This window comes from Micromonospora tarensis, assembly GCF_016803395.1.
GTDB lineage: Bacteria > Actinomycetota > Actinomycetes > Mycobacteriales > Micromonosporaceae > Micromonospora > Micromonospora tarensis.
Genome location: NZ_JAEVHL010000013.1, coordinates 1 through 56600, shown reverse-complemented (window position 1 = coordinate 56600; position 56600 = coordinate 1). Strand labels below are relative to the sequence as shown.

General features: G+C 71.0%; 52 protein-coding genes and 3 pseudogenes. 25 read left to right on the top strand and 30 right to left on the bottom strand.

The window, feature by feature from the left end; translation table 11 throughout:
• The first annotated feature begins 57 nt into the window (after positions 1-57).
• Positions 58-2049, top strand: coding sequence for an aa3-type cytochrome oxidase subunit I (ctaD, locus tag JM949_RS05215; RefSeq protein WP_203147299.1), 1992 nt, complete (start codon positions 58-60; stop codon positions 2047-2049).
• A 63-nt stretch (positions 2050-2112) separates the two neighbouring features.
• Here ctaD and JM949_RS05210 read toward each other — a convergent pair whose 3' ends face one another.
• Complete coding sequence (locus tag JM949_RS05210) at positions 2113-3255, bottom strand: SigB/SigF/SigG family RNA polymerase sigma factor (protein ID WP_203147298.1); 1143 nt, start codon at positions 3253-3255, stop codon at positions 2113-2115.
• Positions 3256-3477: 222 nt separating this feature from the next.
• A complete protein-coding gene (locus tag JM949_RS05205) occupies positions 3478-4920 on the bottom strand; it encodes a hypothetical protein (RefSeq protein WP_309232017.1) in 1443 nt (480 codons plus the stop codon).
• A gap of 21 nt (positions 4921-4941) precedes the next feature.
• On the opposite strand from JM949_RS05205, the gene JM949_RS36490 reads away from it, so the two are divergent.
• Complete coding sequence (locus tag JM949_RS36490; protein WP_238432620.1) at positions 4942-5295, top strand: CDGSH iron-sulfur domain-containing protein; 354 nt, start codon at positions 4942-4944, stop codon at positions 5293-5295.
• 15 nt (positions 5296-5310) lie between these two features.
• Here the strand turns inward: JM949_RS36490 and JM949_RS05195 are convergent, their stop codons facing one another.
• Genes JM949_RS05195 through JM949_RS05185 form a run of 3 tightly spaced genes read right to left on the bottom strand, consistent with a single transcriptional unit; the run spans position 5311 to position 9303 of the window.
• Positions 5311-6381, bottom strand: a complete 1071-nt coding sequence (locus JM949_RS05195) for an iron-containing redox enzyme family protein (RefSeq protein ID WP_203147296.1) — start codon at positions 6379-6381, stop codon at positions 5311-5313.
• Positions 6382-6431: 50 nt separating this feature from the next.
• On the bottom strand, positions 6432-8186 hold the full coding sequence (locus JM949_RS05190; protein ID WP_203147295.1) for a thiamine pyrophosphate-binding protein: 1755 nt from the start codon (positions 8184-8186) through the stop codon (positions 6432-6434).
• Positions 8179-9303: a baeRF2 domain-containing protein gene (locus tag JM949_RS05185; protein WP_203147294.1), complete on the bottom strand. Its 1125-nt coding sequence runs from the start codon at positions 9301-9303 to the stop codon at positions 8179-8181. The genes JM949_RS05190 and JM949_RS05185 overlap by 8 nt, the downstream gene beginning before the upstream one ends.
• A gap of 142 nt (positions 9304-9445) precedes the next feature.
• Between JM949_RS05185 and JM949_RS05180 the strand changes: the two genes are divergently transcribed.
• The gene (locus tag JM949_RS05180) at positions 9446-9994 is read left to right on the top strand and encodes a hypothetical protein (protein ID WP_203147314.1); all 549 of its coding nucleotides are present in this window, start codon (positions 9446-9448) and stop codon (positions 9992-9994) included.
• 58 nt (positions 9995-10052) lie between these two features.
• Here JM949_RS05180 and JM949_RS05175 read toward each other — a convergent pair whose 3' ends face one another.
• Complete coding sequence (locus JM949_RS05175) at positions 10053-10391, bottom strand: DUF3817 domain-containing protein (RefSeq protein WP_203147313.1); 339 nt, start codon at positions 10389-10391, stop codon at positions 10053-10055.
• 153 nt (positions 10392-10544) lie between these two features.
• Here JM949_RS05175 and JM949_RS05170 point away from each other — a divergent pair.
• Positions 10545-12022: pseudogene (locus JM949_RS05170) on the top strand (glutamate--cysteine ligase).
• Between the two features lie 69 nt (positions 12023-12091).
• On the opposite strand, the pseudogene JM949_RS05165 reads toward JM949_RS05170, so the two are convergent.
• The 5 genes and pseudogenes from JM949_RS05165 to JM949_RS05145 all read right to left on the bottom strand — a co-directional run.
• Positions 12092-12418 (bottom strand): annotated as a pseudogene (locus tag JM949_RS05165) (DUF2267 domain-containing protein); the annotation flags it as partial.
• A gap of 176 nt (positions 12419-12594) precedes the next feature.
• Positions 12595-13011, bottom strand: a complete 417-nt coding sequence (locus JM949_RS05160; protein ID WP_309232016.1) for a GNAT family N-acetyltransferase — start codon at positions 13009-13011, stop codon at positions 12595-12597.
• 163 nt (positions 13012-13174) lie between these two features.
• Positions 13175-14347, bottom strand: coding sequence for a zinc-dependent alcohol dehydrogenase (locus tag JM949_RS05155; RefSeq protein ID WP_203147291.1), 1173 nt, complete (start codon positions 14345-14347; stop codon positions 13175-13177).
• Between the two features lie 29 nt (positions 14348-14376).
• Positions 14377-15327, bottom strand: coding sequence for an SRPBCC family protein (locus JM949_RS05150; protein ID WP_203147290.1), 951 nt, complete (start codon positions 15325-15327; stop codon positions 14377-14379).
• Between the two features lie 430 nt (positions 15328-15757).
• Complete coding sequence (locus JM949_RS05145) at positions 15758-16636, bottom strand: alpha/beta fold hydrolase (RefSeq protein ID WP_203147289.1); 879 nt, start codon at positions 16634-16636, stop codon at positions 15758-15760.
• A gap of 131 nt (positions 16637-16767) precedes the next feature.
• Here JM949_RS05145 and JM949_RS05140 point away from each other — a divergent pair, with 131 nt between their 5' ends.
• The 4 genes from JM949_RS05140 (at position 16768) to JM949_RS05125 (ending at position 20893) form a co-directional block, all read left to right on the top strand.
• Complete coding sequence (locus JM949_RS05140) at positions 16768-17127, top strand: SCP2 sterol-binding domain-containing protein (RefSeq protein ID WP_203147288.1); 360 nt, start codon at positions 16768-16770, stop codon at positions 17125-17127.
• Positions 17124-19175, top strand: a complete 2052-nt coding sequence (locus tag JM949_RS05135; RefSeq protein WP_203147287.1) for an amylo-alpha-1,6-glucosidase — start codon at positions 17124-17126, stop codon at positions 19173-19175. Before JM949_RS05140 ends, JM949_RS05135 begins: the two co-directional genes overlap by 4 nt.
• Positions 19176-19382: 207 nt before the next feature.
• Entirely contained in the window at positions 19383-20051 is a 669-nt protein-coding gene (locus JM949_RS05130; protein ID WP_309232015.1) for a DUF4097 family beta strand repeat-containing protein, read from the top strand.
• 38 nt (positions 20052-20089) lie between these two features.
• Positions 20090-20893 (top strand): alpha/beta fold hydrolase, encoded by an 804-nt coding sequence (locus JM949_RS05125; RefSeq protein ID WP_203147286.1) that lies wholly within the window; start codon positions 20090-20092, stop codon positions 20891-20893.
• A gap of 63 nt (positions 20894-20956) precedes the next feature.
• Here JM949_RS05125 and JM949_RS05120 read toward each other — a convergent pair whose 3' ends face one another.
• The 3 genes and pseudogenes from JM949_RS05120 to JM949_RS05110 form a co-directional block, all read right to left on the bottom strand.
• Positions 20957-21949, bottom strand: a complete 993-nt coding sequence (locus tag JM949_RS05120; RefSeq protein ID WP_203147285.1) for a hypothetical protein — start codon at positions 21947-21949, stop codon at positions 20957-20959.
• A gap of 169 nt (positions 21950-22118) precedes the next feature.
• Positions 22119-23134 (bottom strand): annotated as a pseudogene (locus tag JM949_RS05115) (MerR family transcriptional regulator).
• A 4-nt stretch (positions 23135-23138) separates the two neighbouring features.
• Positions 23139-23807 carry a HEAT repeat domain-containing protein gene (locus tag JM949_RS05110; RefSeq protein ID WP_203147284.1) on the bottom strand — a complete coding sequence of 223 codons (669 nt, stop codon included), beginning with the start codon at positions 23805-23807 and terminating at the stop codon, positions 23139-23141.
• 324 nt (positions 23808-24131) lie between these two features.
• Here JM949_RS05110 and JM949_RS05105 point away from each other — a divergent pair, with 324 nt between their 5' ends.
• From JM949_RS05105 to JM949_RS05075, 7 genes are all read left to right on the top strand, one after another.
• Complete coding sequence (locus JM949_RS05105) at positions 24132-24566, top strand: DUF4396 domain-containing protein (RefSeq protein ID WP_203147283.1); 435 nt, start codon at positions 24132-24134, stop codon at positions 24564-24566.
• Positions 24567-24731: 165 nt separating this feature from the next.
• A complete protein-coding gene (locus JM949_RS05100; protein WP_203147282.1) occupies positions 24732-25364 on the top strand; it encodes a carbonic anhydrase in 633 nt (210 codons plus the stop codon).
• Between the two features lie 235 nt (positions 25365-25599).
• The gene (locus JM949_RS05095) at positions 25600-26691 is read left to right on the top strand and encodes a winged helix DNA-binding domain-containing protein (protein ID WP_203147281.1); all 1092 of its coding nucleotides are present in this window, start codon (positions 25600-25602) and stop codon (positions 26689-26691) included.
• A 179-nt stretch (positions 26692-26870) separates the two neighbouring features.
• A complete protein-coding gene (gene rph, locus JM949_RS05090) occupies positions 26871-29519 on the top strand; it encodes a rifamycin-inactivating phosphotransferase (protein WP_203147280.1) in 2649 nt (882 codons plus the stop codon).
• Positions 29520-29536: 17 nt separating this feature from the next.
• On the top strand, positions 29537-30451 hold the full coding sequence (gene bla, locus JM949_RS05085) for a class A beta-lactamase (RefSeq protein ID WP_203147311.1): 915 nt from the start codon (positions 29537-29539) through the stop codon (positions 30449-30451).
• 39 nt (positions 30452-30490) lie between these two features.
• Positions 30491-31351: an MFS transporter gene (locus JM949_RS05080; protein WP_203147279.1), complete on the top strand. Its 861-nt coding sequence runs from the start codon at positions 30491-30493 to the stop codon at positions 31349-31351.
• A gap of 167 nt (positions 31352-31518) precedes the next feature.
• The gene (locus tag JM949_RS05075; RefSeq protein WP_203147278.1) at positions 31519-32232 is read left to right on the top strand and encodes a dihydrofolate reductase family protein; all 714 of its coding nucleotides are present in this window, start codon (positions 31519-31521) and stop codon (positions 32230-32232) included.
• Here JM949_RS05075 and JM949_RS05070 read toward each other — a convergent pair.
• The 4 genes from JM949_RS05070 to JM949_RS05055 form a co-directional block, all read right to left on the bottom strand.
• On the bottom strand, positions 32210-32542 hold the full coding sequence (locus JM949_RS05070; protein WP_203147277.1) for a hypothetical protein: 333 nt from the start codon (positions 32540-32542) through the stop codon (positions 32210-32212). The genes JM949_RS05075 and JM949_RS05070 overlap by 23 nt on opposite strands.
• A 70-nt stretch (positions 32543-32612) precedes the next feature.
• Positions 32613-33236, bottom strand: coding sequence for a DUF6518 family protein (locus JM949_RS05065; RefSeq protein ID WP_203147276.1), 624 nt, complete (start codon positions 33234-33236; stop codon positions 32613-32615).
• Positions 33237-33359: 123 nt separating this feature from the next.
• Positions 33360-34337: an RNA polymerase subunit sigma-70 gene (locus JM949_RS05060; RefSeq protein WP_203147275.1), complete on the bottom strand. Its 978-nt coding sequence runs from the start codon at positions 34335-34337 to the stop codon at positions 33360-33362.
• A 32-nt stretch (positions 34338-34369) separates the two neighbouring features.
• Complete coding sequence (locus JM949_RS05055; protein WP_203147316.1) at positions 34370-34537, bottom strand: hypothetical protein; 168 nt, start codon at positions 34535-34537, stop codon at positions 34370-34372.
• Between the two features lie 193 nt (positions 34538-34730).
• On the opposite strand from JM949_RS05055, the gene JM949_RS05050 reads away from it, so the two are divergent.
• Genes JM949_RS05050 through JM949_RS05040 form a run of 3 tightly spaced genes read left to right on the top strand, consistent with a single transcriptional unit; the run spans position 34731 to position 35799 of the window.
• Complete coding sequence (locus tag JM949_RS05050; protein ID WP_203147274.1) at positions 34731-35108, top strand: DUF2089 domain-containing protein; 378 nt, start codon at positions 34731-34733, stop codon at positions 35106-35108.
• Complete coding sequence (locus tag JM949_RS05045) at positions 35108-35365, top strand: hypothetical protein (protein ID WP_203147273.1); 258 nt, start codon at positions 35108-35110, stop codon at positions 35363-35365. The genes JM949_RS05050 and JM949_RS05045 overlap by 1 nt, the downstream gene beginning before the upstream one ends.
• A gap of 11 nt (positions 35366-35376) precedes the next feature.
• Entirely contained in the window at positions 35377-35799 is a 423-nt protein-coding gene (locus JM949_RS05040) for an SHOCT-like domain-containing protein (RefSeq protein ID WP_203147272.1), read from the top strand.
• 249 nt (positions 35800-36048) lie between these two features.
• On the opposite strand, the gene JM949_RS05035 is transcribed toward JM949_RS05040, so the two are convergent.
• Positions 36049-37368, bottom strand: coding sequence for a TolB family protein (locus JM949_RS05035; protein ID WP_203147271.1), 1320 nt, complete (start codon positions 37366-37368; stop codon positions 36049-36051).
• A gap of 117 nt (positions 37369-37485) precedes the next feature.
• Between JM949_RS05035 and JM949_RS05030 the strand changes: the two genes are divergently transcribed.
• Positions 37486-37992, top strand: a complete 507-nt coding sequence (locus JM949_RS05030) for a hypothetical protein (protein WP_203147270.1) — start codon at positions 37486-37488, stop codon at positions 37990-37992.
• Positions 37993-38447: 455 nt separating this feature from the next.
• Here the strand turns inward: JM949_RS05030 and JM949_RS05025 are convergent, their stop codons facing one another.
• Positions 38448-38780, bottom strand: a complete 333-nt coding sequence (locus tag JM949_RS05025) for a YciI family protein (protein ID WP_203147269.1) — start codon at positions 38778-38780, stop codon at positions 38448-38450.
• 182 nt (positions 38781-38962) lie between these two features.
• On the opposite strand from JM949_RS05025, the gene JM949_RS05020 reads away from it, so the two are divergent.
• The 3 genes from JM949_RS05020 to JM949_RS05010 all read left to right on the top strand — a co-directional run bounded on the left by JM949_RS05020 (position 38963) and on the right by JM949_RS05010 (position 40898).
• Positions 38963-39250 carry a hypothetical protein gene (locus tag JM949_RS05020; protein WP_203147268.1) on the top strand — a complete coding sequence of 96 codons (288 nt, stop codon included), beginning with the start codon at positions 38963-38965 and terminating at the stop codon, positions 39248-39250.
• A gap of 151 nt (positions 39251-39401) precedes the next feature.
• The gene (locus JM949_RS05015; protein ID WP_309232013.1) at positions 39402-40475 is read left to right on the top strand and encodes a glycoside hydrolase family 43 protein; all 1074 of its coding nucleotides are present in this window, start codon (positions 39402-39404) and stop codon (positions 40473-40475) included.
• Positions 40476-40619: 144 nt separating this feature from the next.
• The gene (locus tag JM949_RS05010) at positions 40620-40898 is read left to right on the top strand and encodes a hypothetical protein (protein WP_203147315.1); all 279 of its coding nucleotides are present in this window, start codon (positions 40620-40622) and stop codon (positions 40896-40898) included.
• Here the strand turns inward: JM949_RS05010 and JM949_RS05005 are convergent.
• Together JM949_RS05005 and JM949_RS05000 are read right to left on the bottom strand one after the other, a co-directional pair.
• A complete protein-coding gene (locus JM949_RS05005) occupies positions 40843-41058 on the bottom strand; it encodes a DUF3618 domain-containing protein (RefSeq protein WP_203147267.1) in 216 nt (71 codons plus the stop codon). The genes JM949_RS05010 and JM949_RS05005 overlap by 56 nt on opposite strands.
• Entirely contained in the window at positions 41055-41486 is a 432-nt protein-coding gene (locus tag JM949_RS05000) for a phage holin family protein (RefSeq protein ID WP_203147266.1), read from the bottom strand. The genes JM949_RS05005 and JM949_RS05000 overlap by 4 nt, the downstream gene beginning before the upstream one ends.
• A gap of 552 nt (positions 41487-42038) precedes the next feature.
• Between JM949_RS05000 and JM949_RS04995 the strand changes: the two genes are divergently transcribed.
• Positions 42039-43076, top strand: a complete 1038-nt coding sequence (locus JM949_RS04995; RefSeq protein WP_203147265.1) for a fatty acid desaturase family protein — start codon at positions 42039-42041, stop codon at positions 43074-43076.
• 110 nt (positions 43077-43186) lie between these two features.
• On the opposite strand, the gene JM949_RS04990 is transcribed toward JM949_RS04995, so the two are convergent.
• The 5 genes from JM949_RS04990 to JM949_RS04970 form a co-directional block, all read right to left on the bottom strand.
• Positions 43187-44362, bottom strand: coding sequence for a helix-turn-helix domain-containing protein (locus JM949_RS04990; protein WP_238432618.1), 1176 nt, complete (start codon positions 44360-44362; stop codon positions 43187-43189).
• Positions 44363-44408: 46 nt separating this feature from the next.
• Complete coding sequence (locus tag JM949_RS04985; protein WP_203147263.1) at positions 44409-44570, bottom strand: hypothetical protein; 162 nt, start codon at positions 44568-44570, stop codon at positions 44409-44411.
• Between the two features lie 124 nt (positions 44571-44694).
• The gene (locus JM949_RS04980; protein WP_203147309.1) at positions 44695-45885 is read right to left on the bottom strand and encodes a helix-turn-helix domain-containing protein; all 1191 of its coding nucleotides are present in this window, start codon (positions 45883-45885) and stop codon (positions 44695-44697) included.
• A gap of 102 nt (positions 45886-45987) precedes the next feature.
• A complete protein-coding gene (locus JM949_RS04975) occupies positions 45988-46566 on the bottom strand; it encodes a hypothetical protein (RefSeq protein WP_203147262.1) in 579 nt (192 codons plus the stop codon).
• Positions 46567-46773: 207 nt separating this feature from the next.
• Entirely contained in the window at positions 46774-47964 is a 1191-nt protein-coding gene (locus tag JM949_RS04970; protein ID WP_203147261.1) for a helix-turn-helix domain-containing protein, read from the bottom strand.
• Between the two features lie 353 nt (positions 47965-48317).
• Between JM949_RS04970 and JM949_RS04965 the strand changes: the two genes are divergently transcribed.
• Positions 48318-48623, top strand: coding sequence for a hypothetical protein (locus JM949_RS04965; protein ID WP_203147260.1), 306 nt, complete (start codon positions 48318-48320; stop codon positions 48621-48623).
• A gap of 35 nt (positions 48624-48658) precedes the next feature.
• Here JM949_RS04965 and treZ read toward each other — a convergent pair whose 3' ends face one another.
• Genes treZ through glgX form a run of 3 tightly spaced genes read right to left on the bottom strand, consistent with a single transcriptional unit; the run spans position 48659 to position 54805 of the window.
• The gene (gene treZ / locus JM949_RS04960) at positions 48659-50383 is read right to left on the bottom strand and encodes a malto-oligosyltrehalose trehalohydrolase (protein ID WP_203147259.1); all 1725 of its coding nucleotides are present in this window, start codon (positions 50381-50383) and stop codon (positions 48659-48661) included.
• Positions 50380-52686 carry a malto-oligosyltrehalose synthase gene (treY, locus tag JM949_RS04955; RefSeq protein WP_203147258.1) on the bottom strand — a complete coding sequence of 769 codons (2307 nt, stop codon included), beginning with the start codon at positions 52684-52686 and terminating at the stop codon, positions 50380-50382. Before treY ends, treZ begins: the two co-directional genes overlap by 4 nt.
• 1 nt (position 52687) lies before the next feature.
• Positions 52688-54805 carry a glycogen debranching protein GlgX gene (glgX, locus tag JM949_RS04950; protein WP_203147257.1) on the bottom strand — a complete coding sequence of 706 codons (2118 nt, stop codon included), beginning with the start codon at positions 54803-54805 and terminating at the stop codon, positions 52688-52690.
• A 312-nt stretch (positions 54806-55117) separates the two neighbouring features.
• Here glgX and JM949_RS04945 point away from each other — a divergent pair, with 312 nt between their 5' ends.
• On the top strand, positions 55118-56557 hold the full coding sequence (locus tag JM949_RS04945; protein ID WP_203147256.1) for a glycosyltransferase family 4 protein: 1440 nt from the start codon (positions 55118-55120) through the stop codon (positions 56555-56557).
• Positions 56558-56600 lie beyond the last annotated feature (43 nt).

Sequence of the window (56600 nt, the reverse complement as noted above, 5' to 3'; positions counted from 1 at the left end):
GTGCGAGGGTCGGGTAGGCACGCCCGTCCTTTTGCCGTCACGACGGGGTGAGCAACCATGCCCAAGCGGGTAACCACGGAACCCGGTCGCGATCGGGGTCCGGCGATTCTGGCACCGGCCCGCTTCGGGGGCTTCCCGGGACCGGTACGCACACCGGTCCCCGGCAACACGTTGATCAAGTTCCTCGCCACGACCGACCACAAGCAGATCGGCCTGCTGTATCTGCTGACCTCGTTCGGGTTCTTCCTGCTGGCCGGCCTGGAGGCGATGCTGATCCGGGCCGAGCTGGCCCGCCCGGGCCTGCAGTTCCTCTCCTCCGAGCAGTACAACCAGCTCTTCACCTCGCACGGCGCGGTGATGCTGCTGCTGTTCGCCACGCCTGCCGCGTTCGGGTTCGGCAACTTCATCGTGCCGATCCAGATCGGCGCCCCGGATGTGTCGTTCCCCCGCCTCAACGCGCTCGCCTACTGGCTGTACCTGTTCGGCGGGCTGATGGTGGTCGGCGGGTTCCTCGTCCCGGGCGGCTCGGCGGACTTCGGCTGGACCGCGTACAGCCCGCTGAGCAGCTACGAGCACTCCCCCGGCGTGGGCGCGAACATGTGGGTCATCGGTCTGGTCGTCTCCGGGCTGGGCACCATCCTCGGCGCGGTCAACCTGATCACCACGATCCTCACCCTGCGGGCGCCCGGGATGACCATGTTCCGGATGCCGATCTTCACCTGGAACATGCTCTTCACCAGCGTGCTGGTGATCCTCGTCTTTCCGCTGCTGGCCGCCGCGCTGCTGGCACTGTCGGCCGACCGGTTGCTCAACGCGCACGTGTACGACCCGGCCACCGGCGGCCCGATGCTCTGGCAGCACCTGTTCTGGTTCTTCGGCCACCCCGAGGTGTACATCATCGCGTTGCCGTTCTTCGGCATCATCACCGAGATCATCCCGGTCTTCGCCCGCAAACCGCTCTTCGGCTACACCGGGATCGTGCTGGCCACCATCGGCATCACGGTGCTGTCCATGACGGTCTGGGCGCACCACATGTTCGCCACCGGCCAGGTGCTGCTGCCGTTCTTCAGCATCCTCAGCTACCTGATCGCGGTGCCGACCGGGGTGAAGTTCTTCAACTGGATCGGCACCATGTGGAAGGGACAGATCACCTTCGAGACGCCGATGCTCTTCGCCATCGGCTTCCTGGTCACCTTCCTGCTCGGCGGTCTCACCGGGGTGCTGCTGGCCAGCCCGCCGGTCGACTTCCACACCCACGACACCTACTTCGTGGTGGCGCACTTCCACTACGTGGTGTTCGGCACCGTGGTCTTCGCCCTCTTCGGCGGCTACTACTTCTGGTGGCCGAAGATGACCGGGCGGCTGCTCGACGAACGGCTCGGCAAGGCGCACTTCTGGACCATGTTCATCGGCTTCCACGGCACCTTCCTGGTGCACCACTGGCTGGGCAGCGAGGGCATGCCCCGCCGGTACGCCGACTACCTGCCCACCGACGGTTTCACCACGCTGAACACGATCTCCAGCATCTTCGCCTTCATCCTCGGCCTGTCCACCCTCTTCTTCATCTTCAACGCCTGGAAGTCCTGGCGGTACGGGGCGATGGTGACAGTGGACGACCCGTGGGGCTTCGGCAACTCCCTCGAATGGGCCACCAGCTGCCCGCCGCCGCTGCGCAACTTCGACCGGATGCCCCGGATCCGCTCCGAGCGGCCCGCCTTCGACCTGAAGTACGGCCCGCTCGTCGCCGACCTGGGCCGCGACCTGCCGCAACGCACCACCAAGCCGCCGCAGCAGTTCGCCGACGAACTGCGGATGGAGCACCACGTCCCGGAGTCGCCGTCCGCCGAGGGCGCGCACGGCGCCCGCGACGCGACCGACTACCAGCCCGCGCCGCGCTCCGGCGCCCGGCCGGTGGACGTGCCGGAGCCCGAGGGCGTCCGCCGGCCGAGCTTCGAGCAGAGCGACCCGCCGGAGGACGCCGAGGACGCCCCGAAGCCGCACGAACGCTGGCGGCACCCGCACAGCGACGGCAACCCCGAAGAGCACTGACAGGGGTACCCGCGGAAGGGCCGACACCTCGCGGGTGTCGGCCCTTCCGCTGTTCGTCTGCGGTCAGTCCCGGGCCGGCGCCAGGCCGGCGGCGGTGAGCGAGCGGCGCACCGCGGGCTGGACCCGGGTCAGCCGCAGCGGCACCCCGGTCCGCTCCGCCGCGTCCCGACCGGCCATCAGCGCGGCGATACCACCGGCGTCGAAGCCTCCCGCGCCGACCAGGTCGACGACCACCTCGCTGGGTTGGCCGGTGACCGCCTCCAGCATGGCCCGGCGCAGCTGGTCCGCGCCGTCGCGGTCGATCTCGCCGCCCACCTCGACCACCACCGAGTCGCCGTTCTGCTTGACCGAGATCCGGGTCTTGCCCGGGTCGGGCTCGGCGGCGCCGTTCTGCCAGGGCGGCGGCGCGTCGGCGAGCATCGCCTGACGCAGCCAGGTGAGTGCCCGCGACAGCAGCCGGGACACGTGCATCTGCGAGATGCCGAACCGGGCGGCGATCTCCGCCTGGGTCTGGTTGCCGTAGAAGCGCATCGCCAGGATCCGCCGCTCACGCCAGGGCAGTCGGTGCAGCAGACCGCTCACCGTGACCCGGTCGTCGACCGACTCCAGGGCGTTGTCCGACTCGCCGACCAGGTCCCCGAACTCGGCGGAGCTCTCCCCGCCCACCGGGGCGTTGAGGGAGGCCGGGCTGTAGCCGGCCGCCGACTCCAGCGCGGCGAGGATCTCCTCCTCCGGGGTCTCCAGTCGGGCCGACAACTCGGCCACCGTCGGGGCCCGGGACAGCTCACTGGTCAGCGCGGCGGTGGCCTGCCCCACCTCCAGGATCAGGTCCCGCAACCGGCGGGGCACGTGGACGCCCCAGGTACGGTCCCGGAAGTGCCGTTTGATCTCGCCGACGATGGTGATCGCGGCGTACGCGGTGAACGAACCCCGTTCCGGGTCATAGCGGTCGACCGCGTTGACCAGCCCCAACCGGGCCACCTGCTCCAGGTCCTCCAGCGGCTCGCCGCGCCCCCGGTACCGACGGGCGAGCCGCCCGGCGAACGGCAGCGCGAAGCGCACCAGGTCCTCCCGGGCCTCCCCGCGACGCTCCGGCGGCAGTCCGGCGATCCGGGCCGCGTACGCCAGTGCCGCCGCGTCGAGATCCTCCAGACCCCGGTCGGTCGGTGGTGGTGTGGTCGTGCTCGTGCCGGTCTGTCCGAACATCCGCGCCTCCCTCAGGAAGGTCCCCCGCCCGGATCGGGAAACCGGTCGTGCGCGTGGTCGGGCCACGCACCGGGCCGGAAAATGGGTCAGTGACTGGGATGCCAGCGGGCGACACCGCCTCTACGCAGCGCAATCAGGCTGTCGCAGCCAGCGATGTTCCCGCTCCGTAGGTACTCAATCACGGGACCCCGGGTTCGCGAGGATGTTTCGGCGTCCTCCGTCTCAGGAGACCAACAACCCCTGGTGGCCGCCGCTGTCGCGGAGCACCGCGAGGGCCTCGGCGGCCCCCAGAGGGGGCGGCGCGGGCAGGTCGTACGGCTGGGCGCGCAGAACCTCGGTGGCCCGGCGGGTGGGCACGGAAGTGACCGGGTAACCCCGGGCGGTGGTCCGGTCCAACGCCCGGCGCCGCCGCCCGAACCCGGCCACGGCCAACCACTGCGGCAGGCCGGCCAGGGCCGGCGAGCGCACCCCGGGCGGCTCGGGCAGCACGTCCACCGAGCTGAACCCCTCACTGCCGGCGAGCCACCACTCGGCCTCGTCGACGCTGCGCCGGGTGGCGTTCTCACACCAGTACGGCACCAGCCCCGCCCGCACCACCTGCCACGGATCGAGCAGCCGGCCGCACTCCACCACCAACCGGTCGCCGGTCTTGCCGGCGCCACGCAGCCACCGCCGGTACAGGTCGGCCACGGCCGCGCTCAGGGCCGCCGGCCGGGGCACCAGCACCCGGTGCAGCGGGTGCTGGTGTCGAGCGGACCAGTCCCGCGCGGCCACCTCGAAGCCCGGGTCGACGTCGTGTTCGGCGTTACCGGACGGTACGGACATCTCCGGCGGCTCCCACCGGGTCGCGTCGCCACCCACCGAGCGCAGCACCTGACGCAGGGCGTGGCTGTCCGGGTGGAAGTCGACCGGGTCCAGCCCGCTGGCCGGGCAGCCGACCTGGAAACTGTGCCCCGGCCCGCGCTCCAGCACCGGCCAGGTGCGCGCGTCGCGGACCAGCAGCACCGGGGCGCCCGGGGCCAGCCGGTCGGCCAGAAACCGCGCGTACGCCGCCGGGAGAGCCCGCCACGCGGCGGCCAGCGCCACGGTCGCCCCGGTCAGTGGGCCCCGGCTGGCCGGGCAGTGCACCTGACGCAGGTGCAGGTCGGCGTTGCCGGCCAGCATCCGGGCGGCGAGCGCCGCCCCGTGCTCCAGGGCGTCCGCCGGGCGGTCCACCCCTCCGTCGGACCAGTGCGCGGTCATCTCGAAGCCGGCCGGCAGCCACGGCACGCCGAGGGCCACCGCGAGGTGGGCCACCGCGCCGTGCGGCGACCCGATCAGCACCGCCGGGTAGCGCCGGCGGGGGTACTGGTCGACGAACCAGCGGGCCACCCGGGCGGCGTCCACCTCGTCGACCTGCGCCACGGTGAGAGCGACCCGACCGGCGGCGCGGGTGACCGCGGCGCGGCGGACCGGCTCGGGGGCGCCGGGAAACCGCGACGTCGGCCCGGTGTGCCCCAGGTCGGCGCAGTCCACGCCGCGCAGCGCCCGGGCGGTGGCGGCGACCAGCACCCGGGCGGCGCTGCCCGCGGCCACGACCCGGTCGCCGGCCAGACCGGCGCCGTCAGCCGTGAGCCCCTTGTGCACCTTGTGCACCGGCCCCACCTTGCCTCGTTCGCTCACCACGCGGCCCGGCTTCCCGTCCCGATGGGGTTCAAACGGGGCATCACCCGCCCGGCGGTACATTCCGCTGGTCAGCGGGGTGCGCCGGGCATCAACGGCGTTCGGTCGCTCGGGTTTCGGTGCGGCCAGGGCGGGCACTTCCGGGGCCATGGGCACCGACCAGACCAGCGAGCCAGCCGCCGCCACGATCACCCCGTACGAGGACGGACCACTGCTGGTCCGTGGCGACTTCGCGTTGGTCACCCCGGACGCGAGCGGATCGACGCCCGCCGGGGCACTGTGGCGTTGTGCCGGTGCGGCAAGTCGGCGCTCAAGCCGTTCTGCGACGGCACCCACAAGGCGATCGACTTCCGCGCGGGTACCACCCGCGAGGGCTGACCCGCGTCGCGCCGGTCACGCGGCGGCCGACCCGACCAGCGAGACGGTCGGCGGCAGGGCCGGCGGGACGGGCGCCCGCAGCGAACTGCGGCCGGCGGCCCAGCTCTCCAGCAGGTGCGCGGCGAACAGCCGGTCCACCGCAAGCCCGGCCGCCGCGCCGAAGAGCACATCGGGGGCGAGGCGTGGTTCGACGCGGACCAGCCCGGCGCACATGTCGTGGGCGGCGATCTGCTCGTGCACCGCGTCGGCCTCCACGTGCTCGTCGTAGAAGCGGGTGGCCACCTCGTCGAAGCCGAGCCGGCGCAGCCCGTTGCCGTAGCGGCGGTTCGGCAGTGAGGAGGTCATCTCGAACGCGGCGAGGTGCCCGAGCAGCGCGCCGCGCAGCCGCCGGTGCAGCCCGAACAGCGACATCAGGTTGTTGGTCGCCAACGTCACCGCCGGGACCGTGTCGAGGTGGGCGGCGTACCCGGTGTCCAGCCCCAGCCGGTCGAGGGTGCACCGGAACAGCTCGGCGTGCATCCGCTCCAGCCGGCCGTTGCCGTACTCGTCGGTCTGGATCTCCACCAGCGCGGCCTTGGCCGGGCCACCGAGGCGGGGCAGCGCCCAGCTGTGCGGGTCCGCCTCGCGCAGGTGGTAGACGGAGCGGTGGGCGACGAACTCGCGGAACTGGGTGAGGTCGGCGTGCCGGTGCAGCGTCCCGGCCAGCGACGGCCCGTTGTCGGCCGCGACCAGATCGGAGAGCCCGGCCGCGACCCCGGCGGCGGGCACCGACGGCGACCCGACCAGCCGGCGCAGCGCCGCCTCGAAGACCCGTTCGCAGTGGGCGCGCAGGGCGAGCAGTGTCGGCTGCCACTCCCACGACTCGTCGACCCCCGACCAGCCCCGGTAGTGCAGCTCGTAGCAGAGGAACAGGGTGAGCTGGAGGTCCTCGTCCAGGATCGGGTCCGCCGGGTCGACGTCGGCACCGAGACCGGCCGGCAGGTCGTGCGGCGGGAGTCGCAGCGCCTCGACGACCGCCGCGGAGAGCGGGCCGCGCGCCCCGGGCAGGGTCGCCGGACCGTAGCGGCGGTCAGCGGGCTCGGACATGGGACCTCCAGCGTCTGTCGGGCCGCTACTGATGCCCTGGTCCGGGGCAGCTAAACGAGATCTTGGGCGGTCGCGGTGAGCTCCACCTGCTCCCGGACCTTCCGCGCCGGGGCACCGTCGGCGTACAGGCCGCGCAGGTCGGCGAACGCGGGCTCCGGCGGCGCCAGCGGCACCGCCGGGTCGACGACCGCCTCCAGTACGCACGGGCGGTCCGCGGCCAACGCCTCGTCCCAGGCCGCGCCGACCAGTTCCGGGCGGTCCACCCGCACCCCGTGCAGCCCGAGCAGCCGCGCCCAACCGGCGTACGGCACGTCGGGGCGGCGGTGGGCCGGATCGGACGACGGCTCCCGCCCGCCGCCCATGCCGTTCTGGTCCCGGTTGTTGAGCACCAGCACCACCAGCCGGGGATCCCGCCACCGCTGCCAGAGATGCGCCACGGTGATCAGCTCGGCGAGGCCGTTGAGCTGCATCGCCCCGTCCCCGACCAGCGCGACCACCGGCTGGTCGGGGGCGGCGAGCTTCGCGGCCACCGCGTAGGGCAGCGCACAGCCCATCGAGCCGAGGGTGCCGCACAGCTGCGCCTCGACCCCGGGCGGCAGGACGAGATGTCGGGCGTACCAGTAGAGGACCGAGCCGACGTCGACCGCGACCGCGCCGGTCTCCGGCATGCGGGCGGACAGCTCCTGGAGGACGAACTGCGGGTTGACCGGATCGGCCGCGGCGGCGGCCCGGTCCGCGGCGACCGACCGCCACCGGTCCACCGAGCTCTCCACGGTGGCCCGCCACCGCTGCTCGGGTCGACCGCGCATCCGGGTCAGCAGCGCCCGCAGCGTCTCGGCGGCGTCGCCGACCAGCGGCACGTCCGCCGGGTAGCGGGTGCCGATCCGGCGGCCGTCGATGTCGATCTGCACCGTGCGGGCCTGCTCGGGCATCGGGAAGTAGTCGGTCCACGGGTCGTTGGTGCCGACCATGAGCAGGGTGTCGCAGCCGCCCATCAACTCGGCCGCCGCCGGGGTGCCGACCTCGCCGAGCACCCCGGTGTGGAACGGCAACCGCTCGTCGAGCACCGGCTTGCCCAGCAGCGAGGTGGCCACCCCGGCGCCGAGTCGGTCGGCCACCTCGATGATCTCGGGGGCCGCGTCCCGGCCACCCTGGCCGACCAGGATCGCCACCCGCTGGCCGCCGGTGAGCAGCTGCGCGGCGGCGTCGAGGTCCACCTCGTGCGGCAGCACCCGGGCCAGCGGCTCGCCGGGGGTCGCCGTGATCACCCCGGCGGCGTACGTCTGCGGCTCGGGTACCAGGGCTTCCTGCAACTGCCGGGGCAGCACGACACAGGTCGGGCTGCGGGTCGCCGCCGCCGTGCGAAACGCCTGGTCGAGCAGCGCCCCCACCTCCTGCGGGGTGCGGCCGTACCTGACGAACTGGTTGCACACGTCGCCGAAGAGTCGGCTCAACCCGATCTCCTGGTGCGCGCCGCCGAGCGGCCCGGAGATGTCCTCCCCGACGATCGCGACCACCGGCTTGCTGTCCAGCTTGGCGTCGTAGAGGCCGTTGAGCAGCTGGACGGCGCTGGGCCCCTGGGTGGCGAGGCAGACCCCGATGCCGCCGGTGAACTTGGCGTGCCCGGTGGCCATGAACGAGGCGGTCTCCTCGTGTCGGGCCGGGATGAACGCCGGTTCGCCGCCGGCCCGGTCCAGCGCGTCGACCAGCGGGGCGATCGCCTCACCCGGGTATCCGAAGGCACGGGGCACCCGCCAGGCGAGCAGCCGCTGCACCACCACGTCGGCCACCGAACGCTCAGCCATTGCCGCGCCCCGGTGTGCTCGGGTCGACGTAGCGCAGCACCGCGCCGACCCCGTCGGTGAGGTCGGGCGCCTCGTCGGGGCCCAGCACGGTCAGGTCCGCGTCGGTGCCGACGAGCGCCCGGACCAGCGCCGCGTCGGCGCGTACCCGCTGCGGGTCGGTGACCGACATCGCGGCCAGCTGCCCCGGGTCGACGGCGATCTCGGTGGGCTCCGCGCCGATCCACAGCTCGCCGGTGGCGGACGGATCGTCCACGATGATCATCGTGTCGACCTGGTTGCGTTGCAGGGCCGAGACGACCGCGTCGAGACCGCCGCCCACGTCCTCCTGCACCCCGAACCTGTCCAGGGCCGTGCTGATCCGCTGGTCGGCGATCTCCGCGATGGTCTGCACGGTGAGGTCGTCCAGCATCGTCTGGTCGGCGCCGGCGGCCCGCGAGCCCGCGTCGGTCCGCACCATGGCGTCCTGCCAGCGGGCCGGCATCTGGGCGGCGATCATCCCGGTGGCCCGCACGTCGCCGGCGACCACCACCACCTCCGCGCCGACCTTCTCGGCCAGCTCCACGGTCGCCGCAGTGACGTCGCCGGCGTTGTGGTGCCACGCTTCCATGGCGGCCTTCTGATAGATGTCCTGGGACCAGCCGCCGGGCTGCGGCTTGCGGATCGGGAACGTCTCCCGGCCGACGACGTGGGCCTTGCGGGGCACCCCGCCGGCGCTGATCGCGATCGCGTCCGCGCCGGTACGGTCGGCCAGCACGCGCACCCAGGCCACCTGCTCGCCCCGCTGGGCGAGCAGGGGCATCACGTGCGGCAGCGGCCCGTAGCTGGCCAGATCGCGCAGTGGCGGCGCGGACAGGTACTCGGAGAGCGCCACCCGGCCGTGGCTGGCGAAGACCGCCAGGCCGTAGTCCCCGACCATCGGGTCGTGCCCACGGATCACCCGGTCCAGCGCGGCGATGCTCGCCTCGTCCGCCCCCTGTTCCAGGAGGCGACGCTCCAGGGCACGCCAGCGCAGGTCCAGCGCGGGATGGGCGTCCTCGGTGTCCGCGGAGGCGTCCAGGTACACCGAGCACCACGGCCCGGGACGGTCGTAGAGCGGGCGCAGGAAGGACAGCTGCATGCTCGACCCCTTTCCAGCTCGGCCCCTCGCTTACCCGGGTCGCCTGGGTTGTCACCTTGTGGGCGTGAGCCCGTGACCAGGTTTCATTCACGTCGTTCAACCGAGGACGTCGATACGATCTGTGAACACAAGCGGACTCTCGGTGGTGGAGATGGACAGCGGACTCGATACCCGACGGATCGTGCACCCGACGGAGCGAATCGTCACCGGGCGGCTGATCCGGCTGCTCGACGGCTACACCCGGGAGGTGCGCGTCGGTCAGCCGGTGCTGGTGGCGGTGCTCGCCGCGGCGGCGATCGCCAGCCTGCCCGCCCTGTTGCTGCGCTCGCTCTTCTCGTTCGGCGGTGGTGGCGCGCGTCGACGCTGGAAGCAGCTGAAGCAGGGCCCGGAATACCTGGTCACGCCGGTACGGCTGCGCAACACCGCCGGTCAGCTCTGCGAGGTGGAGCTGCACGGTCACCTGCCGCAGAGCGCCCTGCACCCGGCGGACCAGGTGCAGCTCACAGTGCGCCCGCAACGCGACCCGGAGCTACCACCCCGGATCGAGCGGATCGTCAACCTCACCACCGGGCAGCTGCTGACCCCACGTACCGCGACGCTCTGGTCGCATCTGGGGCCGCCGCTGCTGTTGCAGGCGTTCCTGGGCGCGCTGCTGCTGGCCGGCATCGCGGCCTGCTCCGCGCTGACCTGACCGGTCAGCCAGCCGCCCGCGCGGATCGTCGCTCAGCCGACCAGGTTGAATCGTCGGCTCAGCCGACCGGGGCGACCTCGCGGGCCGGCTGCCGGTCGACGCCGAGCATCCCCCGGCGGCGGGCCCAGCGCTCGTAGGCCAGGGTGGCGAACGGGGGCACCCCGCTGGCCAGGGCCACCACCGTGGCCAGCAGGCTCCACCGGTGCAGCCGGGCCACCGCCAGCACCAGCAGGACGTACGCGATGAACAGGCCGCCGTGGATCGGCCCGAAGATCTTGACGCCCAGCTCGTTGTCCGGCGGACCGTACTTGACCAGCATGCCGACCAGCAGAGCCAGCCAGGAGCAGGCCTCGGCGATCGCCGCCGCGACGAACAACCGGGTCACCTTCTCGCGCATCCGCACGCCACCACCTCTCGGGCAGCCATGCTATCGGTGGGCGCTGGCTGGGCTAACGGGGCGGGCAGCTGGGTAGGAAAGGAGCATCGGGTATTCCCCCGCCCGCCGATCACGTGCGAGGTTAGGGGAACCAGCGGTGACAGGGCGGTGACCATGGGCGAGGACGTCGGCGTACGAACCTTCAGTCGAGAGGACCGGGCCCGCTATCGCGACAAGGTCCGCCGTTGCCTGGATGTCTTCGCCGAGATGCTGCGCGAGTCCCGGTTCGACGTCGACCGGCCGATGACCGGCGTGGAGATCGAGCTGAACCTGGTCGACGAGGCGTCCAATCCGGCGATGCGCAACGCCGACGTGCTGGCGGCCATCGCCGACCCGAGCTTCCAGACCGAGCTGGGCCAGTTCAACGTCGAGATCAACGTGCCGCCGCGCCGGCTGACCGGCACCGGCACGGCCGACTTCGAGGAGTACGTGCGGGCCAGCCTCAACGCCGCCGAGGTGAAGGCCCGGACGATCGGCGCGCACATGGTCATGATCGGCATCCTGCCGACGCTGCGCCCCGAGCACCTGACCGCCGAGACGCTCTCGGCCAACCCCCGCTACAAGCTGCTCAACGAGCAGATCTTCGCGGCCCGCGGCGAGGATCTGCCGATCGCCATCAGCGGTGTGGAGCGGTTGGCGGTCACCGCCGACACGATCACCCCGGAGGCCGCCTGCACCAGCACCCAGTTCCACCTCCAGGTCAGCCCCTCCCAGTTCGCCGACTACTGGAACGCCGCCCAGGCGGTCGCCGGCATCCAGGTCGCGGTCGGCGCCAACTCGCCGCTGTTCTTCGGCCGGGAGTTGTGGCGGGAGACCCGCATCCCGCTGTTCCAGCAGGCCACCGACACCCGCTCGGAAGAGATCAAGGCCCAGGGGGTACGCCCCCGGGTCTGGTTCGGCGAACGCTGGATCACCAACGTGTTCGACCTGTTCGAGGAGAACGTGCGCTACTTCCCGGCGCTGCTGCCGGTCTGCGACCCGGAGGACCCGACGCAGGCCCTCGCAGCCGGCGAGGTGCCCAACCTCGCCGAACTGCGCCTGCACAACGGCACCGTCTACCGGTGGAACCGCCCGGTGTACGACGTCTCCCGCGGCCGACCGCACCTGCGGGTGGAGAACCGGGTGCTGCCCGCCGGCCCGACGGTGTTGGACACCATCGCCAACGGCGCCTTCTACTTCGGGCTGGTCCGCGCCCTCGCCGAGTCGGACGACCACTGTGGTCGCAGATGTCGTTCAGCGCGGCCGAGGAGAACTTCACCAGCTGCGCCCGGCACGGCATCGACGCGCAGGTGTTCTGGCCCGGTCTCGGCTATCTGCCCGTCACCGAGTTGGTGTTGCGCCGGTTGCTGCCGTTGGCGCACCACGGCCTGGACCGGTGGGGGCTCGACCCGACCGAGCGCGACCGGCTGCTCGGCGTCATCGAACAGCGCTGCCTGACCGGTCGCAACGGCGCGAGCTGGCAGGTGGAGACGCTGCACCGGCTGGAGTCCGCCGACCACCTGGACCGACCGGAGGCGCTGCGCGAGGTGGTCCGGCACTACGTGGACCTGATGCACAGCAACCGGCCGGTGCACGAGTGGCCCATCCCGTAGCCTCGTCCGTCCGTTGTGGACACCCCGGCCCCGCTGACCTGCTTCGCGGCGGTTGCGGCGCGACGGCGCTCAGCCGCGCGGCGTGGGCACGCCGAAGAGATCGATGATGCCGGCGGGCAACTGGGCGAGCAGGTCGTGCCGCTCGTCGTCATCGAGCGCCTCGGCGACGGTACGCAGCACCGCCTGGGCGTGTTGGCGCACCTGGTCCGCGTCCGCGACCTGCTCCCGGTCGCCGACGTTCTTCAGGAACTCGCCGATGTCCCACCGGCGGCCCTGCGGATTGCGGGTGACGGACCCGTTCAGCCGCTCCGGCAGCCGGGCCGCGAGGTGGTCCGCCTCCTGCCCGGCGAGCCGTTCGCCGAGCACCGACAGGACGGCCTGCACCGACCGTACGGCCTCGTTCTCCCCGAGGCCGCGCGCCGCCGTACGGTGGCGATCATCTGCTCGTACTCCATGACCCGCTCCCTCCGTTCCCTCGACGGGCCGGGCGGCCTGCCGGCGGACGAACCGGGCGAGTTCCCCGGGTCCCCGGTCACAAACGGGGGTCGCTCAGCGACCCGGACGTTCGGTCGTCAAGCGGGCAGGGCTTCGGCGAGCGCCGCGGACGGCGGATCGTCGCGCAGCCGGCTGTAGAGGTAGCCGTCGCGCCACCGACCGGCCCGGAACTCGCAGGCCCGGATGACGCCGTCGAGTTGGAACCCGGCCTTCTCCAGTGACCGCTGCTCGGCCACGTTCTCCGGGTGGGTGCCGATGCCGGCGGCGGCCCGCTCCGGTTCGACCTCGACGCGTTCCGGTTCGACCTCGACGACGAGCCGCCCGTCGTCGTCGCCCAGGTAGCCGTCGACGGCGAACCGTCGCGCGGGTGCCGCCGCGTCGCGAAAACCGGCCCAGTCCAGCCCGATCAGGCCCGGCTCGGTGCAGAACCGCCGGAACATGGCCAGGTCGGCCTCGCCGACCGGCCGTAGTCGAACCGTGAGATCGGCTGTCACGCGCATCGATGTACCGAGACCATCCGTGGCGGACACGCTAACCGGGACGCCGAGACCGTCACCGGCTGGAGGTTGAGGTCGGATCCTGTGGAGCTGATTCGTTTGCGACATCAGCCCCACAGGCGGCGCGTGCGGCGTCCCCCGTCGGCAGTCCGGCCGCCCGTCAGACCTTGAGCAGCACCTTCGTACAGTCGTCCTGCTTCTTTTGGAAGATCTTGTAGCCCTTCGGGGCGTCGCGCAGCGGCATCCGGTGGCTGACGATGAAGCTCGGGTCGATCTCGCCACGTTGGATGCGTTCCAGCAGCGGCCGGGTGTAACGCTGCACGTGACACTGGCCGGTCCGCATGATCAGTGACCGGTTCATGAACGCGCCCATCGGAAACTTGTCGATGAAGCCGCCGTACGCCCCGACGACCGAGACCACCCCTCCGGAGCGGCAGGCCAGGATCGCCTGGCGCAGCGCGAACGGCCGTTCCGTCTCGATCCTCGTGGCCTGCTTGGCCCGGTCGTACGCGTACATGGCGGGGTTGCCGTGGTGGCTCTCCAGACCGACCGCGTCGATGCACGCGTCGGGCCCCCGGCCGGCGGTCATCTCGTTGAGCGTGTCCAGCACGTCGGCTTCCTCGTAGTTGATCGTTTCGGCGCCGACGTGCTCCTCGACCAGCCGCAGCCGGTACCCGAACCGGTCGATCACGATCACCCGCTCGGCGCCGAGCAACCGGGCGCTGGCCGCCGCGAACAGCCCGACCGGACCGGCGCCCCAGACCGCGATCACCTGCCCGGGTTTGATGTCGCACATCTCGGCGCCCATGTAACCAGTCGGGAAGACGTCGGCCAGCATCACGGCCTGGTCGTCGGTGACCTCGTCGGGCACCTTCACCGGGCCGATGTCGGCGAACGGCACCCGGGCGTACTCGGCCTGACCGCCGGCGTAGCCGCCGAGCAGGTGGGAGTAGCCGAAGATGCCGGCCGGCGAGTGCCCCATGATCTTCTCGGCGATGCCGGCGTTCGGGTTGGAGTTCTCGCAGACCGAGTAGAGGCCGCGCTGGCAGGACGAGCAGTGCCCGCAGGCGATCGGGAACGGCACCACCACGCGGTCGCCGAGTTTGAGGTTGCGGACCTCCGGCCCCACCTCCACCACCTCGCCCATGAACTCGTGGCCGAGGATGTCGCCCTTGCGCATGGCCGGGATGTAACCGTGGTAGAGGTGCAGGTCGGAGCCGCAGATCGCGGTGGTGCTGATCCGGACGATGGCGTCCCGGGCGTTCATGATCTTCGGATCCGGTACGTCGATCACCTTGACGCTGTCGGTGCCCATCCAGGCCGTGGCTTTCATTCTCGGTCCCCTTCGGAAAGCTCGGGCGGTCAGCGGCGGGACGCCGGCAGCGGCTGGGCGGGGCGTTGCATGGCCTGTTGGCGAACGGAGATGCCGCTGGGGCTGCCCTCGGAGCGGACCACCTCACCGGTCTCCAAGACCTGCTTGAACCGGCGCAGGTCGTCCCGGACCTGCTGCTCGGGTTCCTCGCCGAAGAGCTTCGCCACCGCCCGGCCGAGCGCCCCGGCCGGCGGCGCGTAGCGCAACTCGACGCGGACCTCGGTGCCCCGGTCGCCGGGTGCGGGCGCGAACCGGACCCGCCCGGCGTTGGGCACCCGGGTTCCCGGCAGCGAACGCCAGGTGATCGACTTGTTCGGCTGGTCGTCGATGATCTCGGCGTCCCACTCGACCCGGTGCCCGGCCGGGCCACGGGCGATCCAGTGCGAGCGGCGCAGGTCGTCGGCGCGTACCGACTCCAGGTGGGCCATGAACCGGGGCAGGTTCTCCACGTCGCGCCAGAAACGGTACGCCTCGGCGGGCGAACGGTTGACGGTCACCGCGATCTCCATCCGGATCACCCGGGCGCGGGCCCGTCGCGCCCGCCCGATGCGGACGGCGGCGAGCACGACGACGGCGTTGATGCCGGCGATCGCGAGGGTGGTCAGCGCGACCCGGCGGCGACGGGCACCGTGGCGGTCGGCGAGGGCCCGGCCGAGCAGTGTGAGGTCCGCCGCGTCGCCGGCCACCCTCGCCCACGCCCAGCCGGCCGGTCGACGGCCGCTGAGCAGCCCGGCGGCGTTCGCCAACTCGCGTGCGCCGACGGCCGGGAGCACCGCTCGCGCGGCCGGCGAGTCGTCCACGCCGGTCATTCGCGCGACGGGTCCGGGCGCGACCAGGGCGCCCACGCCCAGGGCCAGGCTCAGCAGGCCGAGGGCGCTCGGCAGGGTCGCCGGCACCGGCCCGTCCAACTCGGGCAGGAGCACCGTCTCGACACGGCTCATCTCGGGTCCCTTCCGATGGGCGGCCGCCGCTGTGCGGGTGGAGCGGCGGTGGTCTACCGCCTCCGTGACGCTATGCGGTACAGGTCAGCCATGCGCCCTATTCGGGCATAACACCCGATCCGCGTGGTGCAGAGCCGCGCCGCGACCGCGCCCGCGGGGCCCTCCCGCCCGACCGGATATCAGCTGTCGACATATTCTGGCCGGCCACCGGAACCTTCCGTCCAGCCCGTTCGTGGGAGTGGTGACGAGGGGAGGTGACGGTGTCCGACGGCGATCTGATCTCCGATGGCGCGAAGAGCTGGACGGACACCGGCCGACCTGCCGGCGCGGACGCACTGGGACCTCACCGTGGGCACGGACGGCTCCCTGCTGGCGATCACGCCGGGCGGGGCGGGCGCCGCCGACAAGCCCGGGTCGCCAGCCGTGCGCGCTAGCTCAGAAAATCCAGGAGCTGCCGTGCCGTCTCCTCGGGCGCCTCCTCCGGGATGAAGTGTCCGACCGGGACCGGGCCGCCGCGAACGTCGTCGGACCACTCCCGCCAGATCGCCAGCGGGTCGTCGTAGAGCCGCGCGACCTGACCCCGTTGGCTCCAGAGGAACAGCATCGGGCACCGGATCTTCCGGTTGTCCCGGCGGTCCGCCTGGTCGTGCTGGTAGTCCAGCGTCGGGGTGGCGCGGAACTCCTCGCAGATCGCGTGGACGGTGGCGGGGTCGCTGAACTGGCGGAGGTACGCGGCGCGCACCTCGGCCGGGAACACGTCGGTCACCTCGGGCCAGGTGTCGAGCATGAAGTCGGCGAGGACGGCCGGTGCCGCGCCGATGAACTGTTCGGGCACCGGCTCGGGCGCGGCGAGGAAGGACCAGACCCAGTAGGAGAGGCTGAACGCGGCGTCAGCGCGGTCGTAGACGTCGCTGGCGGGCACGACGTCCAGCACGGCGAGCCGGGTGACCACGTCGGGCGCGTCGAGGGCCAGTCGGTAGGCGCAGCGCGCGCCGCGATCGTGGCCGACCAGCCCGAACCGCGCGAAGCCCAGAGCGCGCATGGCCTCGACCTGGTCGCGGGCGATCGCCCGCATGCTGTACGGCTCGTGATCCGGTGCACTCGGGGGCGTGCTGCTGTCGCCCCAGCCGCGCAGGTCGGTGACGACCACGGTGTGCGTCTCGGCGAGTCGCGGCGCCACCCGATGCCACATCAGGTGGGTCTGCGGAATGCCGTGCAGCAGCAGCAGCGGAGGCCCGCTGCCGCCGCGCCGACCGTGGATCGTGGCTCCCGACGTGGGGATGTCGAACTCGTCGAACCCGTCGAACATTGCTGTCGGACCCCTCCGTGATCTCCCCGGGGCGACGCTAGCAGCGGCCGGCAGGAAGACAGTCGATCCGCGTTAACAGCCACCCGCACCGGGTAGCCGAGACGCGCTTCTACCAGCGGCCGGGAGGTGCGATGACGGCGACCAGCGCCTTCTTCGACCGATTGACCGTTGCCGGTGAGGACCCGCGGTTCAGCAACGTCTGCGGGAGCGTGCGCTTCGACATCCGGGACGGGGACCAGGTGGAGCAGTGGCTCCTGGAGATCGATCATGGCCGGATGCGGGTGAGCAGGAGCGACGGGCCCGCCACCACTGTCATCCGGGCCTCCGCGCAGGTCGCGGAGGCGATGGCGCGGGGCGAGGTGAACGGCCTGGCGGCGATCACCAGGGGCGAGATCCTGGTCGACGGCGACCTCAACCTGGCGTTGCGGATCGGGCGGCTGTTCCCGCGCGCGCCCGGGCCGCCGGAGCACGACGGCCCGGGTGAGCGATGAGGGACATCGCCGGCACCGTGGCGTGCATCGACGGGAACACCTTCATGGTGTCCGACGCCAGCGGCGACGTGGAGACGTCCCCGGCCACCCCGGTGGGCCTGTTCGCCGCCGACAGCCGCTTCCTGTCCCGCTGGCGGCTCACCGTCAACGGCGAGTGCATGACCGCCCTGTCGGTGGACAACAGCCAGTACTTCGAGGTCACGTTCTTCGTGGTGCCGGGCGCGGCGGTGGACTACGTGCAGGCCGACGTGTCGGCCATCCGGCGGCGGCGGATCGGGCCGGACCTCACCGAGTCGCTGACCATCTTCAACTACGGCGAGCGGGTGATGGACCTCGACATCCGGCTGGAGGTGGCCGCCGACTTCGCCGACATCTTCGAGATCAAGTTCAATGTCGTCGACAAGGTCGGCAGCCACTACACCCGCGTCGGCCCCAACGAGCTGCGCCTCGGCTACCGACGTGCCACCTATCACCGTGAGGTGGTGGTGTCGGCGAGCGAACCCGCCGAGTTCGGCCCGGACGGCCTGCGGTTCGCGATCCGCTTGAACCCCGGCGAGCAGTGGTCCACCCGGTTGCAGGCCGCCATGCTGGCGCTGCGTCCCGACGGCGTCGACCTGCGCTCCGCCCTGCGGGCCCAGCGGCCGGACGACTCGACCCTGCCGGCGAGCCTGCGGGCCTGGACGGCGGCAGCTCCAACCCTGGACACCGAGAGCGTCGCCCTTCAGCAGATCTACCAGCGCAGCCTGGTGGACCTGGCGGCGCTGCGCTTCGCCCCGCTGTCGCTCGGCGGCGCGGCCGTGCCGGCGGCCGGGCTGCCCTGGTTCATGACCCTGTTCGGCCGTGACAGCCTGCTGACCTGCCTACAGACCCTGCCGGTCACGCCGTCGCTGACCCCGCCGACCCTGCGGATCCTGGCCTCGTTGCAGGGTGCCCGGACCGACGACGTGCTGGAGGAGGACCCGGGTCGGATCCTGCACGAGCTGCGCTACGGGGAGTCGGCCGCGTTCGAGGAGCAGCCACACTCCCCCTACTACGGCACGGTGGACGCCTCGCCGCTGTTCGTGGTGCTGCTCGACGAGTACGAGCGGTGGAGCGGCGACGCCGCGCTGGTGCTGGAGTTGGAGCCGGAGGCTCGCGCGGCCCTGGCGTGGATCGATCGCTACGCGGACCTCAATTCCACCGGCTACATCTGGTACCGGCGGCGCAACCGCGCCACCGGCCTGGACAACCAGTGCTGGAAGGACTCCTGGGACAGCATCTCCTACGCCGACGGTAGGTTGCCGAGCTTCCCGAGGGCCACCTGCGAAACCCAGGGGTACGCGTACGACGCCAAGATCCGAGCTGCCCGGCTGGCCCGTACCGTCTGGAATGACCAGGCCTTCGCCGACCGGCTGGAGCGCGAGGCGGCGGCCCTCTACGACCGCTTCAACCGGGACTTCTGGCTGGAGGAGCAGGGCTTCTACGCCCTCGCCCTCGACCATGACGGCACCCCGGTCGACAGCCTCTCCTCCAACATCGGGCACCTGCTCTGGAGCGGCATCGTGCCGCCGGAGCGGGCCCCACGGGTGGTCGAGCACCTGATGGGTCCGGCGCTCTTCTCCGGCTGGGGGGTGCGGACGTTCGCCGAGGGGCAGCGCCGCTACAACCCGCTCGGCTACCACAACGGCACGGTCTGGCCGTTCGACAACTCGTTCATCGCCTGGGGCCTGCGCCGCTACGGGTTCAGCCGCGAGGCGGGTCGCATCGCCGAGGGCATCCTCTCCGCCGCCACCTACTTCCAGGGTCGCCTTCCCGAGGCGTTCGGCGGGTTTGACCGCAACACCACCCGGTTTCCGGTGCGCTACCCCACGGCCGGCAGCCCGCAGGCGTGGTCCAGCGGAGCCTCGATGCTGCTGCTCCGCACCATGCTCGGTATCGACCCGCACGAGGACCACCTGGCCGTGGACCCGGCGTTGCCGTCCATCTTCGAGCGGATCGCGCTGCTGGACATCCCGGGCCGCTGGGGCAAGGTCGACGCGTTTGCCCGCCGCCGCCCCGACCAGCCGTAGCCCGACTGCCGCGCGGCATAGCGTTCACCCACCTCCATTGCAATGGTTGGCCTCGCCGTCGTTGCGTTATCTGCCAGCCCAGCGCAACGAAATCACGCAGTTGAGCTGGTTTTTCTGGCCTTGAGCGCAACATGTTCGTTGCCCGATCCATAAACGCAACGTAGCGTTTTGCACATCGGAAACAGTGAACGACCAGCCTTGGAGAGCATGATGCAGACGTTCCACACCCCCGCCCCGATCTCTGTCGTCCTGGCCATCCCCGCCGGACGCGTCCAGTTCATCGCCGGGGACCGCGCCGACACCACCGTCGAGGTCGCCCCCTCCGACCCCGGCCGGAGCCGCGACACCAAGGTCGCCGCCCAGACCGCCGTCAGCTACACCGACGGCGTCCTGCGGATCACGACCTCGACCCCCGGCAACCCACCGCTCGGTCCGTCCGGGTCGCTGGAGGTCACCGTCCGGCTGCCCGCCGACTCCCGGGTCGACGCCACGACGGCGAGTGCCGAACTGCGCGGGGTGGGACGCCTCGGCGATCTCGCCTTCGACGGCGCGTACCGCAACATCAAGATCGACGAGGCGGCCAGCGTGCGGCTCACCGCGACCGACGGCGACGTCGAGGTCGGCCGGCTCAACGGCCCCGCGCAGATCAGCACCGCGCGGGGCGACATCCGGATCGCCGAGGCGGTGCACGGAACCGTCGTGCTGCGCACCCAGTCCGGCGACATCTCGGTCACGGCCGCCGCCGGTGTCTCGGCCGCGCTGGTGGCCGAGACCGGCTACGGCCGGGTCAGCAACGCCCTCAAGAACGACGGCAGCACCGCCCTCGACATCCGTGCCACCACCTCCCACGGCGACATCACCGCCCGCAGCCGCTGAGCCCCGACCGACACCCCCGACCCGACAGGAGCACCGACATGAACCCCTCGACCAGTTCGACGTGGACCGGCCTGGTGCCGATCGACGACACGGCCCTGGCCGTCACCGACACCGGTGGTCCCGGCATCCCGGTGGTCTACCTCAACGGCCAGTTCGCCACCCAGGGGTACTGGCGCCGGGTGATCGCCGAACTCGGCACCGGGTGGCGGCACATCAGCTACGACGAGCGGGCGCGCGGCCGGAAGTCGAAGCGCTCGGCGGACTACTCCTTCGCGGCGGCGGTCCGGGACGTCGATGCCGTGCTCGCCGCCCGGGGTGTGCACCGGGCGGTGGTGGTCGGCTGGTCCTACGGCGCGGTCGTCGCGGCGCACTGGGCCAGCCGGAACCCGGAGCGTGCCCTGGGCGCGGTCCTGGTCGACGGAGCGTTCCCGTACGACTGGCTGGACGAGGCGATGGCGGAGCGGATCCGCAAGCTGTTCCGGCGGCTGAACTGGTTCATGCCGCTGCTGCGCCCGACGGGTCTGACCCCGAGGATGACCGCCGAGCAGCAGGCCGACAGCAACATCGAGCTGGGCCGGCTCTCCCGGGCGAGCGAGCTGGGCCCGGTGCTGGACGCCATCACCGTGCCGACGCGCTACGTGATCGCTTCCGGCACCTCCCTCGGCAGCCGCGGTGACGAGCAGGAACAGATCCGCACCAGCCTCGACGCGGTGACCGCCCGCAACCCGCACGTCACCGTCGGCGCGAAGGTCGCCAGCAACCACGGCGCGATCCTCAAGAAGGACTTCCGTTCCGTCGCCGACGCCGTCCGGGCCGTCGCCGCCGACCACGACGAGCGCTGACCCGGTCGCCCCTCTCCCCCGGCCGCTCGTCCCGTCCGAGCGGCCGGGGACCGGTCGTCCCGGTCAGTTGGTGCTCAGCCCCCGGGTGGCCAACTCGCTGAGCGAGCCGTTCCCGCCCCCCAGAGCGGCCCGCGCCGCCGCCGGCTGGCGCAGCTCGAACACCTCCACGATGAAGGTCGGCGAGCCGGACCGCGCCTTGATCCCGTCGACCTCCTGCACGTTGGGGTTGAAGGGCAGCTCCGGCCACTGCGCGGCGACCTCGGGCCAGGTGGAGGAGGTGGCCGTGGCCAGGCCGTCGATCAGGCTCTCGTAGTCCGGCAGGCTGATCGGCCGACCAAGCCCGTACCGATTGCGCAGCTCGACGATGTCATCGGGGGCCTTGCCGGAGTAGCTGTCGTCGAGCCCGAGCCACCAGTGCGCGAAGTAGGCGCCCTGGTAGCCCTGGGCGAGGTAGCGCGACCCGTCGTGGTGCACCTCGACGACGAAGTTGTGCACCTGGGGAAACTGGCAGTCGAGCAGTAGAACGCTGGCCGCACTGGTGGGCTTCACGAGCAGCGCGTCCCTGAGCGCCTTGCCGTCACCGGACCGGTAGGTCGTGTTCGACAGACGAACGGGGTCGCCGCCCTTGACCCGCAACTGCTCGCGGATCTGGAACGCGGCCAGGCCGCAGTTGGCCCACCTGCGGCTCTTGTCGCGCAGCTTCATCTGCGGGTCGTCGGTGTTCCCCGTGCTGCCGATCGCGCTGTTGAGCTTGGCCAGGTCGCCGCCGTCCAGCGCCTCGTCCCGCCGCCGCTGGTCGGGGCCGCTCGCGAAACCCGTCCGGGCGTAGTCGGCCGCGGCCGTGACGGCCTCCAGCCAGGTGTCGAAGCGCTTCTCGTTGCCGAACTTGGTCGCCGACCAGGTGGTCAACTGCCCGACCGTCTCCATCTCGCAGTCACCCGGTAGGAGGGGCGTGATCGTCTTGACGACGTCGGCGTACGCCTTCTCGTCGTCCTCCAGGTTGGGAATCTGGCCGTTGGGCGGGTACGTCGTCTTCGCCTCGGCGATGAACAGCATGCCGGACCTCCACAGTCCCTTGTGTACGGTCACCCGTTGTGGCGAACCGGATACAAGGTTGGACCATTCGCGGAACAGGAGGCCCGCTCGGTCGCCTTTCCGTCCCGGCCGGCTGCTCGTCCACTGTGGTCGACGTCCTCGCGGGCGCGGGCGCGCTCACCCCCGTTCATCAGGGCCGCGAGTCCGGCGGCGCGGTATCGCGCAGCCGGAGGACGTACGTCGCTGTCAGCGCAACGACACGATCCCGGTCCTTCGTCAGGTCGGTGAGGGCACGGGAGGCGGCGTCACCGGGGATCTCCGCGAGCGCCTGGACCAACCGTCGACGCGCCGGCGGTGACCCGGACTGGTGTGCGACGCGACCGACAAGGTCGGCGGTGATCCGGTCCACCAGCGCCGGGTCCCGGGCCAGGGCGCTCAGCGCGTCGGCCGCGTCGACGTCGTTCGCCTCCTCGACGACCATGTCGACGAGTGTCGGAACCGCGTCGGCGCCGCCCCGCGCGCCGAGCGCCAGCGCGGCGTACCGGCGGACCCCGACGTCGGCGTGGGTGAGGGCGTCGCGCAGCAGGTCGGTCGCCGCGTCGTGCGGGAGCTCGGCGACGGTCTTCGACGGCGCCGACGTACCGCCGCCTCCGGCGACCGGAGGCCCTCCGCGAGCAGGACCACGCCGCTGTCGCCGGACTGCGCCAGCGCCCAGCGCAGGGCGCCGGCGACGTTCGGGTCGGCCTCGTCGAGCACCGCCTCGACCAGGGCCTCCACCGGGACCTTCTCGGCCGACGACAGGGCCGCGCGCTGCCGGCGGTCCGCGCTCTCCGACCCCAGCCCCCGCAGCAGGGCGACGGTCTCCAGGACGTCCGCCCAGTCGGCCGGCTCCGCCGCGCCGATCCGGCGTAGCCGGTTGAGCAGTTCGGTCTCCGCCGCGATGCGGTCCCGCGTCTGACGGATCAGGTCGGCGACCAGGCCCGAGGGGGTGAACCCGGGGTCGTCGAGCGCCCGCCGGACCTCGCGCAGCGACAGTCCCAGCGACCGCAGGCTCTCGATTTGGAAGATCAGCCGGATGTCCTCGGCGGTGTACTCGCGATAGCCGGTGCTGGTCCGACCGGTCGGCCGGACCAGCCCGAGCGAGTCGTAGTGCCGGAGCATCCGGGCGCTCACCCCGGACCGCCGTGCCACCTCGCCGATCAGCACCCGATCACCCGCTCGCCGCCGCCGGTCCGAGCGCCATCACGCGAGTGGCCTCGTCGGTCGCGTACCCGAAACCGGCGTCCGGATCCTGCCACAGCCGGTCGGTGGCGACCGCGTGCTCGCGCACCCGGGGGTCGGGGTCGGTCGTCGCGGCCCGCAAAAACGGCATGATCACCTCGCCGAGCGCGATGAGCGCCCGGCTCAGGCTCAACCGGGTCTCCCGGTTGCCCCGTCCGAGCTGCGTCGACAGCACCCCGGCCAGCTCGGCCGCCGCGTCGTCGGGCACCAGGACGACGGCCGCCCGCCAGGCGCTGCGCGCCACCTCGACGTCCGCGTCGGTGAGCAGCGCCCGGGTGATCGCCGGCCACGCCCGTCGGTCGCCGATCTTCGACAACGTGTGCAACGCCTGGCTGCGGGCCTGCGCACGCTCCGCGCGCACTTCGCCGACCAGCGTCGGGACCGTCCGTTCCGCCGGGTGGCGGGTCAGGGCCCAGGTGAGCATTTCGCGTACGGAGAAGTCGGGCTCGACCGCGCACCGCGCGATGAGCGGGTCGACCCAGCGCGGGTCCGGGGCGGTGCCGACGGCCAGGGCGGCCCGCAGCCGCACCGACGGGTCGGGGTGCTCCAGCCCCTGGAGAGCCCTTCTGGTGTTCGTGTCCTGTTGCGGACCGGTCATCGAACCCACCTCCTCGAACCCCAGTGAAGACCTTGTCACTGTGTCAAGGTCAAGGGGTGTGAAAGGGGCGGGGATGCAACCAACCTGGCTCCTGGCGCTGTCGTGGGCCGCGCTCGCGGTGGGGTTCGTCAGCTTCGCCGTCGTCGTCGCCGACACCTACCTGCGCGGGCACCGTCAGCCGCTGCGGGTCATGGAGATCGTCTGGCTGGTGACCGTCCTCTACATCGGCCCGGCGGCCGTGCGGCTCTACTGGAACTGGGGCCGGCCGAGGCGTTCGCCCGACGACGGCAGCTCGGTGAGCGCCGCCGGCCGCGGCGGGGCATCGTGGTCACCCAGGTGTCCCGCTGCGGCGCGCACTGCGCGCTGGGCTTCGTCGTCGCCGAGGTCGCCCTGTTCGCCCTCCGGTCCGATTCGGCGTCTGACCCGTGGTGGGTCGACTACGCCGGCGACTACCTGACGGCCGTGACCATCGCCGTCCTCTTCCGGTACGTCGGCACACCCGGTCATTTCGTCCGGAGGGTCTGGCGGGCGCTGTCCACCGTCGTCGCTGTCGAGCTGCTGACCATCACCGCCTTCGAGCTGGCGCTGTTCGCGTGGCTGTGGATCGCGCACCACGTCGTCCTCCCCGAGCCACCGGTGCGACCGGACAGCCCCGTGTTCTGGTTTGTGGGCCAACTGGGGCTTGTCGCCGGCTTCCTCGCGGCGTGGCCCGCCGCGTCCTGGCAGCTCGACCGCTGGGCCGATCGGCGCTCCCGCTGAGGGGTCGGATACGGGGCACCTGTGTGGACAGCGGGCTGGTAGGAAGGAGCAGTTGCCTCACTGTAGGGAGATCATCGTGGCGCTTTCCCACCTGTCCCGCCGTTCGCTGCTGACTGCCGGTGGCGCCGCCGCCGTCGCGCTCGGGGCGCAGCCGCCAGCCCGTCCGTGGCCGCCGCCGCGCCGGCCGCCCAGCCCGCCGACGACCCGGTCAGCACGCCGGACGAGGCGTTGCGTCGGCTGCTGGCCGGCAACCGGCGGTTCACCTCCGGGCACGGCCGGCACCCGCACCAGGGCCTCGCCGACCTGCACCGGCTCGCCGCCGGGCAGCACCCGTTCGCCATCACCGTCGGCTGCGCCGACTCGCGGGTGGCCCCCGAGGTGCTCTTCGACCAGGGGCTGGGTGACCTGTTCGACAACCGGGTGGCCGGCAACATCGTCGACGACCTGCTGCTGGGCAGCGTCGAGTTCGCCGTGGAGGAGTTCGGCAGCCTGCTGATCGTCGTCCTCGGCCACGAACGCTGCGGCGCGATCACCGCCACCATCGACGCCATCCACAGCGGCGGCACGGCGCCCGGGCACATCGGCACGATCGTGGACGCCCTGCGTCCGGTCGTCGAGCCGGTGCTGGACCAGCCCGGCGACCCGGTGGAGAACGGCGTCCGGGCCAACGTCGCCGCCCAGGTGGCGGCGCTCAGCGCCCGCAGCACGATCATCTCCGAGAAGGTGCACCAGGGTGCGCTGCGCGTCGTGGGCGCCCGTTACGACCTGGACAACGGGCGGGTGTCGCTGGTGGCTTGACCGCTGCCGACCAGTTGCCCGCGGACGTCGACAGGTGACCGACGGGGTGTGTGGCCGGTCGGCGGCGGTCACCGTCGGTCACCTCCGTCGGGGTGGAGGCAGTGTGGAGCGGTATACCTCAGAGGTATGAATATGCCTCTGAGGTATACCGCTCCTCGGTACATCGATCGGCATGGCGGGCCGGCCACAGCGGACGCTGGAGGCAGCGCTCCCGGACCGACTCTAGGATTCAGGCATGGTCGATCGACGCCAGGTGATGAACTTCCGCGCCCGGGCCCAGCAGCTCGACCGGGACGCGGGCACGCTCGCCGACACCGCCATCCTGGACATCGGGGTGCAGAACACCGGGCCGGACGGCGCCCGGTGGGCGCTGGCGCTGCGCGGGGTCGACGTGACCGCGTTGTCCGACGCGGAGGTGGTCCTGCTCTGGACCGTGCGGGGTGCTCCCCACCTCTACCGCCGGGCCGACGTCGGGCAGGTGGCGGCCGCCGTCCAACCCTTCTCCGATGCCGACGCGGGCAAGCGCATCTACGACGCGTCCCGGCCCCTGAAGGCCGCCGGCATCGGCAACCTCGCGGCCCTCGACGAGATCGCCGCCCGGATGCGGGCCATCGTCACCACCCCGACGGTCAAGGGAGACGTATCGGGTCCGCTGGCCACGGTGCTGCCCGAGCCGTACCTGCGATTCTGCCGGGCGTGCGACGCCACCCACCTCTACGAGATGCCCTTCCGGCTCGCCGCCGTGCGGGCCGGACTGGAACTGCGGCTCGACACCTCACCTCCGATCCTGGAGCGCATCACCGGGTTCACGAAGGCGGCCGCCCCGGCTGACCGGTTCGACCTCATCCGCGCGTACCTCCGCCTGCTCGGCCCGACAACCCCGAAACACGTGGCCGACTATCTCGACGCCCCGGTGAAGGAGGTGAAGGCGCGCTGGCCCGACGACGTGATCGAGGTGACGGTCGACGGCGAGGTGCGCTCGCTACTGGCCGCCGACGAGGAGGCGCTGGGTTCGGCTGACGGCACGGGCACCCGCCTGCTCGGCCCGTACGACCTGTTCCTTCAGGCGAAGGACCGGGCGACACTGGCGCCGGACGCGGCCCGCGCCAAGGAGTTGTGGCCGGTTCTGGGCCGTCCGGGCGCCGTCCTGGTCGACGGCGACGTGGTTGGCAGCTGGCGCCCCCGCAAGGCCGGCAGAAGGTTGACGGTCGCCGTGCAGCCCTGGCAGAGCCTTTCGGTCGCCACCCGCAAGGCCATCACCGCCCAAGCCGAACTCCTGGCCGCGCACCGCGCCGTCTCGCTCGCCGGCGTCGACCTCGCCAGCTAGCCAGCGGCCCCGAACGCCGTCGGCTCCAGGTGCTCGGCCAACAGCAAAGGCAGGGAGACGTCTCCCTGCCACTTCTAACGTATACCGCACCGGGGGGCTTGCGGCAAGACCCCGGTCCTGGCGCAGAATCGGCGGCCGGACCAGCACCGACCAGGTAACGGGGGCACGACGTGGGTGTGTTGTCAACGGACGAGGACTACGGCCTCGCACCGCTGTTGGATCTTCGGGAGGTCGACGGGACGCAGGTGTCGGTGGTCGGGGGCAAGGCCGCGCACCTGGGCGACCTGTCGCGGATTGACGGCATCCGCGTGCCGGCCGGGTTCTGCGTGACGACTGCCGCCTTCCGGCAGGTCATCGCGGAGACGCCGTCGATCGATGACCGGCTCGACGAGCTGTCACGCCTCGACCCGGACGACCGGGAGACGATCCGTACGCTGAGCGCGGAGATCCGCCGGAGCATCGAGCAGACCGCGATGCCTGGCGAGTTGGCGGCCACGATCACCCGCGCCCTCGCCCCGCACGGCGAGCAGACCGCGTACGCGGTGCGCTCCAGCGCGACGGCGGAGGACACGCCGACGGCCTCCTTCGCGGGCCAGCAGGACACCTATCTGAACGTGGTGGGATCGGAGGCGGTCCTGCGGCACGTCAGCCGGTGCTGGGCGTCGTTGTTCACCGAGCGGGCCGTCGTCTACCGGCTGCGCAACGGCATCGACCACCGGGCGGCTCAGATGGCTGTCGTCGTGCAGCGGATGGTCTTTCCGGACGCGGCCGGCATCCTGTTCACCGCCGACCCGATCTCGGGCAACCGCCGGGTCGCGACCGTGGACGCCAGCTTCGGCCTCGGTGAGGCCCTGGTGTCCGGCCTGGTGAACCCGGACGTTTTCACTGTGCGTGACGGCGAGGTCGTCGCCGGCACGGTGGCGGTCAAGCAGCGCGCCGTCGCCGCCCTGCCGGGCGGCGGAACGCAGCAGGTGGCGATCGACCCGCGGCGGCAGGAGCAGCCGGCGCTGACCGAGGCGCAGGTGCTGCGGCTGGTGCGGCTCGGGCGGCGGATCGAGGCTCATTTCGGCCGCCCGCAGGACATCGAGTGGTGCCTGGTCGGCGACGAGTTCCAGATCGTGCAGAGCAGGCCGATCACCACACTGTTCCCCATCCCCGCCGCCGACGACCAGGAGAACCACGTCTACCTCTCGGTCGGTCACCAGCAGATGATGACCGACCCGATGCGGCCGCTGGGGATCTCCATGTGGCAGTTGACGGCCATGGCGCCGATGCTGGAGGCCGGCGGGAGGTTGTTCGTCGACGCCACCGGGCTGCTGGCCTCGCCCGCGAGCCGCGCCGGTTTCCTGGAGATGGTCGGGAAGTCCGATCCGCTGATGAGCGACGCGTTGCAGACGCTGGTCGAGCGCCCAGACTTCCTTTCGACGCGTGCCGGCGACGGTGGGCCGGCCAGGCTGGGCACCGGCGGCGCGTCCGCGTCGATCGAGACCGACCCGGCCATCGTGACCGAGTTGATCGAGCGCAACGAGGCGTCCGTCGCCGCCCTGCGGCGCGACATCGCGACGGTGACCGGTCCGGCGCTGTTCGACTTCCTGCTGGAGGCGTTCCAGGAACACAAGCGGATCCTCGCCGAGCCGCTGAACATGCAGGCGATCATGGCCGGGATGGAGGCCACCTGGTGGCTCAACGACCGGCTGCACGAGTGGCTGGGCGAGAAGAACGCCGCGGACACCCTCACCCTGTCCGCCCCCGGCAACATCACCTCGGAGATGGGGTTGGCGCTGCTCGACGTCGCCGACCAGATCCGTCCGCACCCGGAGGTGGTGGCGTTCCTCCAGGACGTCGAGGACGACGGCTTCCTCGACGAGCTGCCGAAACTCACGGGCGGCAGCATCGCCCGGGACGCCATCGAGGCGTACCTCGACCGGTACGGCATGCGCTGCGTCGGCGAGATCGACATCACCAGGCCGCGGTGGAGCGAACGCCCCAGCACGCTGGTGCCGGTGATCCTCGACAACGTCAAGCTCTTCGAGCCGGGCGCCGCCGGGCGGCGCTTCGCGCAGGGACAGCAGCGGGCGCGGCAGAAGGCGCAGGAGGTGCTGACCCGCCTGCGGGCGCTGCCGGACGGGGACCAGAAGGCCGCCGAGACCGAGCGGATGATCGACCGGGTGCGCACCTTCATCGGCTATCGGGAGTACCCGAAGTACGGCATCATCAGCCGCTACTTCGTCTACAGGCAGGCCCTGCTCGAAGAGGCCGGGCGCCTCGTCCGGGCCGGCGTGCTCAGCGCGCGGGAGGACGTCTTCTACCTCAGCTTCCAGGAGTTCCACGAGGTGGCGCGTACGCACCGGGTGGACGACGAGCTGATCCGGCAGCGCCGGGACGCGTTCCGGTCGTACCAAACGCTCACGCCGCCCCGGGTGATGACCTCGGACGGCGAGGTCATCACCGGGGCCTACCGACGCGACGACGTGCCGGCCGGCGCCCTGATCGGGATGGCGGTCTCCAGCGGGACGGTCGAGGGTCGCGCCCGCGTCATCCTGGACATGGCACAGGCTGATCTCGAAGCGGGTGACATCCTCGTGACGGCCCACACGGACCCCAGCTGGACGCCGCTGTTCGTCGGCATCGCCGGCCTGGTGACGGAGGTCGGCGGGTTGATGACGCACGGCGCGGTGATCGCCCGGGAGTACGGCCTGCCGGCCGTCGTCAGCGTGCTCGACGCCACCCGGCTGATCCGCGACGGGCAGCGGATCCGGGTGCACGGCAGCGACGGGTACGTCGAGATCCTGCCCGAACCGATGGCCCACGAGGAGGGACAACGGTGACGGTGTCCGTCCCGCGGATGGCGGCTGTGCTGGTCGCGGCATCGACAGTGGTGGCGGCCGCGGGGTGCCGCGGCGGCGACGCGACCGAGGCGCGGCCGACTTCGAGCCCGCAGGTGACCGCCGCCGCCCCGTCGCCCGCCGCCACCCCGTCGCCGGCCGTCGAACAGGAGTTCCGGCGGCTGGAGAAGACGTTCGGGGCGCGGCTGGGCGTCTACGCAGTCGACACCGGCACCGGCCGCACTGTGGAACACCGGGCCGACGAGCGGTTCGCGTACGCGTCGACGTGGAAGGCGCTCGCCGCCGCCCAGGTGCTCGGCGACACCACCGACGCCGAGCTGGATCGGGTGGTCCGGTACTCGGCGCGGGACCTGGTGGCGCACTCCCCGGTTACCGAGAAGCACGTGACCGACGGCCTGAGCCTGCGCGCCCTCGCCGACGCCGCCGTGCGCTACAGCGACAACACGGCCGGCAACCTGCTGCTGCGGCACCTCGGCGGCCCGCAGGGGTTCGAGGCGAGGCTGCGCGAGGTCGGCGACACGGTCACCGACGCCGCCCGCTACGAGACCCAGCTCAACGAGGCGAAGCCGGGCGACCGGCGGGACACCAGCACCGCGCGGGCCCTGGCAACCGACCTGCGGGCGTACGCCGTGGGTGAGGCCCTGGCACCCGCGGACCGCGACCTGCTGCGCGGCTGGTTGCGGGGCAACACCACCGGCGGGGCGCTGGTCCGCGCCGGGGCGCCGGCCGGCTGGGTGGTCGGGGACAAGACCGGGACCGGCGGGTACGGCACCCGCAACGACATCGCGGTGCTCTGGCCGCCCGGCCGCGCCCCGATCGTCCTCGCCGTGCTCACCAGCCGCGACGAGAAGGACGCCACCGCCGACGACGCGCTCATCGCCCAGGCCACCACTGTGGTCGTCGCGCACCTCTGACCACGCTCTTCAACAGCGCCCCGAAGTCCGTGGCGTCCCGTGGCGAAGCTGACCTGTCGTGGGCGGGGTCCACCCAGCTCGGCCTGGACCTGGCCGGGTCTCGACCTGTGGGTGCGCCCGATCGCGGTGCCGGCCGCGTACGCGCTCGATGTCGCCGTACAGGAAGTGATCTTCGTGGTGGGGCCGCTCAGCACGCTGCTCGCGGTGGCGCTCGGCGGCCCGGTAGCGGGGTTGGTAGTGGCCGCGCTGCTGCAACTCGCCGGCACCATCGTGTTCGTCAGGGCCCCGGCCGTGCGTGCCTGGCGGGGCGTCCCGGCGGTTCGGCACTGGGCGGGCCCGCTTCGGGTGCCCCGGCTCACGGTCCTGCTGGCCGGGGTGGCCGGCACGGGGATGGCGGTCGGTGGCATCGCGGTGGCGATCACCGGGTACGCCGAGGCAGCCGGCAACCGGCACCTGGCCGGCTGGTTGCTCGCCGCCCAGGCGACCGGGGCCCTGGTCGGTGGCCTGTTCTACACCCGTGCCCGGCCCGGTGGGGCGCGACGTCTGCCGCTGCTCACCGCCGGGCTGGCGGTCGGCTTCGTACCGCTGCTGCTGACTCCGCCGCCCGCGCTGATGGCGGTGTTGCTGGCGATCAGCGGTCTGGCCCTACCGCCGGCGTTGACCGCCATCTTCCTCACGGTGGACCAGTTGGCGGTGCCGGGCACCGTCGCCGAGGCGTTCGCCTGGGTCGCGACCGCGTTCACCGTCGGCAGCGCCGCCGGCTCGGCGCTCACCGGTCTGGTGGTGACGAACAGCGTCCGGTACGGCCTGGCGCTGGCACCCGCCGCGGCGTTGCTCAGCACCGCCATCATGGTTGCCGTCGCCAGAGATCGGACCGAGGCGAGCGTCGCCGGCGGCTGACCACCACCGCCGCACCAGCACAGAGCGGACGAGTTCGGCGACGCGCTGCTGATCAGCGGGGTCGATGGACGCCGACACCGTCCGGCGAGTCGTCGCGGTGCCGGGTCCGCGCTCCTTCACCGGTCTACCCTCAGGGGTCGAGACAACCACCTCGTCAGGAGCAGGGCATGGGCCTCATCCACATCGAGCTGTTCGCCACCCTCGACCTCGTCGCGCAGGCACCCGGCGGTCCCGAGGAGGACCCGGCGGGGTTCTCGTTCGGCGGCTGGCAGGCGCCCCTGCTGGACGAGGACGCCGGGGCGCAGGTCGCGGCCGCGTACGAGGGCACTGACGCTCTCCTGCTCGGTCGGCGGACGTACGACATCTTCGCCGCCTACTGGCCGCACCAGGAGGGCGGCGCGGACGACGACATCGCCACGCTCTTCAACCGCGTGCCGAAGTATGTGGCCTCCCGGGGCACGCCCGATCTGTCGTGGGCCGGGTCGACCCAGCTCGGCCCGGACCTGGCCGGCGCGGTGCGCGAGATCCGGGACCGGCACGAGCACGTGAAGGTGGTCGGGAGCCTGAACCTGGTGCAGACCCTGCTGCGCGAGAAGCTCTTCGACCGTCTGGACCTGTGGGTGCACCCGATCGTGCTCGGCGTCGGCAAGAAGGTCTTCGACGGCGGCGCGATACCCACCAGCCTCACCCTTCTCGAACCGCCGGTGGCCAGCGCGAAGGGCACTGTCTACCTGCGCTACGGGTTGGCCGACGCACCCCCGCCACGGGCGACATGGCGGCACCCGATCGCGGTGCCCGGCACGACGACTGACGTTTCCCGGGCCGGGCGGGCCGCCGTCGAGCAGGGCGACCATTGCCCTAGCTGGCGGCCTCGTCGGTGAGGGGCCGTGGGTGCCGGAACGCGCTCAGCAGGGCGGTGACGACACCTGCAACCAGCAGGATCCGCACCACGTTGAACAGCACCGCGTCGCCCGTGGAGTGGGGTGGAAAGAGATCCTTCACGAGCCAGCCACCGCCCAGCCCAAGCCCCAGGCAGACGTACATCGCGGCGCGCAGGCGGGGCAGCGGCTGTGGGCGGCCGAAGATCCGGGGCGCGGCCGTGCCGCCACGGCTGCGGTAGAGCAGCACGGCGGCCATGGTCAGGCTGGCGACGAGGCACGCGACGGCCAGGACCACGTCCACGGATTCCATGGGCCACAGGCTAGCCGAGGGATGTCCGCGCGACGCCGGGACGGTGTGCGCCGAGTCCCGGGCGGCCGGCTTACGAGAGGGCCCCGCCAGCCAGCGTGAAACTGACCAGGATCGCGGCGGCCAGCGGCACGGCCACCGCGACGACGAGTGCCCGCCGACGAGGTGACCTGCTGGTCAGCACGACGATCAGCAGGCCCAGCGCGACGTCGATGGCGACGTTCCACCACGCGCCGGAGGAGTGGTCGGGGTCGGTCGCCTTACCGGCGAACCGGGCGGCCTCCTCGAAGAACACGGCTGTCGGCAGCGCCGCCCCGACGACCTGCCGCCAGCCGGTGCCACGGGCCCACACCCCCGCGGTGCCGAACACCACCCCGGCGAGCACGCCGAAGAACATCCAGACCAGCGACGACGGTGCCCAGAGCACCGCGAGGTCGTCGCCTTGCAGGAGCGCGGCCGCGAGGTAGTAACTGGGCACCGCGACGACGAGCAGGACGGTGGCGCCGAGCGCGGCCCGTAGCCACCCCGACCGCACCCAGTGTCCGAAGAAGAATGCGGCAACCGCCCAGGTCGCGGTGGAGTTGCCGAGTTCGGCGACGGGGAACGGCAGCCATTTGATCCAGCAGAAGTCGAGGACGCCGAGCAGGAGGCCGCCCACCACGGAGGCGAGCGCCACCCTCCGATCACCAGGTCGCATGGCGGCAGAGCATACCGAGTATGCGTGCTCGGCTCGTCGACGCGTCAACCGCTGCGAGCGCGGAGGCTGTGCGTCAGGGTGGGAATCATCACCGCCGCCGCACGAGGAGTTCGGACACCGGCACTACTCCGTGCCTTCCGCCGGCAGCCGCTCCGGCAGCCCGAGCCTCGGGAACTGGTCGTCGTGGAAGATGGTGATCTCGGTGATCGCCCCGCCGGTGATGCGCAGGACGTCGATCGTCAGCGGCAGGTACGCGTTCTCCCGCTCCCGCCAGTGGTAGAAGGCGACGGCGGGCTGCCGGTTGACGGCGGTGGGGACGGCACGTAGGCCGGTCATTTGGTCGAAGCCGTCCTCGATCCAGTCGTTCACCACCGCGTCGCGGCCGACGTGCAGGCCCGGGGTGGGTGGCATCGAGCAGCGCACGTCGTCGCGCAGCATGGTGCTGAGCCGGCCGATGTCGGTGGCGACGCTGGCCTCGGTGAAGCGGCGTACCAGCTCGCGCGTCGCGGCGTCCTCGTCGCCGCCGGTCCAGTCCTGCCGCGCGGCGGGCAGGTGCTCGCGCATGCCGGCGCGGGCCCGTTGCAGCGCGCTGTTCACCGAGTTGACCGAGTCCCCCAGCAGCTCGGCGACGTCCCTGGCCGGCCAGCCGAGCACGTCACGCAGGATCAGCGCGGCCCGGGGGCGCGGCGCGAGGTGCTGGACGGCGACCACGTACGCCAGCTCGATCGTCTCCCGCGCGACGGCGACCGCCTCCGGCCCGTCCGCGTCGCCTGCCGGCAGCTCGTCGAGCAGCCGGTCCGGGTAGGGCTGCAACCAGCGCACCTCGCCGCCGGTCGCCGGCTCCGGGCGGCACCTGGCGAGCAGGTCCAGGCAGGCGTTGGTGGCGATCCGGTACAGCCAGGCCCGGAACGTCGACCGTCCCTCGAAGGTCTCCCGCCGCCGCCAGGCCCGCAGGAAGGTCTCCTGCACGGTGTCCTCGGCGTCCTCGTACGACCCGAGCATCCGGTAGCAGTGCACGTGCAGCTCCCGCCGATGCCGCTGCGCCAGCCCCGAGAACTCCGACTCGTCCACCTCGGCGAGGTCCCTCACGTCCGCGCTCATCACGTCATCCTTCCGCCTCGTCATGTCCTGTCCTAGGTGTGACGGGCGCGGGCCGGAAAACTCATCACCGGACGACGCTTCGGGCAGCCGCGCGCTTCGCCCAGGCCGTCGGGGCCGTAGTACTGCCCGCCGAGGACGGCCGGGTCGGTGGCGGCCCGCAGGGTGGGCAGCGCGCCCGCCGTAGCGGGCTGGGTGACCACCGGGGCGAGCAGGGTGATCGGTGCGCGGACGACCGATCGACTCCGGTTCCATGAAGCCGGGGTGTCCGCCGAGCCGGGACACCCCGTTTCCAAGCAAGGCGAGTGGATCACCGCTGGCGCAAGGGATGCGAACTTAAAAAAAGTTAAGACCACACTCTTGGAAGTTGAGGATTCTTAAGCTACAACTTTAGGTATGACAGAACAGGCGATGGACTGGCAGGAACTGACCAGCCTGACGCGGGGGCAGCCGTTCGTCGTCGAGCGGGTGCGCCTGGCGAGCAACGGCGTCGCCATCGAGGGCGAGTTCGAGCTGCCGCAACTGGCTCAGCTCAACGTCGAGGACCAGGTCTTCGTCACGGCGTTCGTGCGCTGCCACGGTTCGATCAAGGAGATGGAACGCATCTTCGGGGTGAGCTACCCGACGATCAAGTCACGGCTCAACCGGATCACGCAGATGCTCGACTTCGTCGAGACCGACCCGGCGCCGTCGCGGGCCGACATCATCGACCGGTTGCGCCGTGGTGAGATCACCGCCCAGCAGGCGTTGGCCGAGCTGGACGGCCGCACGTGATGCCGCAGTTGGTGACCGTCAAGGTCAACCGCCCGGACCGCCGGCCGCTCCGCTTCTGGGTTCCGGTGCTCCCGGTGACGCTCCTGCTCTTCCCGCTCGTGGTCCTGGTCGTGCTCGCGGCGATCGTGGCCTGCCTGGTGTTCCGCATCGGTGTGGTGCGGGCACTCGGCGCCGGCTGGCGCGTCATCTCCGCGCTGCCCGGCGCCCGCTTCGACATCGAGCAGGGCCGCCTGGCCGTGCTCGTGGCCATCCGATAGGAGAGGTTCACATGACCGAACAACGCAAGGACATCCTCGACATGCTGGCCGCCGGCAAGATCACCGCGGAGGAGGCTGAGCAGCTCATCGCCGCCCTCGAACGGGACCAGGCATCGGCGGTGCCAGGCCACGACACCCGGCCGAAGGGCAAGGTGAAGTACCTGCGGGTGGTGGTGGACGCCACCGACAACGGCGAGCCGTCGCGGGTCAACGTGCGGGTGCCACTGCAACTGCTGCGGGCCGGCGTACGGCTGGCGGCGCTGGTCCCGCCGCAGGCTCTGGTCAAGGCCAACGCCTCACTCAGCGACTCGGGCGTGCCGATCGACCTGACGCAGCTCAAGCCCGAGCAGTTGGAGGCGCTCGTGGAGCACCTCGACGACGTGACGGTGGAGGTGGACTCCCCCGATGCCACAGTGCGGGTCTTCTGCGAGTAGCCGCCGTCCGATGGGACGGCCCCTCGGAAGGGTGCGGGAACACCCTCCCGAGGCTGCGCCCGCCGCAGCAGAGCACAGGTGAACTGCCAACCTGAAGTCTAGCCACTGATCGGCACACCAGCGGAGGGACCACTCGGACGGGTGGTCCCTCCGCTGCGTCGCGCCGCTGGTCGCTGACCGCGCCACCGTCAGCGGGTCAGGTCGTCCCCGTCAGGTCGGTGTGTCCATCGCCCAGCTGGACCTGGTCGGTCAGCAGTTGCGAAGGCAGCGCACGAACAGGTGCTCGTGACCGTCGCCCGGGTCGACGCCCAGGTCCGTCGCGCGGGAGCTGAAGACGATCCGGCTGCCGTTGGCCGAGGGGTTTGCGTGGAAGCTCTCGCCGTTGCCGGTCGCCCCGGCGGCGGTGGTGCTGACCGCCGTCGTCCGACCGGTGTTGAGGTCCCGCACGAAGACGTCGCTGGCGATGCCGTTGCCGTCGCGTGGGGCGAGGTCAGAGGCGGAGGAGTAGAAGGAGACGTAACGACCGCCGGCAGCCAGTCGACCGGAGGTGCTATAGCTGTTGCCCGCGCCTGCGCTCCCGCGGCTGGCGCTGACCAGCACGGTGGTGTCGGCGGTCAGGTCGCGGACGTAAACGTCGCCCATCGCGTTGGTGTCCGTCGGCACGTATGGCTCGTACGACTCCCACGACACCTTGGTGCCGTCCCTGCTGATGCTCGGGTTTGCCCCGTTGCGGAATTCACCTTCGGTGGCGGGCAGGTTGGCCCGGACCGTCGCGCCGGACGTGAGGTCGTGAACGAAGATGCCAGTGCTCGTCCCGCCGTCGCCGATCCAGTCGCCGGACCCGCTGAACGCCACCTGCCGCCCACTGCCGGAGATGGCGACCTCGTACGCCGTGAGGTCCGAGCCGCCGTCGGCCTGCGGGCTGACCCGGGTGGTCTTGCCAAGCTGCGAGTCGTGGACGTACGCCACCTGCCCGTAGAGCCAGAGGCCCTGGTCGTCCAGGTCGCCGCTGTACGAGGTGACGATGAAGGCGGTGTAACGGCCGTCGTCGGAGATCGTGGCACCGCTGCTGCTGCCTCGGATCTGCCGCCCACCCGCGAACGCACTGACCAGAGTGGTGGACCCGGTCTGGCGGTCGTGCACGAAGACGTCACGTTCGTTGTTGGTGTCGCCGGGCACGAGGTTCGACGCGTACGACGTGAAGGCCACGTACCGGCCGTTGCCAGAGATCGCCGCGGTGTACGTGGCCCCGTCGTTGGCCGGCTGACCGTCCAGGCCGGCGCTGACCAGGGTGGTGGTGCCGGTCTCCGTGTCACGAACGAAGATGTCCGTGTTGTCGTTCGTGTCGCCCGGGACGAGGTTGTCCGAGGTGGAGGCGAAGGCAACGTACCGGCCGTCGTCGGAGATGTCCGAGCCGCCGACCCCGCCATTGCCAGGCGTGCCGTCGGATGCCGCATCGACCAGGGCGATCGCACCGGACTCGGCCGCGAAGGCGGGCGCAGGCATCACGAGCAGAGTGGTCACGGCGGTGACCGCCACGAGGGCACGGGCCCTCAGAAAGGTACGCATGGCCGCAGAGCCTAGCGAGGCGGCACCGTCGGTGATGCCCCGTGACGGGCACCGCATGGGCATCGGCGGGGCGGGGGCTGCCCTACAGTCGTCGGCACGGTCGACGGAAGGACCTTCATGGCCGAGAACGACAAGACGATGTTCCGTACGTCCGCCCGCCTCACCTTCGTGTTCATGCTGCTGATGGGTCTGCTGGCCTGGGTTATCGTCCGAGCCGTGCTGGCACTCATCGCCGGACGGCCGCCGGCCGATTACACGAACATCGCCGTCTCAGGCGTCGTCTACGCCGTCGTCTTCAGCGTTCTCTCGCTTGTGCTGCATCGCAGGAACTGGTCATCGGTCGACGTCACCGGTTCGGCGCTGGGGCTCGTCGAGAAGGGGCGATCGGCCGTCCTCCCGTGGCAGGCAATCCACTCGGCGACGGTTCGCCGCCCTGGCCCGTTCGCCGTCCTCCAGGTCAGCTTGCGCCCAGGAGCGGTCGCACCGCCCGGCATGACGCTTCGTCCACGGATCCGTGCCGGTCAGCCTGTCTACACGGTCAACGTCGGCCTGCTTCGGCCTACGACGGGCGTCCTGCGTACCGAACTTGCCCGCCACCTGCCGCAGGTCACCGCCCGCTCCTGATTTTCCGCCCCCAGGGTCACTAGACACCTTGATCACTACGCTGAGCCGCGGTCCTGCGCGCGCCTGGCCCACTGGGATGCCGGCAGCATAGGAGCAACGGAGCTACCGCACTTGGGTGGTGGCCCTTGGTCGGGTGCCGTCCTACCGGCAGTTACGTTCCATTCGGAGCAGCGACACACCGCTGTTTACCTGCTCAGGCCCCCCTTCATCCTCGCTGGCGTCGACGCTCCCGACGGCGTCACGCCCGGCCGCTGGTGGACCCACTACGTCGTGAGTGAGTACACCCCTGGCCGGTTCCGCCTCCGCGACAGCCGCGCCAGGTAGGTCTCCGGCCCGGGTGCGGTCGGTGTGCCGAGAGCACCAAGGTCCGCAACTTCCCGGATGGCGCTGCCTCCAACCGGCGGGAGACAGCAACATCCTCGATGCCGCGCGGTCGTGGGACGAGAAGACGCGGATCAGCCAGGCGGGGGCGGGCACTCCACTACCGCTATCGAGTTGCCGGCGAACAGCCCCAGGTGCGGGTGCCCGGAGAAGATCTGGACCGCCTCGTCGTGCGAGTCCACTTCGACAATGGTGTAGCCGGTCAGGGCGTCGGTGAAGTCCTCGACACCCTCCGCGGTGACCAGCTTCTTCGCGTTGAGCGGAGCGCCGGGGTCGACGATGGCCTTCTCGTTGGCCTGCGCCCACGACGCCCAGGCGTTGAGGAATTCGGCCTGCTGCTGGTCGGTGAGGTCGGCCTTGCCGACCTCGTCAGCCGCGCCGTTGAAGAGTGCGAGGAACCTGCCCATCCGCGCATCCTAGCGGCGGCCCGCCCAGGCGGGCGTGCCATCGATCACGGCTTGTCCGCCGGTGGCACCATCGCTCAGATGAACGTTCGCCGCCTGGCGGCCATCGACATGTACGGCAGCCGGGGAACCACCCGCCGACGGCGCATCATTCTCGCCGAGTTCCTCGTCGGCGTGTGGTGCTGATGGTGACGTGGGGCGGCTGGCTGCTGGCCTCGTCGGACGGCTTCGCCACCCGCACCCTCGGCCTGTGGTTGATCGGCGCGGGTCTCAACTACGCACCACTGTCCCTGTACGCGCTCGCCCTGATCAGGCCCGGTGCCCTCGACGCCGAACTGGCCGGCGTCGACACCGGCGGGGAGCTGCGCCGGTACGCGGTGCTCCAGCTCTGGGTCTTCGTGCCGCTCGCACTCGTCGTGTTCGCCGTCCGCGACGCACTGGCCCGGCGCGGGGCACGGACGACAACTCCCTGAGTGAGGCGTCAGCTCTTGGCACGCTGCGGCTCGTCGACTCCTGACCTAATCTATCGATATCAGTCGTTGCTCCCGCAGGTGCACGACGGCTGGCCGACCCGATCCGGGTCCGACCTTCGGCCAGCTCACGTCGAGGAGAGGAATCCCGATCGTGAACCCCGACAGTCGAACCCTTCCGCGACTCCTCTCCGGCCTGATGGCCGCCGTGCTCGCCATCGGCCTGTCAGTGGTCGGCGCTGGGCCGGCGACGGCCGGGCAGACCGGCCTGCGGGCCGCCGACCCGAGCGTGATCCGCGTCGGCGCCACCTACATCTCCGTCCAGTCGCTCAACGGCGGGATCGCCGTCCGGCAGGCGGCCTCCCCGGACACGTTGGCCGCCGCGACCGCGCGGCAGGTGTGGACGGACAGCCGCAACCTCGGTGAGGTCTGGGCCCCGGAGATCGTCACCGATGGTGGCCGCTACTACATCTACTTCTCGGCCGGGCGTGGCAGCGCCCACCGCATGTACGCGATCCACTCGGCGTCGCCGGCCAGCGGCTACACGGCCGAACGACAGCTCGCGCTGCCTGACGGCAAGTGGGCCATCGACGGCAGCCTGTTCACCTTCAACGGTCAGCGGTGGTTCGTCTGGTCGGGGTGGGCCGGCGACACCAACATCGAACAGAACATCTACCTCAGCCGGATGAGCGACCCGCTCACCCCGACCGGCAACCGGTACGTCATCTCCCAGCCACGGGAGAGCTGGGAGCGCGTCGTCGGCAACCCGTTCATCAACGAGTCCCCCGAGGCGATCAGGGACCCGAACGGACAGCTGCACATCGTCTACTCCGCCAACGGCAGCTGGAGTGACCAGTACTGCCTCGCCGACCTGCGACTGCGCGCCGGCGGCGATCCCACGTACGTGTGGGACTGGTACAAGTCGAACGGCTGCCTGTTCGGCTCGAACCGGGCCACCATGATGACCGGCTGGGATCCCACCCTGCACGTCAACGGCCCCGGTCACCACAGCTTCGTGCTGCTCAACGGCGACATCGCCACCAGCCCGCCCGCCGGGCCGAGGTTCCCGCTGATGTTCCACGCGGTACCGAAGGGCACCGCGTACTCGTGGGCGAACCGGTACTGGTACACCGGCACGTTCTGCTGGTGGGGCAACACCACCTACCGCCGTGCCAACGTGCCCGGCCCGACCACCGACACCGGATTCAGCCTCAAGTTCTTCGAGTGATCCGTGCTGTGCACGCTGGAGGTACGCCCGCGCGACATCGACCAGGCACCCGCTCGGCCGGCAATCACCGCAACGCCTCCCGGCGACCACCGCCGCGTGTCGTCGTACCGAATCGTTTATCGGGACCGGCGGCGTCGGTAGCTGATGACCGCCAGGGTGGCGGCGGCGCCGGTGACGGCGAGAACTGGTAAGGGTTTTGTCCGCACCGAGCTGCCGATCCTGGTGGTCATGGCGCGAGCGGAGGTGACCAGTGACGACTCCGCCTTGCCGGCGGTCTGCGCGCTGGCTTTTGCCGAGCCCTGTATCGCGCCGACGGTGTGCTGTGATTTCTGCCTGACCGACGTGACACGCTGGGAGGCCTTCTGGCTCACCGTGCGGGCGAGCTGCGTGGCTCTGGTCTTCGCCGACTGCCGGCCTCGGTGACCCGCCCTCGGAGTCCGCCGACGGCGGTGGTGGCTTTGCTGCGTGCCCGGGTTTTGACGTCGGCCTTGGCGGTCAGTGCGGCTACGGTCTCGCCGAGTTCCGCGCGGGTTTGCTGAATGTCCCGCCGGGTCTGGTCGCCATTTCCGGACGGCGTGCTCATGGCTGCCTCCGACCCGCTGCGCCACGTATCGTCTCCGCGTCGGCTCGCACACTGTCCATGGTGGCTGCCGGCGTGGCGGGCATGGCCTGGCTGACCTGCTTCTTACCGCGTTGGGCGGCGATGGCGGCGGCGATGGCCAGGATCACCGTGACGATCAGGGTGGCCACAGCGTCGGGCATGATCGCGGCCAGGGCCACCACGACCGTGGCGACGGCGGTCCCGCCGGCGAAAATGCCGAGTATCGCGCCGCCGCCGAGCATTCCCGCGCCGGCGCCCGCGCGTTTGCCCTTGGCGGTCATCTCCGCCCGTGCCATGGTCAGCTCGTCGCGCACCAGGCGGGTGATCTGCTCGGTGGCGCGCTGCACCAACTCTGCGACCGGCGTGTCAGCAGACGCGGCGCCGGGATTGCCGCTAGGCCGTTCTGACATCAGTATTCTCATCTCTCTCGCACACCGCAGTGGTTCCAGGGCTGCCCGGGTCAGCCGTGCTGTGCCGCAGACGTGTTCACGGGTCCCTGAGGCGAGGCGTCGAAACGCCCGCCGAGCGGCGGAGCGATGCTCTCGTCGAGCTGCCCAGCGACATCACCTGTCGGGAAGTCACCATCCTGCCGGGCACGTCGCAGCGTGAGCATGCCCGCCGCTCCGGTCAGCGTCCCGGCCGCGAAGGCGAGGATGAGTGCTCGCCTCGCAGTAGGCCTTCTCTTGCGTGCCATGACTACCCCCTGGATCCAACGTGGCTGCATAGTGCTGATTGTCGGACTCGACGAACCAAGCTCGCAGCCAATCGGCAGACTTACACGAGGTCGGGCATTGCTCGCGTATCAGTCGCCGGTTTCCTCTTGCGCAGACGCGGCTGTGAGGAAGACTGGGGCATCAGCGGGGGTTTGCTTGTCCGACCACGGACGAAGTGCGCGAGTGCCTGGTCTTGGCCGACGGCGGAGCCAGCGAGCTGATCGGCGTGGCTGACAAGGAGTGGCGACGTTGAGTGATACGGATCTTGGCACCCGCAGCGACCGGGGTAGCGAGTACGCCGACCTTTCCCGCCTGGTCCGAGACGCGGGCCTCCTCGACCGACGACCCCGCCGCTACGCGGCCCGGGTGACGGTGCTGCTGGCTTGTCTCGTACTGATGGGCGTGCTGTTCGTGCGGCTCGGGCCGTCGTGGTGGCAGACGGCCACCGCGGCCGGCGTCGCGGTGCTCCTCGCGCAGCTGGCGTTTCTCGGTCACGACGCCGGGCATCGGCAGATCTTCCGCTCCCGCCGGGCGAACGACGTGGTCGGCCTGGTGTGCGCCAACCTGGTGACCGGGATCAGTTTCGGCTGGTGGGTTGACAAGCACAACCGCCACCACGCGAATCCGAACACCGAAGGCCGCGACCCCGACCTCGTGGTGGCTCCGCTGTCCTTCACCCCGGGCCAGGCTGCGGCGCAGCGCGGCCTGCGGGCGCTGTTCGTCCGGCACCAGGCGGCGCTGTTCTTCCCTCTGCTGCTGGCGGAGGGTCTGCATCTGCACGGCGCCAGCGTCCGGGCGGTCGTCCGTCGCGGCGGACTCAGGCGTCGGCGAACCGAAGCTGGCCTGCTCGTCCTGCATTTCGCCGGCTATTTCGGGGCCGTGTTCCTGGTCCTGAGCGTTCCGCAGGCGATCGTGTTCATCCTGGTCAACCAGGCCGTGTTCGGGCTCTACCTGGGCAGCTCCTTCGCGCCGAACCACAAGGGTATGCCCATCCTGACCGAGGCCGACAACCTCGACTACCTACGCCGCCAGGTCCTCACCTCCCGCAACGTGCGCGGCGGCCCGTTCCTCGACGCACTACTCGGTGGGCTCAACTACCAGATCGAACACCACCTCTTCCCCAGCATGCCCCGACCCAACCTCCCCCACGCCCAGCCGCTGATCCGTCAGTTCTGCGCGGAACACGACATCGCCTACCACGAAACGACCCTCATTCAGTCCTGGGCGCAGGGGCTGGCACACCTACGGGCAGTGGGCACCGGATCGACCCGACCGGGCAACGGCTGAGACTGGTTGGCTACCTTGATCTTGCCGGGCTGGCCGGGGTCGCGGTCGCCTGGCTGATCGGATGCTGCGGCCGGCCAGGGGGAACCGGTCGGGCGGTGCGCTCAGACCGGTCAGCGGGTGAGGCCAACGAGCGTCGCCAGTCGCGCCACGCCGGCCGGCGCCGGCTGCACGCGGGCGACATCGACGATCACGGTACGCGCCAACGGCCGGCACCGAACCTCAGCCGGCGCGACATTGTCGGCGTCCACCAGCGCCCGCGCCGCCCCGCGTAGGTCACCCATCTGGAGGTACGCCCGCGCAACATCGACCAGGTACGCGCCCCGGTACTCGGCCGGCAACCGCCGCCACCCCTCCCGCCGCACCACCGCCAGGTGCCTTTGCAGCGCCTCGTCGGCGTCACCCCGGCGCACCGCCACCAGCACCCGCGCCACCTCGACGGCCACCGGCCCGAAGCCGGTGCGGTGCGTGTCGTCGTACCCCCGAAGGCTGGCGGCGACGCCGGCGGCCCGGTCGGTCAGCTCGTCGGCGCGGCGGTGCTCCCCGCAGCCGGCGGCAGCCAGCGCGGCCTGCACCAGCAACGTCCCACCCACCGCCCTCCCCCGGTGATCGCCTTCGCCCTCGACCCCGTGATCATGAGGCTTGCGGGCGCTTTGATCTCCAAGAGCGCCGCTAACCTCATGATCACCGGATTGGGTTGGAGGTGGAAGGACGCGGTCGGCGGCGGGGAGCAGCGCGGCCAGGGCCAGGCGGTCGCGGTCCTGTGCGCGGAGCGCTTGGCCTACCGAGATGGTGGCCGCCGCCGCGAGGAGTGGATCGTCGCCGGCGGCGGTCATCGCGCGGTCGGCGGCCAACCAGCCCAGGTTGGCCTCGCCGAGCTTGACCAGCAGCGACGAGGTGATCCGGTACGCCTGCACCAGCAGCTCCGCCGACCGCGCGCCCTGGGCGGCGTCGAGCAGACCCGGCACCACCCGCACCAACTGCCCGTAGTGCGCGTGCTGGTAGGTCAACCAGGCATGCCCGACCTGCCTCCTCAGCTCGTCCGACGGCTGGTGTGGGGCTCGCGGAATGTCATAGCGGGCGAGCGCGGCCCGGATGTCGTCCACTCCGTCCGGCGTGCCCGCCGGGGTGCTGGGCGGCTGGCCGAGCAGCACCTCCGGGTCGACCCGCAGGACGTGGGCCAGCTCCTGGATCACCGAGTACCGGTCCAGGGTGCGCGCACCCCGCTCGATCTTGTCCACCCAGCTCTTCGACCTGTGCAGCCGGTCGGCAAGCATTTGCTGCGTCATCGACCGCCGCACCCGCCAGCTTGCGACGCGGCGGCCGATCGGGAGGTCATCGCTGGTCACGCCGCCACCGCCGGTCCGGGACCGCGCGGGTCGTGTCCTCCACGGGTACGCGCTCCGCCTCGGCTTGGGCGAGGAGGCGCTGCTTGGCAGCCTCCCGCTCGGCCGTCTCACTGTTGTTCTCCGGAGCGTAGTCGCCCTGGCCGCTCATCCCCGCCTCCTCCGCTGGAGGCCCAGCAGCTCAGGATCGACCGTTGCCGCACTGGACCATCAGGACGTGCTCACGTCCCAAACCGGACAGTAGGGCGGATTGGTGATGGGGTGATTACTGGCAGTTATGCGGCCAGGTTGATGCCGATGCGGCCGGCGAGCAGGCGCAGCTCGTCGGGGATGGCTCGACGCTGGGCGCGCTGCGCCAACGTCACCACGGCGTCGCGAGCGAGCGGGTTGATCGCAAACGGGATCGGCGCTGCCCGCTCAGCCTGCACGAACGCGGCGAGGGCTTCGGCGTCGCGGCGACCGCCGTCAGCCAGGGCGCGACCGAGGTCAAGCCAGTAGGACTGCTGGCGGATCGACGCTGCGAGCACCTGCGGCCGGACCGTCCGGGACAGCTCGATGACCCGGCCGGACTCGCCTTGCTCGGCGGCGATGGACATCTCCCACAGCCCGACATTGGTTGGTCCGAAGCCGCAGCCGTTGAAGCCCGCACCGTCGACCGGATCTCCGAGGGTCGCCGCCTCGCGAGCTGCTTCTGCGAGGTGATCGCGGGTGACATCCAGGCGACCGCTCACGGCCGAGGTCAGCGCAGCGGAAAGGTGAAGTTGTCCGAGCATCTGTCGGACTCGCTCGTCGCCGGCGTCGGCTTGAAGCTCGGTCAAGGATCGGTCGGCAGCGCGGGCCGCGACGGGTGCGGACTCGATCGGCAAGCTCTGCGCGTAGGCGAAACGGGATGCCGCGATCCACGCCGGGTCCTCAGCGGCCTCGGCGACCGTCCCGGAAAGCCGGGCAGCGTTGAGAGCCAGGTGGCGGTATCCGAGGTTCCGCAGACAGGTGGCCGCTTGGTAGGCCACCTGAACGAGGGTGGTGCCGCCCACGGCGGCGGCTTCGAGCAGCAGGACCGGGAGCAACCGCGCCATAGCCGGGTAGTTGCACGAATTGCGGAGCTGGTCGGCTCGGGCGATCTCGGCCGCCAGGCGCTCCGCTGTGTAGGTCGACGGGCGACGCTCGCCGTCCTCGATCTCGATCAGGGCCGACCAGATCGCCGGCACGCACTCGGCGGCACTCTCACGAGCCGGATCGCCGGGTTCGGTGCCCTGGCCGAGCAGGTCGGCCACCGTGACCTGAAGTGCGGCGGCGAGAGCAACCAGAGTGGAGCGACGATCGATGGTCTTGCGGCCCGATTCGACCTGCGAGATGTAGGACTGGGTGACACCGGCGAGCCCGGCGAGGACGGCCTGGGTCATGCCGCCCCGACGCATCCGCCAGTACCGGATCCTGGCACCGATGGTGTCTGGCTTCGTCACCATGCTTTCGCCAACCCCCAGGTAGAGGACCGGGACAGCCACCACGCCATGCTGCCCCCGCACGATGGACGGTACACCGACAAGGCGTGCACGTGACGGCAGCCACTACAGAGATTGGCTCGGCTCGGTTTGCGCGTTGTCATCCATCGACGATCCCGCATCATTTCTTCCTTGCCAGGGAAGCTCCTTTCTATAAGCGGGCGATCCTTCGAACCACGCCCCCTGCCGCTCGTTGCCATATATCGATTCATACTGCACGTGAATCCTGATCCGCTGGGTCACCGCCGCCCAAAATTCGGCATCTCTCGTGCGGTCGTAGTCCTCTACCGCAAGGATCATCAGTTCCTGGCCGACCGGAATAGGCTTACCCGGGCGAAGGGTCGAAAAATTTGGCCAGGCCGCGAACGTGTCGCGCAGCGGATCGACAACCTGCTTCTCCCATGGCCCGACTTCCTCGCCGTCGAAGTACAGCGTAGTTGCCCGAATGATAGCCGGGCCAAGGCCGGCATTTCGGATTCGAATGCCTGCCAGGCCACTGTTCAACCGGAGGCAGTCCAGGCTCAACAATGGACGAACCGATTGGAAGTTGTGCCGTCGGCTTGCTCTTGCCTCCGTGATCGAAACCACAAGTGAAGCGACGGCGATCACCGTTGCGCAGATGGCAGTAACCGAGTTCGCGTCCACGGCTCTCCTCGTCACAGGGTGCGTCGAGCATGCCATCAGTCAGGAGGCACTGACTTCCACGCTACGTCGCTCGGGCAAACTGAAACGGTCGCGCTGTCAGTTTGTGGTCACGTGCCACCGACGGATCGAGCGTTGCCGCCGGGGCCCTCGGACGTGCTCACGTCCCAGACTGAACAGCAGGAACAGTGATGCTTTAAATACGGGCAGTTACGAGGCCAGATTGATGCCGATGCGGCCGGCGAGCAGGCGCAACTCGTCGGGGATGGCTCGGCGCTGGGCACGCTGAGCCAAGGTCACCACGGCATCACGGGCGAGAGGATTGATGGCGAACGGGATGGGCGCTGCCCGCTCAGCCCGCACGAACGCAGCGAGAGCCTCAACATCTCTGCGACCGCCGTCCGAGAGCGCTCGGCCAATATCAAGCCAGTAAGACAGTTGGCGATTGGATGCCTTGAGCACCTGAGGCCGTATCGCCCTGGACAGTTCTATCACCTTGCCGGACTCGCCCTGCTCTGCCGCAATCGACATCTTCCAGAGCTCGACGTTCGTAGGACCGAAGCAGCAACCGTTGAAGCCGCCGCCGTCGGCCGGATCGCCCAGCCTTTCCGCCTCGCGCGCGGCTTCGGCGAGGTGGTCACGAGCGACATCCGGACGAGCATCCACTGCCGAGGCAAGCGCAGCCATGAGGTGGAGCTGGCCGAGCATCTGCCGCACCCGAACGTCGGCGGCATCTCTCTGAAGCTCCACCACAGACCGGTCGGCAGCTGTGGCCGCTAGGCGCGCGGATTCGATCGGCAGGCTCTGCGCATACACGAAGCGGGAGGCGCCGATCCATGCCGGGTCCTCGACATCCTCCGCAGCGGATACGGATATCCGAGCGGCGTTGAGGGCCAAGTGGCGATAGCCGAGGTGCCGGATACAGGTAGAGGCCAGGTAGGCAACCTGAGCGAGCGTCGTCCCGCCCACGGCGGCGGCTTCGAGCAGTAGGCCCGGGAGCAACCGGGCCATCGCCGGGTAATTACAGGCGTTGCGAAGTTGGTCGGCTCGGGTGATTTCGGCCGCCAAGCGGTCAACCGCGTAGGTCGCCGGACGGCGTTCGCCGTCCTCAATCTCGATCAGAGCCGACCAGATGGCCGGCACGCATTCGGCAGCGCTTTCGCGGGCCGGATCGCCGGACTCGGTGCCTTGGCCGAGCAGGTCAGCCACCGTCACCTGGAGCGCTGCGGCAAGAGCGACCAGAGTGGACCGACGGTCGATGTTCTTCCGACCCGACTCCACCTGCGACACGTACGACTGAGTGACGCCAGCGAGCCCAGCGAGGACGGCTTGAGTCATGCCGCCACGGCGCATACGCCAGTACCGGATCCTGGCACCGATGGTTTCTGGCTTTTTCGCCATGCCTACGGCCACCCCCAGGTCAAGGACTGGGCAGCGGCGCTAAGCCGCTACCCACGCACGCTACACCGCAGAGCACCGAAGTAGTGACGCTGAGCGGGAACGTGCTGCTGCCCCTGGCACGCCGCACCACCGAACAGTCACCGCTCAGCAGGGGCTGAACCCGCGGTCGGCGTTACCCAACGTGATCCTGGTTGGGTGTCCCGCAACCAGTGCAGTCAACAAGATTTTAAGTAGAGCTATCTCGACAGTTTCGCTAGCGTCAGCAGGCCCTGCGCGACGTGGTCCGCGAACCGGTCAGCACCGCAGCCTGGGAGAGCTAACCGTCCGTTGCCCGAGAACGGAGGCACCGAGCGATGATGATAGTAATCTTCGACAAGGACAGAGAGTGGTATATCAGGGGGGCAACGTTCGACCTCATCGTCGAGTCCATGCCGGCCGGCATGATCACTGACGACGATCTGGCCCTGCACCTGCTACCTGCCAGCGCGATGTCATATCTCAACATCGTCGCTTTAGGACCGGAACGCGGCAGCAGAATAAGCGCCGCGTTGCAGGCTGGCGTCAATCGGTGTCTTAGTCAGGTGGATGAAGATCGTCCCGATATTGTCGAATTCTACAAGAATTTGCTGACAGTCGCTTCCGGTCAGGACAGCCGGTAGTATCCCGGTCGTCCGCTGAGAGCTTCACGCGGCGTTCAGAGCGCCACGATCGCCGCAGTCTCCGCTGGCAACTGGATCCGGTCCCGCATCACCGTGACGCCCTCGCCCGTAGCCAGCAGCACCCGCCGAGCCACCCCGGGCAGCGACACCCCCTGGCCCCGCCCAGCAAAGTTGGCGACAACCAGAGTGTCCCCCCGCCGCATCAGCAGGAACTGGTCCCCGTGCTGCACCGAAACCGCATGCATCCGAGGATCAGACAGGTCAGGCAGAGACCGCCGCAACCCGATCAACCGCTGGTAGAACGCCAACATCTCCCGGTGCTCAGGCTTATCCAGCTCCGCCCAGTCCAACCGCGACCGCACGAACGTCTCCGGGTCCTGCGGATCGGGCACGTCCCCCTCCGGCCACCCGTGCGCCGCGAACTCCCGCCGCCGCCCGTTCCGCACCGCGGAAGCCAACTCCGGCTCCGGATGCGACGTGAAGAACTGCCACGGCGTGGAAGCCGCCCACTCCTCCCCCATGAACAGCATCGGAGTGAACGGCGCGGTCAGCAGCAGCACAGCCCCCACCCGCAGCAACGCAGGCGACAACGACGCCGAGATCCGATCCCCGGTAGCCCGGTTCCCGATCTGATCATGGTTCTGCAAGTAGGCCACCAGCCGATGACCAGGAACGCGGGCATCCAGCGGCCGACCGTGGTGACGATTACGGAAGCTCGACCACGTCCCCGCGTGGAAGAACCCACCCGTCAGCACGTCCGACAGCGTCTCCAGGGAGCCGAAGTCGCCGTAGTACCCCTGCCGCTCCCCGGTCAGCAGCGTGTGCAGCGCGTGGTGGGCGTCGTCGTTCCACTGGGCGTGCAGCCCGAACCCGCCCGCCTCCCGAGGCGTGATCAGCCGGGGATCGTTGAGGTCGGATTCGGCGATGAGGGACAACGGCCGGCCCAGGTGCGTCGACAACGACTCGACCTCGATGGCCAGCTCTTCGAGCAGCGGCACCGCGCGGGTGTCGGGCAGCGCGTGCACGGCGTCCAGGCGCAGCCCGTCGATGTGGTAGTCGCGCAGCCACATGAGCACGCTGTCGATGATGTAGCGGCGGACCTCGTCGGAGTGCGGGCCGTCCAGGTTGACCGAGCGGCCCCAGCTGTTGCTCTGCTCGGCCAGGTACGGGCCGAACCGCGGCGCGTAGGCCCCGGAGGGCCCGAAATGGTTGTAGACAACGTCGAGGATCACCCCCAACCCGCGAGCGTGAGCGGCGTCGACGAACCGTTTCAGCCCATCGGGGCCGCCGTAGGGCTCGTGCGGGGCGTACCAGCAGACCCCGTCGTACCCCCAGTTGTGTTCGCCGTTGAAGGCGTTGACCGGGAGCAGTTCGATCAGGTCGACACCGAGGCTGACGAGGTGGTCGAGGCGGTCGATGGCCGCGTCGAAGGTGCCTTCCGGGGTGAAGGTGCCGATGTGCAGCTCGTAGAGGATGCTGCCGGGCAGTTGCCGGCCGGTCCACGCGCTGTCGGACCACGCGTAGGCGGCGTGGTCGTAGCGGCGGCTCGGCCCGTGCACCCCCGCAGGCTGCCACGGTGACCGGGGGTCCGGCAGGGCGGTTTCCTCGTCGTTCAGCAGAAAGGAGTAGTCGGCGCCCGCGTCGGGCACCTCGACCCGCCACCAGCCGTCGGCGGTGGCGCGCATCTCGTGGTCGGTGTCGCCCGCCAGGCGCAGTCGCACCCGCGTCGCGTCCGGTGCCCAGACGGTGAATTCGGTCATGACGCAGCCTCCACGGAAGCGGTGGGAGGAGCCAGCAGCGCGACGGGATAGTCGGCCAGAAGGTCGTGCAGCGGCGTCTCCCCGCCACTGTAGACCCGGCCGGTGAACAGGTCCTTCATCTCGTTAACAGGAAGCGACAGGGCTGTGTCACACCAGCCACCGGCCCGTGCCAGACCCAGCGGGAGCCGGGTCGCCACGGCGATCACGCCACCCCTGTCGAACGCCACCACGTGCCGGCTCACCGGCCCGTGCGCCGGCACCGGCCGGTAGGAGGTGAACAGCTCCGGGTGCGCCCGCCGCAACCGCAGCGTCCGCGACACCACGAGCAGCTTCGCCGCTCCGTCGGTGTCGACCGGGGGACGCCAGCCGCCGTCCAGGCGTGCCAGCATCTCCCGGCGTACGTCGAAGTCGACCGGCCGGCGGTTGTCCGGGTCGACCAGGGAGTTGTCCCACAGCTCGGTGCCCTGGTAGGTGTCGGGCACGCCGGGCATGGTGAGCTGGACCAGCTTCTGCCCGAGTGAGTTGCACCAGCCGGCCGGGGTGATGGCGGCGGCGAGTTCGGTCAGCTCGTCGTGCAGGCTCGGGTCGTCGTACATCAGGTCGACCACGTCGTGCAGCGCCTGCTCGAAGGCCGGGTCCGGGTCCGCCCAACTGGTCGACGCCGCGGCCTCCCGGGCCGCCTTCTCGACGTACGCGTGCAGCCGCTCCCGCTCGATCGGCCACGCGCCGACGGCGGTCTGCCAGAGCAGGTGGGCGAATGCCGGGTCGGGCAGCGGGGCGTACTCCATCCAGGCCTTGACCTGCTCGGCCCACCGGCCCGGCAGCTCGCTGAGCACGGCGAGCCGGGCGCGGACGTCCTCGCCGCGCTTGGTGTCGTGGGTGGAGAGGGTGGTCATCGTCGCCGGCCAGCGGACCTGCTGGGCGGTGGCGAAGCGGTGGAACTCCGCCGGCGACACCCCGAAGTACGCGGGGCTGTCGCCCACCTCGTTGAGCGCCACGAACCGGGACCAGCGGTAGAACGCGGTGTCCTCCACGCCCTTGGCCATCACCGCGCCGGTGAGCTGCGGGAACCGCTGGGCCAGCTCGTCGTCGGGGTTGCGCAGCCGGCGGGTGACCGCGTCCAGGGCGACAACCAGGTCGGGGCGGCGGCGGCCGGCCTCGGAGCGGGCGGTGGCGAGGTGCCGGGCGCCGTGCGGCGGGTAGCCCCGGTAGACCGGGAACGCGGCGGCCAGCTCGGCGAGCGCCGCGCGGGCCTGCTCGGTCGGCACCTCGGGAGCGAGGGCGGCCAACCGGGTCAGCTCGGCGGCGAGCAGCTTCGTGGCGGCGGCCAATTTGGTGGCGTGGGTCAGGTCCTCCCAGGAGGTGTGCCGCCCGGTCAGCTGGGTGTCCAGCACGGTGAAGTCGCCCTCGGCGTCGGTGTCGACGAAGAGCCCGCCGACCGCGGCCAGGGAGTCGTAGCCGGTGGTGCCGTCCACCGGCCAGTCCGGCAGCTCCTCGCCGTACTCCAGGATCTTCTCCACCACCAGCCAGGTCTGCGGCGCGGCCTGGCGCAACCGGGCCAGGTAGCCGGCCGGGTCACGCAGGCCGTCCGGGTGGTCGACCCGGATGCCGTCGACCTCCCCGGCGGCGGCCCAGCGCAGGATCAGCTCGTGGGTGGCGGCGAACACCGCCGGGTCCTCCACCCGCAGGCCGGCCAGGCCGGTGATGGCGAAGAACCGGCGGTACGTCAGCTCGGCGTCACCGCGACGCCAGGAGACCAGCTCGTAGTGCTGCCGGTCGTGCACGGCGCGGGCGTCGCCGTCGCCGGTGCCGTCGGCGACCGGGAAGCGGTGCTCGTGGTAGCGCAGCTCCCCGTCGACAAGCTTGAGGTCGTCCAGGGCGGCCGGGTCGTCGGCCAGCACCGGCAGCAGCAGCCGGCCCCGGTCCCAGTCGATGTCGAACCAGTCGGCGTACCCCGAGTCGCGCCCCCGGCGCAGCACGTCCCACCAGGCCGGGTTGGCGGCCGGGACGGCGACCCCGGCGTGGTTGGGCACGATGTCGACGACCAGGCCGAGCTGCTTGTCGCGCAGCGCGCGCAGCAGCCGCTGCCGCGCGGCCTCCCCGCCCAGCTCAGGGCTCACGGCCCGGTGGTCGACCACGTCGTAGCCGTGCGGGGAGCCGGGGGTGGCGGTCAACAGCGGGGCGGTGTAGAGGTGGCTGACGCCGAGGTCGTCCAGGTAGTCGACGATCGCGGCGGTCGCGTCCAGGTCGAACCCGGGGCGGACCTGGACGCGGTAGGTGGCCTTCGGAGGGGTGGCCGGCATCTCAGATCATCCTCTCCAGCACCACCAGGGAGCGGTCCGGCACCCGGATGGTGCCGCCCGCGCTGATCACCGTCGCGTCGTCCGGCTCGGGTTCGGCAGTGCTGATCACCCGTTCCCACTTCTGCCCGTACTCGCTGCCGGGCATGGTGAAGTCCAGCGGCGCGTCGTGGGCGTTGAAGCAGAGCAGGAACGAGGCGTCGTGGTGCTTCTGGCCGTACTGGCCGCGCTCGCGGATGCCCTCGCCGTTGACGAACAGCGCCACCGAGCGGCCGAAGTCGTTGCCCCAGTCCTCGCCGGTCATCTCCCGCCCGTCGGGGGTGTGCCAGGCCAGGTCGGGCAGCGGCTCGTCGGTGCCGCGCCCGCCGACCGGCAGGCCGGTGAAGAACCGGCGACGGCGGAACACCTGGTGGCGCTTGCGGAAGTCGGTGAGCGCGCGGACGAACTCCAGCAGCTGCTCGTCGACGTTGTCCCAGTCGACCCAGGACAGCTCGCTGTCCTGGCAGTAGACGTTGTTGTTGCCGCGCTGGGTGCGGCCCAGCTCGTCGCCGTGGCCGATCATCGGCACGCCCTGCGACAGCATCAGGGTGGCCAGGAAGTTGCGCCGCTGCTTGGCCCGCAGGGCGAGCACCGCCTCGTCGTCGGTGTCGCCCTCGACCCCGCAGTTCCAGGACCGGTTGTGGCTCTCGCCGTCCCGGTTCTCCTCGCCGTTGGCCTCGTTGTGCTTGTCGTTGTACGACACCAGGTCGTTGAGGGTGAACCCGTCGTGCACGGTGACGAAGTTGATGCTGTGGAACGGGCGGCGGCCGTCGTCCTGGTAGAGGTCGGCCGAGCCGGAGATCCTTGAGGCGAACTCGGCCAGGGTGGCCGGCTCACCGCGCCAGAAGTCCCGCACGGTGTCCCGGTACTTTCCGTTCCACTCGGTCCACAGCGGCGGGAAGTTGCCCACCTGGTAGCCGCCCGGGCCGACGTCCCACGGTTCGGCAATCAGCTTCACCCGGCTGACCACCGGGTCCTGCTGGACCACCTCGAAGAAGGTGGAGAGCCGGTCGACCTCGTAGAACTCGCGGGCCAGGGTGGCCGCCAGGTCGAACCGGAAGCCGTCGACGTGCATCTCGGTCACCCAGTAGCGCAACGAATCCATGATCAGTTGCAGCGAGTGCGGGCTGCGTACGTTGAGGCTGTTGCCGGTGCCGGTGTAGTCGACGAAGTAGCGGCGGTCCTCCTCGCTGAGCCGGTAGTAGCTCGGCGCGTCCACGCCCTTGAAGCTCAGCGACGGCCCGAGGTGGTTGCCCTCGGCGGTGTGGTTGTAGACCACGTCGAGGATGACCTCGATGCCGGCCGCGTGCAGCGCCTTCACCATGCCCCGGAACTCCTGCACCTGCTGGCCGGTCCGGCCCAGCGCCGAGTAGCCGTGGTGCGGGGCGAAGAAGCCGATGGTGTTGTAACCCCAGTAGTTGCGCAGCCCCAGGTCGGCGAGGCGGTGGTCGTGGATGAACTGGTGCACCGGCATCAGCTCGATCGCCGTCACCCCGAGCCGGGTCAGGTAGTCGATCATCGGCGGGGAGGCGATGGCCGCGTACGTGCCGCGCAGCTCCTCCGGGATGTCCGGGTGCCGCATGGTCAGCCCACGCACGTGCGCCTCGTAGATCACCGAGTGGTGGTACGGGGTGCGCGGCGGCTTGTCGTTGCCCCAGTCGAAGTACGGGTTCACCACCACCGACTTCGGCATGAACGGCGCCGAGTCGGTCTCGCTCATCCGCTCCGGGTCGTCGAGGTCGTAGTCGTAGACCGCCGGGTCCCACGCCACGTCACCGTCGATGGCCTTCGCGTACGGATCGATCAGCAGCTTGTGCGGGTTGCACCGCAGCCCGTTCGCCTGGTCGTACGGGCCGTGCACCCGGTAGCCGTAGCGCTGCCCCGGCTCGATGCCCGGCAGGTACGCGTGCCACACGTACGCGTCCACCTCGCGCAGCTCGATCCGGCGCTCCGCGCCGGTGTCCCACTCGTCGAAGAGGCACAGCTCGATCCGCTCGGCCACCTCGGAGAAGATGGCGAAGTTGGTGCCCATCCCGTCGTAGGTGGCGCCCAGGGGGTACCGCTCGCCCGGCCAGACCTGCATGTCGCTCCCTCAACCATGGTGATGTGCGCGCCGGCCGACGCTGCCCGCGCGCAAGCGGGTAGTGCCCCCGGCCCGACCGCGCCAATCCATCCTTTCAGCGGTGACCGGAAACCACCCGTCTGATCTGTGTTAAACCCTCAGGTGTCCTCCGTCACGATGGCCGTTTTCGAGATGCGTTCTTCGTCCCGATGCCCTTTCCTTGACCGGGGACAACCGTTCGCGCGCGTCCGCCAGGCCCTCGGCCACCTCTACACCTCTCACTCCGCCGCCACTGACGCCGGCGCGCCCCACCCTGCACGGACGGAGATTGATGTGACGACCCTGCGGGTCGACGAGCAGCTCGCCGCCACCAAGGACCGGGCCCACCGGCCCACCCTCACCTCCCGGCCCCCCGCGCAGCCCGGTCTCGCCGCGCAGCCCGGCACGCCAGTGCCGACGCAGTCCGGCCCCGGGGTGCCCCCGCAGACCCGCCGCATCCTCATGCTCTCCTGGGAGTACCCGCCGGTGCTCGTCGGCGGCCTCGGTCGCCACGTGCACGCCCTGTCGGTGGCCCTCGCCGCCGCCGGCCACGAGGTCACCGTCGTCACCCGGCACAGCGAGGGCGCACCCCTGGAGGAGTACGCCGACGGCGTGCGCATCCTGCGCGCCCCGGAGGACCCGGTCACCTTCCCCCTGGCCACCGGCTCGCTGCTGGCCTGGACGATGGCGTTCAACCACACCCTCACCCGCACCGCACTGCGCGCCACCCAGGCGGGTTCCTACGACGTCATCCACGCCCACGACTGGCTGGTCGCGCACACCGCGATGACGTTGCGCGAGCACCTGGACATCCCGCTGGTGAGCACGATCCACGCCACCGAGGCCGGCCGGCACCAGGGCTGGCTGCCGGAGGAGATGAACCGCACCATCCACGGCGTCGAACAGTGGCTCAGCAGCGAGTCCAACCGGGTGATCGTCTGCTCCGGCTACATGCGCGACGAGGTGAACGCGCTCTTCGGCGTACCGGCCGGGCGGGTCGACGTGGTAGCCAACGGGGTGGAGCCGCACCGCTGGCGGGTGCCCGCCCGCGCGGTCGCCGCCGCCCGGGCCCGGTTCGCCGGGGACGGCCCGCTGGTCACCTTCGCCGGCCGACTGGTGTACGAGAAGGGCGTGCAGCACCTGATCGCCGCCCTGCCCCGGCTGCGGGAACGCCACCCCGGGCTGCGTGCCGTGATCGCCGGCGACGGCCCGTACCGCGCCGAACTGGAGGCCGAGGTGCACCGCCGTGGTCTGGGCGGCATGGTCACCATGCCCGGCTTCCTCGGCGGCACCGACCTGCCGGCGCTGATGGCCGCTTCCGACTGCTTCGCGGTGCCGAGCATCTACGAACCGTTCGGCATGGTGGCCCTGGAGGGCGCCGCGGCCGGCGCTCCCCTGGCCGTCGCCGCCACCGGCGGCCTCGCCGAGATCGTCGAGTCGGGCGTCACCGGGATGACCTTCCGCCCGCACGACCCGGCCGGCCTGACCGACGCCGTGGACGCCCTGCTGTCCGACCCGGACCGTGCCCGCGAGATGGCCCGCCGCGCCCGCCGGATGGTCAACGACCAGTACGGCTGGGCGGCGATCGCCCAGCGCACCGCCGCCAGCTACGCCGCCGCCATCGCCACCGACGCCACGTTCACCAACGAGCGCGCCGAGCAGCGCATGTCCCAGGGACGGGCCCTCCCGGCGCTCCCCCAGGGCAACCTCCTCGCCGCCGCCGGCCTGCGCTGACCCGGCCGGCGCTGACCGGGCTTGCGCCGGCCGGGCTCGCGCT

Bases quoted from the DNA above. Each gene is read 5' to 3' on its own strand.
- JM949_RS05155 (WP_203147291.1), bottom strand. From the start codon at position 14,347: ATGAAAGCCACGGCCTGGATGGGCACCGACAGCGTCAAGGTGATCGAC.
- JM949_RS05025 (WP_203147269.1), bottom strand. From the start codon at position 38,780: ATGGGCAGGTTCCTCGCACTCTTCAACGGCGCGGCTGACGAGGTCGGC.
- JM949_RS04980 (WP_203147309.1), bottom strand. From the start codon at position 45,885: ATGGTGACGAAGCCAGACACCATCGGTGCCAGGATCCGGTACTGGCGG.
- JM949_RS05030 (WP_203147270.1), top strand. From the start codon at position 37,486: ATGGCCGAGAACGACAAGACGATGTTCCGTACGTCCGCCCGCCTCACC.
- JM949_RS05125 (WP_203147286.1), top strand. From the start codon at position 20,090: ATGAACCCCTCGACCAGTTCGACGTGGACCGGCCTGGTGCCGATCGAC.
- JM949_RS05005 (WP_203147267.1), bottom strand. From the start codon at position 41,058: ATGAGCACGCCGTCCGGAAATGGCGACCAGACCCGGCGGGACATTCAG.
- JM949_RS05035 (WP_203147271.1), bottom strand. From the start codon at position 37,368: ATGCGTACCTTTCTGAGGGCCCGTGCCCTCGTGGCGGTCACCGCCGTG.
- JM949_RS05095 (WP_203147281.1), top strand. From the start codon at position 25,600: ATGGTCGATCGACGCCAGGTGATGAACTTCCGCGCCCGGGCCCAGCAG.
- JM949_RS05135 (WP_203147287.1), top strand. From the start codon at position 17,124: ATGAGGGACATCGCCGGCACCGTGGCGTGCATCGACGGGAACACCTTC.
- JM949_RS05060 (WP_203147275.1), bottom strand. From the start codon at position 34,337: ATGAGCGCGGACGTGAGGGACCTCGCCGAGGTGGACGAGTCGGAGTTC.
- glgX (WP_203147257.1), bottom strand. From the start codon at position 54,805: ATGCAGGTCTGGCCGGGCGAGCGGTACCCCCTGGGCGCCACCTACGAC.
- JM949_RS05045 (WP_203147273.1), top strand. From the start codon at position 35,108: ATGCCGCAGTTGGTGACCGTCAAGGTCAACCGCCCGGACCGCCGGCCG.
- JM949_RS05185 (WP_203147294.1), bottom strand. From the start codon at position 9,303: ATGCAGCTGTCCTTCCTGCGCCCGCTCTACGACCGTCCCGGGCCGTGG.
- JM949_RS05065 (WP_203147276.1), bottom strand. From the start codon at position 33,236: ATGCGACCTGGTGATCGGAGGGTGGCGCTCGCCTCCGTGGTGGGCGGC.
- JM949_RS05070 (WP_203147277.1), bottom strand. From the start codon at position 32,542: ATGGAATCCGTGGACGTGGTCCTGGCCGTCGCGTGCCTCGTCGCCAGC.
- JM949_RS05075 (WP_203147278.1), top strand. From the start codon at position 31,519: ATGGGCCTCATCCACATCGAGCTGTTCGCCACCCTCGACCTCGTCGCG.
- JM949_RS04985 (WP_203147263.1), bottom strand. From the start codon at position 44,570: ATGAGCGGCCAGGGCGACTACGCTCCGGAGAACAACAGTGAGACGGCC.
- JM949_RS04990 (WP_238432618.1), bottom strand. From the start codon at position 44,362: ATGACGCAGCAAATGCTTGCCGACCGGCTGCACAGGTCGAAGAGCTGG.
- JM949_RS05140 (WP_203147288.1), top strand. From the start codon at position 16,768: ATGACGGCGACCAGCGCCTTCTTCGACCGATTGACCGTTGCCGGTGAG.
- JM949_RS05150 (WP_203147290.1), bottom strand. From the start codon at position 15,327: ATGAGCCGTGTCGAGACGGTGCTCCTGCCCGAGTTGGACGGGCCGGTG.
- bla (WP_203147311.1), top strand. From the start codon at position 29,537: ATGGCGGCTGTGCTGGTCGCGGCATCGACAGTGGTGGCGGCCGCGGGG.
- JM949_RS05130 (WP_309232015.1), top strand. From the start codon at position 19,383: ATGATGCAGACGTTCCACACCCCCGCCCCGATCTCTGTCGTCCTGGCC.
- treZ (WP_203147259.1), bottom strand. From the start codon at position 50,383: ATGACCGAATTCACCGTCTGGGCACCGGACGCGACGCGGGTGCGACTG.
- JM949_RS36490 (WP_238432620.1), top strand. From the start codon at position 4,942: ATGGGGTTCAAACGGGGCATCACCCGCCCGGCGGTACATTCCGCTGGT.
- JM949_RS05120 (WP_203147285.1), bottom strand. From the start codon at position 21,949: ATGCTGTTCATCGCCGAGGCGAAGACGACGTACCCGCCCAACGGCCAG.
- ctaD (WP_203147299.1), top strand. From the start codon at position 58: ATGCCCAAGCGGGTAACCACGGAACCCGGTCGCGATCGGGGTCCGGCG.
- JM949_RS05050 (WP_203147274.1), top strand. From the start codon at position 34,731: ATGACAGAACAGGCGATGGACTGGCAGGAACTGACCAGCCTGACGCGG.
- JM949_RS05210 (WP_203147298.1), bottom strand. From the start codon at position 3,255: ATGTTCGGACAGACCGGCACGAGCACGACCACACCACCACCGACCGAC.
- JM949_RS05020 (WP_203147268.1), top strand. From the start codon at position 38,963: ATGGTGACGTGGGGCGGCTGGCTGCTGGCCTCGTCGGACGGCTTCGCC.
- JM949_RS05040 (WP_203147272.1), top strand. From the start codon at position 35,377: ATGACCGAACAACGCAAGGACATCCTCGACATGCTGGCCGCCGGCAAG.
- JM949_RS04965 (WP_203147260.1), top strand. From the start codon at position 48,318: ATGATGATAGTAATCTTCGACAAGGACAGAGAGTGGTATATCAGGGGG.
- JM949_RS05000 (WP_203147266.1), bottom strand. From the start codon at position 41,486: ATGTCAGAACGGCCTAGCGGCAATCCCGGCGCCGCGTCTGCTGACACG.
- JM949_RS05175 (WP_203147313.1), bottom strand. From the start codon at position 10,391: ATGCGCGAGAAGGTGACCCGGTTGTTCGTCGCGGCGGCGATCGCCGAG.
- treY (WP_203147258.1), bottom strand. From the start codon at position 52,686: ATGCCGGCCACCCCTCCGAAGGCCACCTACCGCGTCCAGGTCCGCCCC.
- JM949_RS05145 (WP_203147289.1), bottom strand. From the start codon at position 16,636: ATGTTCGACGGGTTCGACGAGTTCGACATCCCCACGTCGGGAGCCACG.
- JM949_RS05010 (WP_203147315.1), top strand. From the start codon at position 40,620: ATGACCGCCAGGGTGGCGGCGGCGCCGGTGACGGCGAGAACTGGTAAG.
- JM949_RS05110 (WP_203147284.1), bottom strand. From the start codon at position 23,807: ATGACCGGTCCGCAACAGGACACGAACACCAGAAGGGCTCTCCAGGGG.
- JM949_RS05190 (WP_203147295.1), bottom strand. From the start codon at position 8,186: ATGGCTGAGCGTTCGGTGGCCGACGTGGTGGTGCAGCGGCTGCTCGCC.
- JM949_RS05195 (WP_203147296.1), bottom strand. From the start codon at position 6,381: ATGTCCGAGCCCGCTGACCGCCGCTACGGTCCGGCGACCCTGCCCGGG.
- JM949_RS04970 (WP_203147261.1), bottom strand. From the start codon at position 47,964: ATGGCGAAAAAGCCAGAAACCATCGGTGCCAGGATCCGGTACTGGCGT.